Source organism: Methylobacter sp. Wu8 (genome assembly GCF_036440755.1).
In the GTDB taxonomy this organism is placed as follows: domain Bacteria; phylum Pseudomonadota; class Gammaproteobacteria; order Methylococcales; family Methylomonadaceae; genus Methylobacter_A; species Methylobacter_A tundripaludum_A.
The window spans coordinates 1-57,671 of record NZ_JAZGVT010000056.1; the positions used below are offsets into that span (position 1 = coordinate 1).

50 protein-coding genes (1 of these 50 running past the window's edge) are annotated in these 57,671 nt (G+C 52.1%); 8 read left to right on the plus strand and 42 right to left on the minus strand.

Translation table 11 applies throughout. The annotated features are described in order from the left end of the window. Positions 1 to 324: 324 nt before the first annotated feature. From V3O24_RS07705 to V3O24_RS07725, 5 genes are all read right to left on the minus strand, one after another. A complete protein-coding gene (locus V3O24_RS07705) occupies positions 325 to 975 on the minus strand; it encodes a glutathione S-transferase N-terminal domain-containing protein (protein ID WP_331306801.1) in 651 nt (216 codons plus the stop codon). Positions 976 to 1,090: 115 nt separating this feature from the next. Beyond that, positions 1,091 to 1,657, minus strand: a complete 567-nt coding sequence (locus tag V3O24_RS07710) for a TetR/AcrR family transcriptional regulator (protein ID WP_331306802.1) — start codon at positions 1,655 to 1,657, stop codon at positions 1,091 to 1,093. Positions 1,658 to 1,875: 218 nt separating this feature from the next. Then, entirely contained in the window at positions 1,876 to 2,946 is a 1,071-nt protein-coding gene (locus V3O24_RS07715; RefSeq protein ID WP_331306803.1) for an alkene reductase, read from the minus strand. A 66-nt stretch (positions 2,947 to 3,012) separates the two neighbouring features. Further along, positions 3,013 to 3,852: a pirin family protein gene (locus V3O24_RS07720; protein ID WP_331306804.1), complete on the minus strand. Its 840-nt coding sequence runs from the start codon at positions 3,850 to 3,852 to the stop codon at positions 3,013 to 3,015. A 59-nt stretch (positions 3,853 to 3,911) separates the two neighbouring features. Next, on the minus strand, positions 3,912 to 4,292 hold the full coding sequence (locus V3O24_RS07725) for a DoxX family protein (protein ID WP_331306805.1): 381 nt from the start codon (positions 4,290 to 4,292) through the stop codon (positions 3,912 to 3,914). 138 nt (positions 4,293 to 4,430) lie between these two features. Between V3O24_RS07725 and V3O24_RS07730 the strand changes: the two genes are divergently transcribed. Then, complete coding sequence (locus V3O24_RS07730; RefSeq protein ID WP_331306806.1) at positions 4,431 to 5,354, plus strand: LysR family transcriptional regulator; 924 nt, start codon at positions 4,431 to 4,433, stop codon at positions 5,352 to 5,354. Positions 5,355 to 5,436: 82 nt separating this feature from the next. Here V3O24_RS07730 and V3O24_RS07735 read toward each other — a convergent pair whose 3' ends face one another. Then, on the minus strand, positions 5,437 to 6,384 hold the full coding sequence (locus V3O24_RS07735) for a LysR substrate-binding domain-containing protein (RefSeq protein WP_331306807.1): 948 nt from the start codon (positions 6,382 to 6,384) through the stop codon (positions 5,437 to 5,439). Positions 6,385 to 6,506: 122 nt separating this feature from the next. Here V3O24_RS07735 and V3O24_RS07740 point away from each other — a divergent pair, with 122 nt between their 5' ends. Beyond that, on the plus strand, positions 6,507 to 7,151 hold the full coding sequence (locus tag V3O24_RS07740) for an NADPH-dependent F420 reductase (protein ID WP_331306808.1): 645 nt from the start codon (positions 6,507 to 6,509) through the stop codon (positions 7,149 to 7,151). Positions 7,152 to 7,410: 259 nt separating this feature from the next. On the opposite strand, the gene V3O24_RS07745 is transcribed toward V3O24_RS07740, so the two are convergent. After that, a complete protein-coding gene (locus V3O24_RS07745; RefSeq protein WP_331306809.1) occupies positions 7,411 to 7,992 on the minus strand; it encodes a recombinase family protein in 582 nt (193 codons plus the stop codon). A 249-nt stretch (positions 7,993 to 8,241) separates the two neighbouring features. Here V3O24_RS07745 and V3O24_RS07750 point away from each other — a divergent pair, with 249 nt between their 5' ends. Then, positions 8,242 to 11,304 (plus strand): Tn3 family transposase, encoded by a 3,063-nt coding sequence (locus V3O24_RS07750; protein ID WP_331306810.1) that lies wholly within the window; start codon positions 8,242 to 8,244, stop codon positions 11,302 to 11,304. A 401-nt stretch (positions 11,305 to 11,705) separates the two neighbouring features. Here the strand turns inward: V3O24_RS07750 and V3O24_RS07755 are convergent, their stop codons facing one another. The 4 genes from V3O24_RS07755 to V3O24_RS07770 all read right to left on the minus strand — a co-directional run bounded on the left by V3O24_RS07755 (position 11,706) and on the right by V3O24_RS07770 (position 18,532). Continuing rightward, positions 11,706 to 13,160: a TolC family protein gene (locus tag V3O24_RS07755; RefSeq protein WP_331306811.1), complete on the minus strand. Its 1,455-nt coding sequence runs from the start codon at positions 13,158 to 13,160 to the stop codon at positions 11,706 to 11,708. Between the two features lie 14 nt (positions 13,161 to 13,174). Continuing rightward, entirely contained in the window at positions 13,175 to 16,291 is a 3,117-nt protein-coding gene (locus tag V3O24_RS07760; RefSeq protein ID WP_331306812.1) for an efflux RND transporter permease subunit, read from the minus strand. Then, positions 16,288 to 17,475 carry an efflux RND transporter periplasmic adaptor subunit gene (locus V3O24_RS07765; RefSeq protein ID WP_331306813.1) on the minus strand — a complete coding sequence of 396 codons (1,188 nt, stop codon included), beginning with the start codon at positions 17,473 to 17,475 and terminating at the stop codon, positions 16,288 to 16,290. The genes V3O24_RS07760 and V3O24_RS07765 overlap by 4 nt, the downstream gene beginning before the upstream one ends. A 244-nt stretch (positions 17,476 to 17,719) precedes the next feature. Beyond that, positions 17,720 to 18,532 carry an oxidoreductase gene (locus V3O24_RS07770; protein ID WP_331306814.1) on the minus strand — a complete coding sequence of 271 codons (813 nt, stop codon included), beginning with the start codon at positions 18,530 to 18,532 and terminating at the stop codon, positions 17,720 to 17,722. 101 nt (positions 18,533 to 18,633) lie between these two features. Here V3O24_RS07770 and V3O24_RS07775 point away from each other — a divergent pair, with 101 nt between their 5' ends. Further along, complete coding sequence (locus V3O24_RS07775) at positions 18,634 to 19,077, plus strand: helix-turn-helix domain-containing protein (protein WP_104423303.1); 444 nt, start codon at positions 18,634 to 18,636, stop codon at positions 19,075 to 19,077. Between the two features lie 349 nt (positions 19,078 to 19,426). Here V3O24_RS07775 and V3O24_RS07780 read toward each other — a convergent pair whose 3' ends face one another. The 6 genes from V3O24_RS07780 to V3O24_RS07805 form a co-directional block, all read right to left on the minus strand. Next, positions 19,427 to 22,525 carry an efflux RND transporter permease subunit gene (locus tag V3O24_RS07780; protein ID WP_331306815.1) on the minus strand — a complete coding sequence of 1,033 codons (3,099 nt, stop codon included), beginning with the start codon at positions 22,523 to 22,525 and terminating at the stop codon, positions 19,427 to 19,429. Next, positions 22,522 to 23,634, minus strand: a complete 1,113-nt coding sequence (locus V3O24_RS07785) for an efflux RND transporter periplasmic adaptor subunit (protein ID WP_104423305.1) — start codon at positions 23,632 to 23,634, stop codon at positions 22,522 to 22,524. Before V3O24_RS07785 ends, V3O24_RS07780 begins: the two co-directional genes overlap by 4 nt. After that, positions 23,631 to 25,169: an efflux transporter outer membrane subunit gene (locus V3O24_RS07790; RefSeq protein WP_331306816.1), complete on the minus strand. Its 1,539-nt coding sequence runs from the start codon at positions 25,167 to 25,169 to the stop codon at positions 23,631 to 23,633. Before V3O24_RS07790 ends, V3O24_RS07785 begins: the two co-directional genes overlap by 4 nt. Then, positions 25,166 to 25,825 (minus strand): CerR family C-terminal domain-containing protein, encoded by a 660-nt coding sequence (locus tag V3O24_RS07795; RefSeq protein WP_331306817.1) that lies wholly within the window; start codon positions 25,823 to 25,825, stop codon positions 25,166 to 25,168. The genes V3O24_RS07790 and V3O24_RS07795 overlap by 4 nt, the downstream gene beginning before the upstream one ends. 186 nt (positions 25,826 to 26,011) lie before the next feature. Further along, positions 26,012 to 26,644 (minus strand): pyridoxamine 5'-phosphate oxidase family protein, encoded by a 633-nt coding sequence (locus tag V3O24_RS07800; RefSeq protein WP_331306818.1) that lies wholly within the window; start codon positions 26,642 to 26,644, stop codon positions 26,012 to 26,014. Further along, on the minus strand, positions 26,637 to 27,251 hold the full coding sequence (locus V3O24_RS07805) for a TetR/AcrR family transcriptional regulator (protein WP_331306819.1): 615 nt from the start codon (positions 27,249 to 27,251) through the stop codon (positions 26,637 to 26,639). Before V3O24_RS07805 ends, V3O24_RS07800 begins: the two co-directional genes overlap by 8 nt. 112 nt (positions 27,252 to 27,363) lie before the next feature. On the opposite strand from V3O24_RS07805, the gene V3O24_RS07810 reads away from it, so the two are divergent. Beyond that, positions 27,364 to 27,753, plus strand: a complete 390-nt coding sequence (locus V3O24_RS07810) for a hypothetical protein (RefSeq protein WP_331306820.1) — start codon at positions 27,364 to 27,366, stop codon at positions 27,751 to 27,753. A 48-nt stretch (positions 27,754 to 27,801) separates the two neighbouring features. On the opposite strand, the gene V3O24_RS07815 is transcribed toward V3O24_RS07810, so the two are convergent. Beyond that, a complete protein-coding gene (locus V3O24_RS07815) occupies positions 27,802 to 28,146 on the minus strand; it encodes a DMT family protein (RefSeq protein ID WP_331306821.1) in 345 nt (114 codons plus the stop codon). A 232-nt stretch (positions 28,147 to 28,378) separates the two neighbouring features. Between V3O24_RS07815 and V3O24_RS07820 the strand changes: the two genes are divergently transcribed. After that, the gene (locus tag V3O24_RS07820) at positions 28,379 to 28,960 is read left to right on the plus strand and encodes a hypothetical protein (RefSeq protein ID WP_331306822.1); all 582 of its coding nucleotides are present in this window, start codon (positions 28,379 to 28,381) and stop codon (positions 28,958 to 28,960) included. A gap of 115 nt (positions 28,961 to 29,075) precedes the next feature. On the opposite strand, the gene V3O24_RS07825 is transcribed toward V3O24_RS07820, so the two are convergent. From V3O24_RS07825 to htpX, 15 genes are all read right to left on the minus strand, one after another. Further along, positions 29,076 to 29,786 carry a DUF2490 domain-containing protein gene (locus V3O24_RS07825; protein ID WP_331306823.1) on the minus strand — a complete coding sequence of 237 codons (711 nt, stop codon included), beginning with the start codon at positions 29,784 to 29,786 and terminating at the stop codon, positions 29,076 to 29,078. A 176-nt stretch (positions 29,787 to 29,962) separates the two neighbouring features. After that, positions 29,963 to 30,496, minus strand: coding sequence for an NADH-quinone oxidoreductase subunit NuoB (gene nuoB / locus V3O24_RS07830; RefSeq protein ID WP_331306824.1), 534 nt, complete (start codon positions 30,494 to 30,496; stop codon positions 29,963 to 29,965). 9 nt (positions 30,497 to 30,505) lie between these two features. After that, on the minus strand, positions 30,506 to 32,080 hold the full coding sequence (locus tag V3O24_RS07835; RefSeq protein WP_331306825.1) for an NADH-quinone oxidoreductase subunit C: 1,575 nt from the start codon (positions 32,078 to 32,080) through the stop codon (positions 30,506 to 30,508). Further along, the gene (locus V3O24_RS07840) at positions 32,077 to 33,540 is read right to left on the minus strand and encodes a hydrogenase 4 subunit F (RefSeq protein ID WP_331306826.1); all 1,464 of its coding nucleotides are present in this window, start codon (positions 33,538 to 33,540) and stop codon (positions 32,077 to 32,079) included. Before V3O24_RS07840 ends, V3O24_RS07835 begins: the two co-directional genes overlap by 4 nt. Continuing rightward, complete coding sequence (locus V3O24_RS07845) at positions 33,537 to 34,214, minus strand: formate hydrogenlyase (protein ID WP_331306827.1); 678 nt, start codon at positions 34,212 to 34,214, stop codon at positions 33,537 to 33,539. The genes V3O24_RS07840 and V3O24_RS07845 overlap by 4 nt, the downstream gene beginning before the upstream one ends. A gap of 97 nt (positions 34,215 to 34,311) precedes the next feature. After that, positions 34,312 to 35,256, minus strand: coding sequence for an NADH-quinone oxidoreductase subunit H (locus tag V3O24_RS07850; RefSeq protein ID WP_331306828.1), 945 nt, complete (start codon positions 35,254 to 35,256; stop codon positions 34,312 to 34,314). Continuing rightward, positions 35,256 to 37,379: a hydrogenase 4 subunit B gene (gene hyfB / locus V3O24_RS07855; protein ID WP_331306829.1), complete on the minus strand. Its 2,124-nt coding sequence runs from the start codon at positions 37,377 to 37,379 to the stop codon at positions 35,256 to 35,258. Before hyfB ends, V3O24_RS07850 begins: the two co-directional genes overlap by 1 nt. Before the next feature lie 47 nt (positions 37,380 to 37,426). After that, positions 37,427 to 39,028 (minus strand): SulP family inorganic anion transporter, encoded by a 1,602-nt coding sequence (locus V3O24_RS07860; RefSeq protein WP_331306830.1) that lies wholly within the window; start codon positions 39,026 to 39,028, stop codon positions 37,427 to 37,429. A gap of 71 nt (positions 39,029 to 39,099) precedes the next feature. Next, positions 39,100 to 40,785 carry a SulP family inorganic anion transporter gene (locus V3O24_RS07865; protein WP_331306831.1) on the minus strand — a complete coding sequence of 562 codons (1,686 nt, stop codon included), beginning with the start codon at positions 40,783 to 40,785 and terminating at the stop codon, positions 39,100 to 39,102. Positions 40,786 to 41,468: 683 nt separating this feature from the next. Continuing rightward, positions 41,469 to 42,353, minus strand: a complete 885-nt coding sequence (gene galU / locus V3O24_RS07870; RefSeq protein WP_104423323.1) for a UTP--glucose-1-phosphate uridylyltransferase GalU — start codon at positions 42,351 to 42,353, stop codon at positions 41,469 to 41,471. Positions 42,354 to 42,471: 118 nt separating this feature from the next. Continuing rightward, a complete protein-coding gene (locus V3O24_RS07875; RefSeq protein ID WP_331306832.1) occupies positions 42,472 to 43,260 on the minus strand; it encodes an alpha/beta fold hydrolase in 789 nt (262 codons plus the stop codon). Then, entirely contained in the window at positions 43,260 to 43,955 is a 696-nt protein-coding gene (locus V3O24_RS07880; protein WP_331306833.1) for a DUF445 domain-containing protein, read from the minus strand. Before V3O24_RS07880 ends, V3O24_RS07875 begins: the two co-directional genes overlap by 1 nt. A gap of 26 nt (positions 43,956 to 43,981) precedes the next feature. After that, complete coding sequence (gene lpdA, locus V3O24_RS07885; protein WP_331306834.1) at positions 43,982 to 45,391, minus strand: dihydrolipoyl dehydrogenase; 1,410 nt, start codon at positions 45,389 to 45,391, stop codon at positions 43,982 to 43,984. 60 nt (positions 45,392 to 45,451) lie between these two features. Beyond that, positions 45,452 to 45,682: a DUF2835 domain-containing protein gene (locus V3O24_RS07890; RefSeq protein ID WP_331306835.1), complete on the minus strand. Its 231-nt coding sequence runs from the start codon at positions 45,680 to 45,682 to the stop codon at positions 45,452 to 45,454. A 97-nt stretch (positions 45,683 to 45,779) separates the two neighbouring features. Next, positions 45,780 to 46,655, minus strand: coding sequence for a protease HtpX (gene htpX, locus V3O24_RS07895; RefSeq protein WP_331306836.1), 876 nt, complete (start codon positions 46,653 to 46,655; stop codon positions 45,780 to 45,782). A 113-nt stretch (positions 46,656 to 46,768) separates the two neighbouring features. Between htpX and V3O24_RS07900 the strand changes: the two genes are divergently transcribed. Together V3O24_RS07900 and V3O24_RS07905 are read left to right on the plus strand one after the other, a co-directional pair. After that, a complete protein-coding gene (locus V3O24_RS07900; RefSeq protein ID WP_331306837.1) occupies positions 46,769 to 47,893 on the plus strand; it encodes a PQQ-dependent sugar dehydrogenase in 1,125 nt (374 codons plus the stop codon). Next, the gene (locus tag V3O24_RS07905) at positions 47,886 to 48,485 is read left to right on the plus strand and encodes an NUDIX domain-containing protein (protein WP_331306838.1); all 600 of its coding nucleotides are present in this window, start codon (positions 47,886 to 47,888) and stop codon (positions 48,483 to 48,485) included. Before V3O24_RS07900 ends, V3O24_RS07905 begins: the two co-directional genes overlap by 8 nt. 76 nt (positions 48,486 to 48,561) lie before the next feature. Here the strand turns inward: V3O24_RS07905 and V3O24_RS07910 are convergent, their stop codons facing one another. The 9 genes from V3O24_RS07910 to gyrA form a co-directional block, all read right to left on the minus strand. After that, positions 48,562 to 48,897 carry an integration host factor subunit beta gene (locus tag V3O24_RS07910; protein ID WP_219820805.1) on the minus strand — a complete coding sequence of 112 codons (336 nt, stop codon included), beginning with the start codon at positions 48,895 to 48,897 and terminating at the stop codon, positions 48,562 to 48,564. Positions 48,898 to 48,930: 33 nt separating this feature from the next. Continuing rightward, a complete protein-coding gene (gene rpsA, locus V3O24_RS07915) occupies positions 48,931 to 50,601 on the minus strand; it encodes a 30S ribosomal protein S1 (RefSeq protein WP_104423332.1) in 1,671 nt (556 codons plus the stop codon). Between the two features lie 100 nt (positions 50,602 to 50,701). Then, a complete protein-coding gene (cmk, locus tag V3O24_RS07920; RefSeq protein WP_331306839.1) occupies positions 50,702 to 51,358 on the minus strand; it encodes a (d)CMP kinase in 657 nt (218 codons plus the stop codon). Next, positions 51,358 to 52,677, minus strand: a complete 1,320-nt coding sequence (gene aroA / locus V3O24_RS07925; RefSeq protein ID WP_331306840.1) for a 3-phosphoshikimate 1-carboxyvinyltransferase — start codon at positions 52,675 to 52,677, stop codon at positions 51,358 to 51,360. Before aroA ends, cmk begins: the two co-directional genes overlap by 1 nt. A 1-nt stretch (position 52,678) precedes the next feature. Beyond that, positions 52,679 to 53,557 (minus strand): prephenate dehydrogenase/arogenate dehydrogenase family protein, encoded by an 879-nt coding sequence (locus tag V3O24_RS07930; RefSeq protein WP_331306841.1) that lies wholly within the window; start codon positions 53,555 to 53,557, stop codon positions 52,679 to 52,681. Beyond that, a complete protein-coding gene (hisC, locus tag V3O24_RS07935; protein ID WP_104423336.1) occupies positions 53,550 to 54,665 on the minus strand; it encodes a histidinol-phosphate transaminase in 1,116 nt (371 codons plus the stop codon). Before hisC ends, V3O24_RS07930 begins: the two co-directional genes overlap by 8 nt. Before the next feature lie 51 nt (positions 54,666 to 54,716). Beyond that, on the minus strand, positions 54,717 to 55,802 hold the full coding sequence (pheA, locus tag V3O24_RS07940; protein WP_104423337.1) for a prephenate dehydratase: 1,086 nt from the start codon (positions 55,800 to 55,802) through the stop codon (positions 54,717 to 54,719). Positions 55,803 to 55,832: 30 nt separating this feature from the next. After that, the gene (gene serC, locus V3O24_RS07945; RefSeq protein ID WP_331306842.1) at positions 55,833 to 56,912 is read right to left on the minus strand and encodes a 3-phosphoserine/phosphohydroxythreonine transaminase; all 1,080 of its coding nucleotides are present in this window, start codon (positions 56,910 to 56,912) and stop codon (positions 55,833 to 55,835) included. Further along, positions 56,912 to 57,671, minus strand: the 3' portion of a protein-coding gene (gene gyrA, locus V3O24_RS07950; RefSeq protein WP_331306843.1) for a DNA gyrase subunit A. 1,871 nt of this gene lie beyond the right edge of the window; 760 of the gene's 2,631 nt are visible here — the last part of the coding sequence; its start codon lies off the right edge, out of view; its stop codon occupies positions 56,912 to 56,914. Before gyrA ends, serC begins: the two co-directional genes overlap by 1 nt.

The following is a 57,671-nucleotide window of genomic DNA, read 5'->3' on the forward strand; positions in this document are numbered from 1 at the left end:
TAAAACGATTAAACCATCCCTGTTTCGGCTGACAGGTACCCTGGGTTCCGCTTAACAACTTGTTACCGGCTGAGATCGGAGGTAGGCATGGTTGGGGGGCTTTTTTCAGGGCTGACTAACTAAAACCGCGAAATGTAAAATTAGCGGCCATTAGCAATTTAGTTTGTTGATCGGCAAGCGTCGGCCATAAGCGGTAGTTCATGAGTGGCAAGTTTTGGGCCGTGAAACAGAAGCGCCCATCCAGCGAATTCCAGAAGATAGTTGCAATCGGATAGGTCAAAATCCCCTTCAAAGAGTTACAGGTTGAGCTCAACAATATGAGGTTTAACCAGAGTGTGGTGTAGGCTTCGGCACAGACATTCCACGTAGCACGGCGGGACGCGCGCCGACACGCTCTACCCAGTCGTTTAGTGCTGTCTTGTTTGTAAACTGTTCGCCAAGCGCGTCCTTAAAAAAGGACTTTGCGGCAAATATCCATCCATAGCACGCAATATCCGCGATTGAGTAGTTGGACCCGGTGAGAAAAGGTGTTTCACTCAATCGTTTGTCCATCACGTTGAGTAGACGCGCAGATTCCGTTGTAAAGCGCTCTATCGCCAGTGGAACTTTTTCTGGCGACCTAACGGCGAAGAATCCCAATTGTCCCAGCGTTGGACCGATACCACTGATTTGCCAGCTCAGCCATTCCAGCGCTCTATAGCGCTCTGGCCCTGACTGGGCTAGAAACTTGCCAGTCTTTTCGGCGAGGTAGATCAGGATAGCGCCTGACTCGAAAACCGAGAGTGGGCCGCCTAACGCGTCATCGTCAATGATCGCCGGGATCTTGTTGTTGGGAGCAATTCTTAGGAAGTCAGACGCGAATTGCTCGTCCTTACCGATATTGACGGGGTAGACGGTATAGGGCAATCCCATCTCCTCAAGTGCAATAGAAATTTTGTGACCATTGGGTGTCGCCCAAGTGTAGAGGTGAATCATTTGTTTGCCTTTTAGGGTTGATACCTCGCTGATAGCAACAGCACCACAATTAATGGAAAGCGTGCCAAGTTAGTGACAAAAATAATGAAAAATTCCGGCAGCGTTTATTTTTTAGTCATCCGGTCAGGCTATGTGCTATCAGTATTTCTGCTGCGGCACGGGCGCTTCGCATCGCACCGGATTGCTGCTGCATCTGCTCTTTGGCTATCGCACCGGCAATCAGCATTGCCAATTGATTGGCTAATTGTTCGGCATCATTGGCGCCGGCCTCGCGAGCCAAATCGGCCAATAATTGGACAAAGGACTCGGAAAACTCGGCAGTTGCCTGTCGAATCGGATGGGCATTTTCGGCAAATTCGGCGGAAGCGTTGATAAACGGACAGCCACGAAATTTCGGACTGGATTGCGGTTCGTCAAAAACATCGAAAATCGCCAACATTTTTTGTTTGGGACTGTCGGCGTGTGCGTAAATGCCCGCACTAATCCGTACGCCGAAGGCTTCGCGGTTTTTGTGCAAATACGCTAATACCAAATCGTGTTTTGACGGAAAGTATTTGTATAGGCTCATTTTAGTGGTGCCGGCTGCCTTGACAATCGCATCAACGCCTGTGGCTCTAATACCTTGAGAATAGAACAACCCGGAAGCAATTTGCAGAATGTGTTTTTGAAGATTGCGGGCCATAAATGAAAAAATGATCAGACGGTGAAAAATCCGGCAATTTACCCATAGTAACAATTCAGGAATGCCTTAAAAAACCAGTACTGACATTACCTTCACCTGGTTTTTCGATACATTCAGTATTGAAGAGGCTCATTCAGCCTAGCGTGTAAATGAAATCCGCCCGTAGGTATGGTGCCGACTCCTGTGGTCAGGAAACCGGCAGCCGCCCGCTTCGTGGTTTAAGCTAAAGTTGGATAATCGGTGTAGCCACGCTCATCCCCTTGATAGAACGTTGATGGGTCGGCTTCATTCAACGCGGCACCGCGTTTGAACCTCTCAACGAGATCGGGATTTGCCAAAAAATGAGTGCCGAACGATACCAGATCGGCCTTGCCAGTACTGACGGCTGCCGCAGCTCGCTCGGCGTCGTAGCCGCCGTTGGCGATGTACGTACCGCCGAACCGACTCTTCAATTCGGCAAAGTCGAATTGCCCTTCGCCTAGTTCCACGACATGCAGGTAAGCCAGTCCATACCGGCTGAGTACATCAGCCGCGTGGCCAAAAGTTGCCCGAGGGTTGCTGTCACTGATGGAGAAGATGTTGAAATTGGGCGATAGCCGGACACCAACACGGTCAGCACCGAACACCGTGATGACTGCCTCGACTATTTCCTTCATGAAACGAGCACGGTTTTCCACCGAGCCGCCATAGGCATCGGTCCGGGTATTCGTGCCATCGCGTAGAAACTGATCAATCAGATAGCCGTTGGCCCCATGAATCTCCGCACCATCAAAGCCGGCCAGTTTGGCGTTTTCGGCTGCTTGACAAAAGTCAGCGACTACACTTGGAATCTCATTGAGCTCCAGTGCCCTTGGAGTTTCATAGGATTTGAGTCCCTCGTAGGTAAAGATTTCGCCGTCGGCTTTGATAGCGGACGGAGCCACTGGCAGCGCACCATTGGGCTGCACCAACGAATGAGACAGCCGACCAACGTGCCAGAGTTGCAGGAAGATGCATCCACCCTCCGCATGAACAGCGTTGGTCACTTGTTTCCAACCGGCAATCTGAGCCTCAGTAAAAATACCGGGCGTTCCCAGGTAACCTTTCCCCTGTGCTGAAATCTGCGAGCCTTCCGAAATGATGAGGCCGGCAGTAGCGCGTTGCCGGTAGTACTCGGCAACGGTGGGGGTCGGTACGTCACCTTCGCCGGCCCGGCTACGCGTCAACGGCGCCATAACCATCCGGTTCCTCAATGGCAGTGAGCCGATTTGAATGGGGGACAGTAGGCGGTCGATATTTTTAGTGGTCATAATGTACATCTCTCAAATCAAGGATTGATGGATCGGGAATTCAGTAAAAATGTGCGTGGTGAGCCGTTACAGCCAACTCGCACCGATACGGCCTTCATGCCGCAGATGCTTGCCGATGCGCTGAATCTCGGCTTCGCCCTGTGCAAGCGCCGCTCTGCTGGTATGCACCGAGTAATGGCCCAACACCAGGTCATGCGGATGCTTTACCGCCGAACCCAGCACGAAGGTCGTGTCGCCTTGCGCCACGAAATCGATGGCCTCGCCGGACTCTTCAAACACGACAAGTTCGCCGGCACTGACAGGTTCCTCCATGTCGAGCTGCCCCGCGCTGACCGCCAGCCATGCCACGGTGTGGCCGGCAGGCGGCGTGTAACGCCAGCGCTCTCCGTCTTTCAGGCTTACAGCGAGATAGTTCATGTCCGAAGGTGCAGGAATAAGGCTCTGTGCCGATCCATAGCGCCCGAGCAGGACGCGCGCAGGACCGTCCTGGGGGACCTGAGAAGGTATCAGATAGAGGCTTTGCGCTGGCGCATTTTCTTCCGAAGCGGGCAAGGCCACCCAAAGCTGGAAGCCAAGAATGGGTGACTCGGTGGCTGGGCCGGCGGCGTGCCATACTCCATTGCCTGCATGCATCCACTCCACGCCTCCCGCTTGCAGGACGCCGGCCTTGCCGGTCGTGTCTTCATACGTCACATCGCCTTCGATCATGAAGGTCAACGTCGCGATTCCTGAATGCGGGTGCATATCGAAGCCCTTTTGACCATTCTTGGACTTGAAGCCAAAGAGGTCAAGAAACACAAAAGGTTTCAACAACTCCCCCAAATCGCCCGGACTCACGAGCCGTGTAATTGGTCCATGAGTGCTGCCGCGAGTGCGAAAGACGATGGCGCGAGCTTTAGTGGTCATTGCGGCAGTCATAAGGGGTTGATTGAGATTGCAGGGAGAACAGAGAGAAATACCATGCATCAGTGTGCCTCGCTCGATTGGGATATGGGTTTTAGCCGCCAAGCTACGAAGGCGGACAACAGGCCCAGCACCATCGCAGGTACAGGACTACCGCCGATTACAACCAGATGTGTCGCCACGCCGCCAATCATGGTCGCGCTCAGCAGCAAGCCGCCGAAGAAGCCAGCGCTAGGCGCCAACAGCAGCAGCACGCCGGCGACTTCAATCGCGCCCGTCAGGTAGCGAAGCCATTGGCCGACGCCGATGGCATCGAACACCTGGATCATCTGCGGCGCGCCGGCAAGCTTGGCACCGCCGGCCGTGCCGAAAGCTAGGGCCAAAAGTATACGAACGCCCCAAACAATCCGGCGTTGCGTGAGAGATAGTGAAGAAGTAGTCATGAAAATGTCCTTACGTTTGATTTATAGAATTGACGGGACTTGCGCCCCAGTCGTCAGTAGGATATAGCCAGCCTGATTAATTGACTAGATGGCGTAGTCTGATTAGACTCATCCATAAATGATTGTAATTATGACCCTATGCTCGATCTAAATGACATTGCCTTGTTTGTTCAAGTCGTACGCAGCGGCAGCTTTGCAGAAGCGGCGAGACGCCTGGGTATGCCTCCAAACACCGTGAGTAGGCGCGTCCAGCAACTCGAGGCGCAACTCGACACGCGGCTATTGCAACGCTCCACCCGCAAGCTCACGCTCACCAGTGCCGGCCAGGCATTCCATGAACGTTGCGCGGGTGCGATCGACGGCCTGACCGAAGCTGGACAGGAATTGCTGACGGGCAACCAGGAACCAAGCGGCTTAGTGCGCGTTGCCGCGACAGCTGATTTCTTTGATTTTTTCCCAATGGAATGGGTGGCCGATTTTCTGTCCACCCATCCACGGGTGAGGCTCGAATTTGTGCTTAGCGATACCAAGGCCGATTTGATTGCCGATCGGATCGACCTGGCGATTCGTGGCGGCCCATTGCAGGACTCGGGTTACATCGGTCGCGAAATTCTGCGTGCCGGCAGCGACGGCATGATGGCCAGCCCCAGCTACATCGCTACTCGCGGCGCACCTGGCACGCTGCAAGATTTGGTGAATCACGACTGCGTGAGCTTTAGTCATCCCAGCGGCCTCACAACGTGGCGGCTAGCGGGGCCAGATGGCGTGGAAGAAGAGGTTCAGGTTAGCAGCCGTTTTAACGGCAATACAGCCCAGGCTCTGCGCAAGGCTACGGTGGCCGGTCTCGGAATTGCATTGCTGCCATCCGCCATTACCAGACTCGACCTTCAAGCCGGCCTGCTGGTACCGGTATTACCTCAATACCAGCGCAGGGGCTACGGTCTGCATGTGCTTTATCCGAGCCGGCGTCAACTACCGTTGGCGGTGACAGCATTTATTGCATTGGTAATGGAGAAGCTGGGTAGTGCGCTGGTCGTCACTAGCAGAGGCGTTTCGGACTGAGAGGCCTGGGTAACCTTAAGGCTCTCTAAATTGCAGAGCCGGTCGAATTAGCCAATGGATGTATGGCTTAGTCTATAGTACGTCAGGCCGAGTCCCCGCGTGCTTGACTCCTGACCGATAAAACTTGAGCCAACTTCTGCGCACGGAAAGCCTCGGTGACGAAATCAACAAAAGTGCGCGTTTTAGCCGGCAGCAGTTTTTGGCTGGAGAAATACAGTGAAAGCGGCCCGATGTCGCCATGCCAGTCCGGCAGCAGTCGCTCCAGTGCGCCGCTTTCCAGATGCGGCGCGGCATGCGGAACGGCAACCAGACCGACGCCGAGGCCCAGCAGCGTCGCGCGGGAAAGCGCGTCCGGATCGTTGACCATCATCACCGGCTTTTGAATCGCTACCAACTCGGTACCGGCGCTGTTGCGCATGACCAGCGTACGCACGCGGCCATTTAGCGGTGAACGCAGCGTCACGCCGGCGAGTTCGGCAAGTCCGGTTGGATCCTGGGGACGATTTTTACCTCGCAGGAAAGCCGGCGATGCCACCGCAATCAGATGTATACGTCCCAGTTCGCGCGCCACCATGCCCGGTGGAAGATCGAAACCACCACCAATCGCCGCATCGAAACCGTCGGCAATCAAATCCACCGGTCGGTTATCGAAATACCAGTCCGGCGTCACTGCCGGATACCGCTCGAGAAAGGCCGGCATCAGCGGCAATAGATAATCCATCCCAAACCCCGGAGCCGCGCTTAGCTTGAGCACTCCGGCGGGCTGCCCGGCATTGACAGTGATGCTGGCAATCGCATCTTGGATGCTGTCGAGACCAACCCGTACCGACTGTAGGAAATGCTCGCCCGCTTCGGTCAGGGTTAGGCCGCGCGTACTGCGCTGGAACAACTTCACCCCTAGGTTGCGCTCCAACTGGGCGACGTTGCGGCTGACCGCCGCTGGCGTCAGTGCCAACCGGCGCGCCGCCGCCGAAAAGCTGCCCGTTTCGGCACTCCGGACGAAAGACTCAAGATTGGCTAGGGTTTCCATGATTCAACTTTCAACTAATAATTGAAACAGATTCTAACAGGTCACTACTACTGCTAGAAACCGGAAGCGCCTAAAATTCAAACCCGTCACACAGCTTATCCACTTCATTCACAGGAAACATCATGAAAATAGGTATTATTGGTTCTGGCGCCTTAGGCTCCAACGTTGCACGCGCACTTTCCCAAAAAGGTCTTTCAGCAACAATCGCCAACAAATCTGGGCCTGCATCGCTGGCAGCCCTGGTTGCAGAATTGGGTCCCAACATTACGGCTGGTACAGTAGAAGAAGCTGCCAGTGCGGATATCGTGCTTGTGGCCGTGCCTTGGGTCGCGCTTGAGTCATTATTGAGCGGCTTACCAGCCTGGAATAATCGTATCGTAATCGACGGCACCAATCCGGTCTTATTCCTTGATCCGAACTTGCCTGATGCGAAAGACCCAAGCAATCCACTCGCCGCTTACGGTATCAAGGCAATCGATCTGGGCAACCAGTATTCGAGCGCGGTATTCCGTGAGTTGGTGCCAGGTGCACGCGTCGTTAAGGCATTCAACCATCTGGATGCCAGAGTACTGTCGCAGCCAGAAGTTGCCGGTGGGCAACGTACTCTATTCTATTCGGGTGACGATGCTGCGGCAAAGGCCGAAGTCCGCAAACTACTTGAAACCACCGGATTTTTCCCTGTTGATCTTGGCCCCCTCGATGTTGGCGGACCGTTGATGCAACTCCCATTCGGTGCATTAGCCATGACAAACTTCATCAAGGAATAACGGTATTGAGCTCTGTCATCAGCAACGGTTATGGTGGCAGAGCAGATGCCAATTTCGATAGATGTAACTTTGTATAGTAAAGGTTTCCGACGAAGCGCTCTACAAGGCTAAGGAGCAGGGGCGCAACCGCGCGATTCTTGCATCACCATTCAGGTGTTGTCTCGGTTGCCGTCATTCATAAATGGCGGCTTTCCGGCAGCATAGTTTCAACGCTGTCTGACCGGTTAGGGTCGATTCCTGCCGAGCAATCCACGCGATATCATTCATTGCCAATGGCTGCTTTACTATAATTTTTGCTGGCCGCCAGAATTCTATAAACAGTAGCTTCTCCGATTTTCAACTCTCGGGCAATCTTGGCTTTTGCCATACCGCTTTCGGCAAGGCTTACGACTTCTTGCCTTAACTCGGTCGGCAACGGTGTTCGACCTTTATACTTACCCGCTGCTTTGGCTTTAGCGACACCTTCCCGTTGCCGTTCCAGCATCATTTCCCGCTCGAATTGTGCAACGCCGCCCAGAACGGTCAGCATCAGCTTACCGGTCGGGGTCTGCGTGTCCATGCCGAGATTCAGAATCCGTAAGCCAACCTCTTTTTGTTCCAGCGTTTTGATAATGGCCATGAGGTCGGCAACGGATCGAGCCAACCGGTCGAGTTTGGTGGCCACCAACACATCGCCTTCCCGCGCAAATTCCAAAGCGGCTTCAAGTTGTGCGCGGACGGCGACGGAAGACACTTGCTCCTGAAAGATTTTTTTGCACTGGGCGGCTTCGAGTTCCCGCAGCTGTGCTTCAAGACCGGCTATTTGATCGACGGTCGAGGTTCTGGCGTATCCGATGATCATTTTTCCCTCACAAGAGTCTCTAATGTTGTGATAGAGTGTCGATCATAAATCAAAATTGATTCTATTGATAGTCTTTTAAGGCCTTATTTAATCTATCACTAGAGCAAGGTCTATTGATAGACTAGATTTACCAAAGCTCTATTTTTCAGAGACGGGTATTACCAAAGGGGCTATTAAGAGGAACAGCGACAAAATGGCCGCCCGGAATATTTCGTGCCATAACAACCATCAGCAACGATACAAAACAGCATGGCACGACTGAACATATTAACCCAGGACGAAATCAACTCGCTTTATGCGATACCCTCGCTGGATGATGAAGAACGGTCATTTCTGTTCTCCCTCGATGCCGATGACATAGCCATACTCGATAGCCTTGAAAACAACATCGCCCGTAAAGTTGACTATATCTTGCAGCTTGGTTATTACCGGGCCGTCAATTATTTCTTCTTGTTCAGCTTCCAAAGGGTGAAGGCGGATACGGCGTTTATTATGCAACTGTATTTTCCGGAAGAACCCTTTCCTAAAAAACAGGTATCGAAAAATCATCACTACCGGAACCGCTGTGAAGTGATGCGTAAATTCGGTTTGAAAGAGGCCGATACCGGTCTTCAGACCCAATTACTCAAAGAAGCCAAGGTACTGGTCAAACGTCACTCGCTGGCTAAATTCGTGTTGGAAGGCTTGCTGATCTACTGCCAACAACAAAATGTGATCAGACCGGCGTATTCAACCTTCCAGGATATTATTTCGACCGCGCTTCAGGAAGAACGCAACCGGTTGGTCAATAAGCTGTACACCGATGCCGATAAAGCACTCCGTGCGCAATTGGATAAGTTGTTACAAAACGACGAGCTGTTTTATAACCTCACGTTACTCAAAAAAGATCAGAAAAATTTCAGCACCACGGAAATCAAAAATAGCGTGGCCAAACAACAACTGATCCTCGGCATTTACCAGCAGTCCCGGCTGCTGATGCCAAAACTGGGGCTATCAGAGCAGAATATTATCTACTATGCGAATCTGGCGGAATTTTACACCATCCAGAAACTCAGGCGCTTTACCGATAAAAACCTGACCCGGTTGTATTTGCTTTGCTACGTTCATCGCCGGTTTCTTAAAATCAATGATTCTCTGGTGACCAGCTTAATCCAGAAAATGAACAAATATGCCGATGACGCCGAAGATTATCAACGCTCAAAAATTGAGTTGCTGACAAACGTCGATACAAAACTGCGAAATCAGGCCTGCCAGGTGTTAGCCATCAATATTGATAACCGTATTCCTGATGAACAAGTGAGAGCCAAAGCCTTTGAGGTGGTTCCCATGGCCGATTACAAACAATTCCTGGATGATTTTAAAAAGCCTAATCTGGATCGAGACTTTTACCGCTGGCAATACTATACGCAACAGGCATTGACCATTAAAAAGAATATTCGCCCCTTATTCAAGGTGTTGGACTTTTCTTGCACGCATGAGGGGTTGACGCAGGCGATTGAGTTTTTAAGAAAACACCTGAGCGGCGGCCAATCATTTCGGGACTATCCGTATCAAGATGTACCCTTGAACTTTTTTCCCCAATCGCTAAAAAAGCTTCTCACTCTCAAAGTAAAAGTTGACGGTCAAAAAGTAGTCAAACTGGTGGATGGCGACCGCTACGAATGCATGGTTTATCACCAGATCAAACAAGGTATTGCCAACAACACGGTCTTTATCAAAGACAGCATCAGCTATCGTACCCTGGACGATGAATTGATTGATGCTGAATACTGGGCCGAGCACAAAGATGAGATTCTTAAGCAACTCAATATGCCGTTGTTGTCGATGGACATTGCCACCTTGCTGGCCGAGCTCGAAAAAAACCTGAAAACCAAATACGACCTGGCGAATGAACACATTCAATCCGGCGAAAACTCCAGTCTTAAACTTCAACACAATAAGCAAGGCGACATCGTCAAATGGACGCTGCCCTATACCCGGCTGGATGACGACATTAACAATCCTTTTTATGAAAAGCTGCACGTTTCAAGTATTGCCGATATTCTCCGATTTTCGGCAGAAGCCACCGGCTTTCTAAAATCATTTTCGCATCTCCAACCCAAATATTCGAAATCAACCGCCGATCCTGAAGTCATTCATGCCTGCATTATCGCCAATGCGACCGGTACAGAAACCAAAAAAATGAAAGCGATCAGCGACGTGAAAGAGCAAGACCTGGACCGGGTGAATAAAAACTATATCCGCTATCAAACCCTCGCTACAGCCAATGATGCCATCATGAATCATACGGCCAAGTTACCCATTTTTTCGGAGTACAACTTGTCTGATTATGGCGTCCACGCCAGTGTTGACGGTCAAAAATTCGCAACGAAATACCATACGATCAAATCACGGTATTCGAAGAAATATTTCGGCATGTTGCAAGGCGTTGTCTTATTCTCGCTAAATGCCAATCATCTGCCGCTTTGCCTTAAGGTCATCGGCGCCAATCAGCATGAAAGCCACTTCTTGTTGGATATTGTCGAAAGCAATACCTCGGATGTTGAAATTACGGCTGTTTCCGGCGATATGCACAGCATCAATCGCGTCAACTTCGCACTGATGTATATGTTCGGTTACCGGTTTATGCCGCGCTTTACTCAGTTGCGTGACAAATCCGAACATGACCTGGTGAGCTTCGATGAGATCGAGCACTATGCCAAACAAATTATCAAACCCAGCAAAAAGGTCAATAAAGCACTGATTATCAAGGAATGGGATAAAGTCTTGAGAATACTGGCTTCATTGGCCACTAAAAAAACGACACAAAGCCAGATTGTCAGTAAATTATCCGCTTACAAAAAGCTCAATCCGACCTTGAAAGCGCTGATCGCCTTCGATGAAATTATCAAGACCAACTATTTGCTGGATTATATCGACAACAAGGAAGTACGCGAAGTGGTGCAAGGTTCATTGAATCGAGGCGAATCCTATCACCAATTAAGCGCTACCATTGCCAAAGTCAGCGGCGGCAGGATGCTGAATGGAAAGACTGAAATTGAACTCGACATCAATGCCGAATCCATTCGGCTTATTGCCAATGCGGTGATTTTCTATAATGCGACCATTTTGTCGGCACTTCATCAGCATTATCGATCCGTACACCCAGACAAGGCCAAAGAAATACTGCGTTTTTCGCCCGTTGCCTGGCAGCATATTAACTTCATTGGCAAGTATGAATTTTACAACCGGGGAAGTCTTCTTAGTATTCAAGAAGTTATCAAAAAACTGATTGGCGATTTTGAAATCGATTTTTCGGCTGCAAGACAGTGATACCAAGGGCTCCAGATGGATGCCGGGACAAACCGTTCTTTTGGTTAATTAACCCCTAGAAGAAGTGAATGTAGAAGAATTAAAAACACTAGCTAAAGAAACAAGATAATTGTTTCTTTTAAGAGAACAATAAAGCAGAAAATCCAGGATATTTTTTCGACAGGCCGATCAGGTCGGGACTGGCCAGGACAGAATCAGATCGCTTTTCGGGATTGATTAGTTAGACATCGGGAAACAATCGCCCAAGACCTCGCATAATGCGCCCTATGCAAAAAAGCCCCGGTGATCTAACGATCTTACACCGGGGCTTTTCTACATAAGCCTGCATGTATTATGCGAAGTCTAATGATGGCGTTCATCGCTTTTCCAAGTGCTTGCCGTGCGATCTTATCCACCGTTGATTACCGTATCGAGGCTTTATCGATACCACTATGAATTGTCCAACCGCCACCGAAAGCCCGGTAAAGCGACACCATCGCCACGCTGACTGCGGTTTCGGCTTTTGCACGTTCGTCGCTGACGGCCAGTTTGCTGCGCTGCGCATCCAGAACGACCAAATAATCGCCTGCACCACATTGATACATCGCGTCGACCAGCCGGTAAGCTTTTTCCGCCGACCCTTCCGCTTCAGTCAATTGGCTGAATCGATCCCTGGCGGAACGATGCGCGACGAAGGCGTTTTCCACGTCCTCCAGGGCTAGCAAAAAGGTAAGCTCGTAATTGGCAGCGACCTGATCCAGCCGCGCATCGGCTGCGGCAATATGGGCGCGGATGCGTCCGGCGTTGAATATCGGCGCCGAAAGCCCTGAGCCTAGCGCGTAAACGCTCTCAGCTAGACTCGGAAAACCGCCGACCGCCAGCGCGCCGACACCACCACTGGCCGACACTACCAGCTTTGGATATAGATCGGCCCGCGCAGAACCCAGGCTGGCCGCCGCCGCACTGACTTCGGATTGCGCCAGACGCAAATCGGGACGTTGCACCAGTAAATCGGACGGCAACAGGTTTGGCATAGTAGGCGTTGCCTTCGGCAACGGGCCGACGCCAGCCAGTCGGTTTTCTAGGTTTTCCGGCGGCTCTCCCAGCAACACGCCCAAACGATGGATCAGATTTTGCTCGGCGTTGGTCAGTACCGGTAGTGTCGCTTCCGTGCTCTGCAACAGCGTTTGCTGACGGGCCATATCCGCCTCGTTAGCCAGTCCGGCTTTAAGAAATACCTGCAAAGTCCTCAATCGTTCGCGTTGCAACTCGATATTTCTTTGCAAAATGCCGGTACGTTGCTGCACGCCGCGCAGCTCCAGATAGTTTGTCGCCACCTGAGCTAGCAGGCCGACTTGCGCCGCATGCAAGCCTTCTTGACTGCCTTCGGCTTGCGCGGCGGCGGCTTCCGCTTCCAAATGCCGGCCTCCGAACAAGTCGATTTCCCAGCGTGCCGCCAATCCGCCGCTAACGGCATCGGCAGTGGGCGTAATCAATTTGATGCCTTGCCCGCTCGGTACGCCGACTATACGGTCTATGCGTTTTTCCCGGCCGCCGGAGAGTGAGAAATCGAGGCTGGGATACAACGCCGCTTCGGCGCCGGTCACCATCGCGTTGGCTTCGCGGACGCGAGCAGTGGCGATCTTGAGGTCGTGGTTGGCGGCCAAGGCTTTGTCTATCAACTCGTTCAGCAAGGGATCGTTGAATCCTTGCCACCAAGTCTTCAGGTCCGCCGTTTCAGCGATTTGGATGTTAGACGAGTGTTGCCATTTTGCGGGGCTATTGAGAGTTACTTGGTCGCCGACACGGGTCGGCGTACAGGCGCTTAGCCAAGCCAAGGACATAATAGTTAGTGGTGTTAAATATCGGCTATTCATTATTAGACTCCAAATTAGACTCTAGGGTCAGTGAGTGCGGCATCATCCAGCGGCAATTCGTCTGGGGCCGATTCGGCATCCGGCTGCGCACGTTCTACCCTGAACCACGCCGCATACAGCGCCGGCAGGAAGAACACCGTCAACGCGGTCGCCAGCGTCAGCCCGCCCATGATCGCGATGGCCTGCGGACCGAAGAAGTCGTTGTGCGACAACGGGATCATTGCCAGGATCGCTGCCGCCGCAGTCAACATGATCGGCCGGAAACGCCGCACCGTCGATTCGACGATGGCCGACCAGACATCCAGCCCGGCGTTTTGGTCCTGCTCGATCTGATCCACCAATATCACCGAGTTGCGCATGATCATGCCGGCCAGCGCCAGGATGCCGAGCAAGGCCACGAAACCGAACGGCGCCCGGAACAACAGCAAGGCGAAGGCAGCGCCGATCACGCCCAGCGGCGCGGTGCTGAACACCATGAAAGTCCTGGACAGATTCTGCAACTGAATCATCAACAAGATCAGCGTGACGATCAGCACCAGCGGAATCCAGATCAGGATAGATTTTTGCGCGGTCACCGCGTCTTCCTTGGAGCCGCCGGTTTCGATGAAATAGCCGGCCGGCAGGCTATCCTGAATCGGTTTAAGTTTAGGGATGATTTCCGCCGCCACGTCCGGGGCCATCTTGCCGTCGGCCACGTCGGCACGTACCGAGATGGCCGGGAAGCGGTTGCGCCGCCAACGCACGCCGTCCTCGAACACGGTTTCGAACTTGACGAACTGCGATAGCGATACCGACTTGCCATTAGCCGTGCGAACCGCGACGTCCGGCAGTTCGTCGGCGGCGGTGCGCAATTCGGGACTGGCCCGCCAAACGATGTCGATCAATTTATCCTGCTCGCGCAATTGCCCGACCGGGATGCCGGTGTAATGCGCCTGCAAGGCTTGCGACAAGCTGGCCGTCGAAACGCCGAGGGCGCGTGCCTTGTCCTGATCCAAGACTAAGCGGAACGAAGGCATACGGTCATGCCAGTCGTCGTTGACATCCACGGTGCCGGGATGGTTACGCACGACTTCGGCCACCCGGTCGGCAATGCCGCGCACGACGTTGGGGTTTTCACCGAGCACTCTGAATGTCAACGGATAATCCATCGGCGGCCCGACATTGAGGCGCTTCACCCGGCCGCGGACATTCGGGAAATCCGTCGCAAGAATCTGCCGGACGTGCTGCATCACCCGTTCGCGCTCCCTATTATCCTTGGTCATCACCACCAATTCGGCCAGATTGGTATTCGCCAGTTGCTGCACGATCAACATGAAAAACCTCGGCGTGCCGTTGCCGATATAGCTGGCAACATGTTCCACGTCCTCGTCCTTAGCCAGTAAAGCCTCCATGCGGCTGGCGGCGGCTTCGGTTTGTTCGAAGGAACTTCCCTCCGGTAGCCACAGGTCGACGATGACTTCCGGCCGGTTGGATAGTGGGAAGAACTGTTCGGGGACATGGGCTAAAGCCAACACACCGAGACCGAACAACGCCAGCGTGGCGATAATGACTTTCTTGCGGTGCGCCACGCAGGCATCCACCCAACGGCGCAAGCGGGTGTAGAACGGCGTGTCGAACAGGTCGTGGACCGGGCCATCGGCATTGGTATGCACCTTGAGTATCAAAAATCCTAAATACGGGGTGAACACCACAGCGCCTATCCACGACAGTATCAGCGAAATGCCCACCACCTGAAAAATCGCCACGGTATATTCACCGGCCGAGGATTGGGCCAAACCCACCGGCAAGAAACCGGCGATGGTGATTAAAGTGCCGGTCAGCATCGGAAAGGCCGTGGCACGATAGGCATACGTCGCGGCGCGCATTCGGTCCCAGCCTTCTTCCAGCTTGCGGGCCATCATCTCGACGGCAATCATCGCATCGTCCACCAGCAGGCCCAGCGCCAGAATCAAAGCGCCCAATGAAATCCGTTGCAGATCAATGCCGCACAGCAGCATGACCAACAAGGTGGCGGCCAGCACCAGCGGCACGGTCAGCGCCACCACGGACCCGGTGCGCCAGCCCAGACTCAAAAAGCTCACCACCAACACGGTGGCCAGGGCTTCGAAGAAGGTACGGCCGAATTCCGCCATCTGATTTTTAACCACCTGCCCTTGATTGGCGACCGGCTCCACGTCCACGCCTAACGGCAACTCGGTTTCGATGCGGGCCAACGCGTCTTCCACCGCTTTTTCCAGGTCGATAACATTGCCTTTGGTGTTCATCGTTACGCCGAGGCCAAGAGCCTGCTTGCCGTTGAAACGCATCTTAAATTCCGCAGGATCGACATAGCCGCGAGTCACCTTGGCAAAATCGCCGACCTTGAAGGTTCGATTTTCGATGCGTACCGCCAGATTGGCAACACTATCCACCGAGTCGAAAGAGCCGGTCAGGCGTATCGGTAGATTGCGCTGCGCGGAAAATACCGTGCCGGCCGGCGCCATGCCGTTCTGCGCCTGCAAGGCTTGAGCAACCGCCGCCGCATCCAGACCCAATTCGGCCAGCTTCTTGTCGGAAAATTCGACGAAAAGCTTTTCGTCCTGCACGCCGATCAGATCGACCTTCTCGACATCCTTGACCCGCAAAAGCTGTTGGCGGACCGAATCGGCCGCCTGTTTCAGGTCGGCATAACTAAAGCCCTCACCGGAAAAGGCGTAGATCAGGCTATAGGTATCGCCGAATTCGTCGTTGAAAAACGGGCCGATGCTGCCGGGCGGCAGCGTCATGCGGATATCGTCAACCTTCTTGCGCACTTGATACCAAAGCTCGGGAATCGCCTTGGGTGGCGTATCCTCGCGGGGCGTGACGAAAATCACCGATTCGCCGGGTTTCGAATAGCTGCGCAGATAATCCAGGTTAGGCAACTCCTGGATTTTCTTTTCCAGCCTATCGGTCAACTGCCGTTCCACTTCCAGCGCGGTGGCACCGGGATAGAGGGTTTTGACGACCATGATTCGGAACGTGAACGGCGGATCTTCCTGCCGGCCCAGCCGGTAATAAGCGAATAGGCCGCCAAGCACTACCAGTGCGATCATAAAACCGGTAAAGGAGCGATGTTTAAGGACCCATTCGCTGAGATTAAATGCTTTCATGGCTGCCCCTCGCCGCCGCGATTCTTAGGTAATCCCGGTTCTTCCGGCAAGCGGACAGCCTGCCCCTCGGCGAGGCGCTGAACGCCGGCGCTGACCAGTAATTGGCCGGCGGCAAGTCCCTCAACGGCAATGCGTTCGCCATCCAGCGTTTCGCCCAACCGAACCGGCATGGATTTGACCGTGGCAGCCTGCTCGTCAACCAGCCAGACCGAGGGATGATCGGGCTGGTTTTGCAGGGTATAGACGGCGGAAAGCGGGATGGCGATGCGGGAAGCGGTGTTCGCTGCTATATGAACGGTCGCCGTCATGCCTAATTGCGCGGCGTCCATGCCTTCGAGCAAGGTCGCCTTGACACGATAGGTGCGGCTGGCCGGATCGGCTGCCGAGGCGATCTCGCGAATTTTTGCCTTGAGTAGCCGTTCGTCGTCGGACCATAAAGACACGCTAACGGCTTGTTGGCGCTGGATTTCTGGAAGACGATGCTCGGGTACGTCGAAGTGAATTTCCTTTTCGTCGAGCTGGGCCAGAGTAACCACAGTCTGGCCGGCAGCCAGCACCTGCCCTGCCTCGACTTCCAACGCCGTAACGACGCCGTCGCGGTCGGCATGCAGCTCGGTGTAAGTCAGTTGGTTAAGCGCCTGAGCCAATTGCGCTTCCAGTGCCGCCGTCCGCTCCCGCGCTGTGGTATAAGCGGTTTCGTGCCGCTCGAACTCCGGCGGGCTGATGACTTGCTGGGTCAGCAGTTCGCGGTATCTCGCCAGATCGTCCCGCAAGAAAGTGCTGTCGGCCTGCGCGGAAGCCAGCTGAGCCTTAAGGCCCTGCACGGCGAGACGGTAATCGTTGCTGTCCAGCATTGCCAGCGGCTGACCTTTGCGTACACGATCACCAACGTCAACTTTCCGCTCCAGCAGTTTACCGGCCACCCGGAAGGATAAAGGCGTCTCGACTCTTGCCCTGACTTCCCCGGCAAAATCCCTAACACTATTAATGGTTGGCTCCCCGATTCGAAACACTTTCACCGGACGGAAAACGGTTTGCGTTTGTCCATGCTGATCGCTGCATCCTACACTTATCGTTAATGGTAGCAGCAACCAAGCCAAGGGCCAGGATTTAGTCTTAATGATGAATGCGGATTCTAGTCGGTTATAGGCAGCCGACATTAACGGAATTTTGGGTTTCGGCATTTTGCTTCTTCCTTCGGTAGTTGGTTATGATATGTTCGAATCAGTCATTCGACACTGCTTTCAATCTGGAACATGGCGGCTAACTTGGCATCATCGGCCGCGCCGGAATTACGCTGCAATTGTTCGGATCGGCAAACGCCGCTCGCCTACCCAAGGACTGGATGTTATCCTCCGCCCGCAATAGCCCTGTGTTCTAGGTAATTGCCTTGTGAATGGATCACGTCGTTCTCTTTTGTTTAGCCACTCATACCGGCAAATTGTTGAACTTGCGCAGGTTCTTATCAACCATGCGTTCGGGAAGAAATCGACGCATGAAGCTGACCTGATGCGCTAATTTTCCAGCGGTATAACGCCTTCCGGGGGCTGAGGCAGTCGCAGCTTTCAATACCGTACTTGCCACCACTTCCGGGGCATCGCCTGTATTTATCCCTTCCCGCATTAGCGCTGCCATGTCGGCACGCACCGAATCATAGACGGCAAGCGGCTGATCAGGCCTTGTTATGCTTTCTTCGAACGAGGTCCGGGTAAGTCCAGGCTCAACCAGCACAACCCGGATTCCGAAGGTGCGCAGTTCGTGGTCGAGCGATTCGGAATAACCTTCGACAGCATGCTTCGTCGCCGCATACAGCGCATTGTAGGGAGACGGTATCAAACCCAATACCGAGCTCATATTGACGATTCTGCCTTTCCCTTGACTACGCATGGTCGGCAACACGGCGTTAGTTACGCGGGTGATACCGAAGACGTTCACGTCAAACAAGGCCTGGGCCTGCGCGGCGGATGACTCTTCCGCCCCGCCGAGAAGGCCGATACCGGCATTGTTGACCAGCAGGTCGATACGCCCTGTCTGTTTCAAGACTTCGGCTACCGCGCTCTTTACCGACACTTCGTCGGTTACGTCGCAGCTCAGCATCGTGATGCCGTCGGCACTTGCTACCGCCCTGCGACTGGTTCCGAATACGCGGTAACCCGCTTGCTGAAGTGCCTTGGCCGTTGCCAGTCCAATGCCTGAAGAGGCGCCTGTAATCAGGGCTACACCAATTTCTTTATTGCTCATGTCAAATCTCCTTGGGGGTGGATAGTCTGTCGACTAAGTGTTACTATCATTTCGAAACCAATGTTACTATCAATTTGACACTAAGTCACTACTAAAAGAGTATGAACGATAAAAATATTTGCGATGACCCTTGCCCAATCGCGCGCAGCCTGGCTTTCCTGGGCGATGCGTGGAGCTTATTGATTCTGCGGGACGCACATTTGGGCCTCACTCGCTTCGACCAGTTTCGGAAAAGTCTCGGCATCGCGCCGACGATCCTGACCCGGCGGCTGGCTATGTTGACGGAGGAAGGAATGCTGGAAAAACGGCTCTACTCGGAGCGCCCTCCGCGAGAGGAGTATGTGTTGACTGCCGCCGGCCGCGACTTTCTGCCGGTGCTCGTCATGATTGGCGCCTGGGGGCACCAGTATCGCGGCGGTGGCCGGTTGGTGCGTATCCAGGATGCTGAAACGGGAGAGGAAATTAAACCGGTGGCCATCGACGAGGTCACAGGGGCAAAGATCGGGACTCGCCCGCTACGCTTTGTCCTGCCGGATGGCGGCTGATGGCATGACTGCTTGCTCTACCCTTATTAATGAAGAACTAAGCATGAGTTTTGCAACCGAGATAATCTACTTTTTATTCAATGTGTTATTGAATATATTGTTGATGAATTTAAAATAGATATTTCGACTGCAAACCAGTGATACCCAGAGTAACAGAGGGATAGCGGGACAACCGGGGAGTCGCTATTTTTGCGAAAGCTTTTATGGGCATCCCTGCACAACAAGCGGCAAAAACTACGCGACCGCTCATGCCTGCGGCGGCCCCAGCCGTCCTGCTTCATTCGTTGGATACCCCTTGTTACATGACTGAACATTATATCAATGCGCTCTAAATCAGTAGCTCAAAACCTCAAAATCCTGCATCGGATGGCTTGGCGCCGACATAGCGCCGCCAAAACATCTTGATCCAAGTATTGAAATCATCCAAATAGGTATAAGCCACCGGGATCACCAACAAGCTCAGAAAAGTTGAGGTCACCAGGCCGCCGATTACGGCGACCGCCATAGGGCTGCGGAAAGATGTATCCGCATTTCCCGCGCCGATCGCAATCGGCAACATGCCGGCTCCCATCGCAATGGTGGTCATCACGATAGGACGGGCGCGTTTCCGGCAGGAGTCCAGCAGCGCGTCCATTCGCGACATGCCATGATCCCGCCGTGCAACAATGGCATACTCGACCAGCAATATGGAGTTTTTGGTGGCAATGCCCATCAGCATAATCAGGCCTATCAGGGATGGCATGGAAAATGCTTTTCCGGTCAATAGCAGCGCGACAAAACCGCCGCCGAAAGAAAGCGGCAACGCCGCCAAGATGGTGATCGGCTGCAAAAACTCTTTGAACAGCAGTACCAGTACGATGAATATGCACAACACGCCGGTGAGCATGGCAAGGCCGAAACTGGCGAAAAGCTCAGACATCATTTCGGCGTCACCGATATTGATCCGCTTTACTCCGGCCGGCAGATTGCGGATGCTCGGCAAGTTTTGTACTGCTGAAGTCACATCCCCTAACGGCAAACCGGATAGCTCAACTTCAAAATTAATATTACGCGAGCGATCATAACGATCGATGACTGCGGGCCCGCTGGAAAGCTCCAGATTGGCCACCTGGCTTACCATCACTGCCCCGGAGCCGGCTTTGCCGGATGGAACTGCAAGCCGTTCCAACACCGACAGATCGGTTCGCCCATCCGCGGACAGTTTCACTACCACCGGCACCTGACGTTGGGCGAGATTAAGCTTGGGCAAAGACCAGTCGTAATCCCCTAACGTGGCGATACGCAGGGTTTCTGCGATAGCCGCGGTGGTGACGCCCAGATCGGCTGCACGGGCAAAATCGGTTCGTACCGCAATTTCCGGCCTTACCAGCGACGCACTGGATGCGATGCTGCCGAGGCCCGGGATGGTCCGAAGATCACGCTCCACGTTACGGGCGGCGGCGCTTAACGCCTGCGGATCGTCGCCGCTGAGCACCAGGACGTATTTCTCGCCCGAGCTGCCCAGCCCCACTTTGGTGCGCACACCGGGCAGGTTTTGCAGCGCCTGCCGGATGTTTTGCTCGATGACTTGCTTAAGCACGGGCCGATCTTGCCGGTTAGCCAGCGTAATTGTCAACGTGGCTTTACGCACTTCACCGCTTTGAGAGCCTGCAAAAGGGTCGCCGCCGGCTGAACCGCTGCCGATGGTGGTGTAAACCGAGTTCACATAAGGTACGTTTGCCACCAGTTGGCGGGCGGCTTCCGCCGAAGCCTGGGTTTGGGCAAGACTGGCGCCGGGAGATAATTCGACGAAAACCTGGGTCTGCGGATTGTCATCCGGCGGTATGAATCCCGTGGGCAGCAATGGAATCAGAAACAATGAGCCGATAAAAAATATCGCAGCCGCCGCTATCGTGGTCAGGCGATGGGTCAAACACCAGGCCGCCAGTTTCATATAGTTTTGCATGATCCGCCCTTCGGCTGGCTCGGAGTGGCCGCTGTCTTTCAACATATAAGCGGCCATCATCGGCGTCAACATCCGCGCCACCACCAGCGAAGCCAAAACGGCCAGCGCCGCCGTCCAGCCGAATTGCTTGAAGAAGCGCCCGGCAATCCCGCTCATGAAAGCCGTGGGTAGGAATACTGCAACCAGGGCGAACGTGGTAGCGACCACCGCCAGACCGATTTCGTCCGCGGCCTCCATCGCGGCCTGATAAGGTGTTTTGCCCATGTGCAAATGGCGCACGATGTTTTCCACTTCGACGATCGCATCATCGACCAGAATGCCGACCACCAACGATAACGCCAACAAGGTGACCCCGTTCAGGGAAAAGCCCAAATAGTCCATGCCTAAAAAGGCCGGGATTATTGATAGCGGCAGGGCGACAGCGGAGATGAAGGTCGCCCGCCAATCCTTTAAAAACAGCCATACGACCAACACGGCGAGCAAGGCGCCTTCGTAAAGCATGGTCATGGAATTCTGGAATTCTTCCTGCACCGGGGTGACAAAATTGAACGCTTCGGTAAATTCTATATCCGGGTTGGACATGCGCAATTCCGCTAACGCTTTTTGCACGCCGGCGCCAACCTCCACGTCGCTGGCGCCGCGGCTGCGAGTGACTTCAAATCCCACCACCGGCTTGCCGTTGAGCAAAGCCAGAGCGCGAGGTTCAGCTACGGTATCGTCAATCGTAGCGACCTGGTCGAGCCGAATGTGGCGGCCGTCCGCTAAAGAAAGTTGCAGCGGACGGAGTTCTTCTACTGAAGCAACGTTGGCCAAGGCACGCACCGGCTGCTCGCCGCTGCCCAGATTGGTGCGTCCGCCGGCGCTTTCTCTTTGTATCGCGCGCAACTGCCGGGAAATATCGGCAGCCGTCGCACCCAGCGATTGCAGCTTGACCGGGTCCAGAGCAATGGTCACTTCCCTGCTGACGCCGCCAACCCGGCTAACCTGGCCCACGCCACGCACACTGAGCAGTTTTTTGGCGACGGTATCCTCGACAAACCAGGACAGCGCTTCATCATCGCGCTGCGTGGAAGCGACCGTAATGGCCAAGATCGGCGAGCTCGCCAGATCCAGTTTGTTGACGACAGGATCGCGAAGATCGCCCGGCAAGTCGGTGCGTACTTTGGTAACGGCGGAGCGTACATCGTCTACCGCTTCCTGTACCGGCTTTTCCAGTCGAAACTCGACAGTAATGGTGACGCTGCCGTCCTGTATTTTGGTCGTGATGTGCTTTAGGCCTTGCAAGGTAGCGATAGCGTTTTCGATTTTACGCGCCACCTCGGTTTCCAGTTGAGCGGGCGAGGCGCCGGGTAATGATGCTGAGACCGTTACCGTGGGCAGATCCAGATCCGGCATGTTCTGAACCTTCATCGCCCGAAAACTTAATAATCCGCCGAAACTCAGCATCACAAACAGCATCATCGCCGGAATGGGGTTACGGATACACCAGGCGGAGACGTTCATGGCTGCACCACTTGCACATTATCGCCATCGGCAAGGAAAGAAGAACCGCCGGCTACCAGACGATCCTCGGGATTGAGTCCCGAAAGTATTTCCAAACTGTCATCGGTTCTTCGGCCCAATTGAACTTTGACCTGGGAGACCTTGACCAGTTCGCCGTTCTGCTCACCCAGTTTGAAGACATAGCTGAAACCTTCCCGCAGGGAAAGTGCAGTCTGAGGCACGGTGAGACCGGCCTTGACGCCTATATCGAATTCACCCCTGGCGAACATTCCCGCGCGCAAGCCGTGCCGGGCGGCGTCGGGCAGATCAACGTAAGCCAGACCGTTGCGGCTCTGGACATCCAGGGTCGGCGCCAGTGAGCGGATCTTGCCATTGATATTACCAACGTTGGGTACCTCGACGCTGACCGTCATGCCCGGTTTGAGCTGCGCCATTTCAGCGGCAGTGACTTCGCCACGCCATTCCAACCGGTTTTGCCGGATCATCCGAAACAATTCCTGCCCCTTTGCAGCGATCGCCCCCAAGGTGGCGCTGCGGGAAGAAATAACGCCGTCGTCGCTGGCTAAAACTTTGGTGTATTTCAGCCGCAACAATTGCGAATCCAGCTGCGCCTTGGCCGACTGCACCTTGGCGTTAGCCGTTTTTTCGCCGGTCAGATATTGGTTCACCTGCTGGCTGCTGAGCGCCCCGGAAGCCGAGATTTGTTGAGCCCGTTCGGCGTTAACGCGGGCATCGGCCAGATTCGCCTCGGCTTCGGCCAGCGCGGCCCGGCTTTGAGCGACATCGGCTAGAACGGTTTCGTCAGAAAAAACCGCCAGTACCTGCCCTTTCTTTACGGCGTCGCCCACCTGCACATTCACTTCAGTCAAGTGCAAGTCGCTTACTTCAGCGCCAATAATGGCCTCCTGCCATGCCGCTATCGAACCGTTGGCGGTCAACGTCATCGGAATATCGCGGATGGACGGCTGAATTACTGTAACGCTAAGTGCGGGCTTGGGCGCGGAAGCTGTATCGTCGGCCGCAGACTGGTTACTGCACCCGGCGATGAAGCCAACGCCGGTCAGTACGCTTAAGACTGCCAGCACAGCGTTTATTTTTCCTTTTATCATGATTTTCCTCCGGTGAAATCGGCTTGATGATTTACGTGATCTGTTTTTTCGGGGTCGCCGCTGTTCGGAGCAGCGGGGCTTGGGCCAACTTTCCGGGCATCCTCATGCTGTTCCCAGCTGCCGCCGGCTGCGCGGTAGAGCGCGATCCAGGCGCTGACCCGCTCCTGCTCTATCTCTTTAAGCGCCATTTCGGCGGACAGCACGTTACGCCTTGATGTTTCGACATCAATCAAATTACCTAAGCCGACTTGGTACAGCTCACGGACAGCCAAAAAATTTGCCCGGTAACCGGTGACGGCGTTGCGGCCTTGGGGTAAGCGTTGGCTGGCGCTATCTAATCGCACCAAGGCTTCTTCCACTTCTTTGACCGCCGTGCGCACCTTGCTGCGAAAGTTGCTTGCGGCAGCCTGGTATTGGGCTCGCGCCGCTTCCACATCGGCAGCCCGCTTGCCGGCATCGAACAGCGGCAAGCTGAGCGTCGGGCCGATCGCCCAGGTTTCCGCGAGCAAAAGCGCCGAGCCGTTAATGCTTTGCAAGGTCGGCGTGATGTTTCCCGACAGGCTCAACTTAGGAAACCGCTTGGCCAGCTCGACGCCGATATTGGCGCTGGCCTCCGCGACATTGCGCTCGGCGGCGGCGATGTCGGGCCGTTGCAGCAGCACTTGGGCAGGCAGGGAATCAATTCTGAACGCCGGCGGACTGGGCAGTTTTGCGACCCGGTCCGGTGCTCCGGTTAATAACTTACGAACCTCTGTTTCTTGTAAGCCGGTCATTGCGACAATACCTTTGATCGAGCGTTCGCATTGCGCTTGTTGTTGCAGCAGCGTTCTATTGCCTTCGGCGGCGCTGGCATTGGCGAGTGCGATGTCGCCCGGCGCACGGAATCCGGCTTTACCTGCGATTTCCGAGAGCCTGGCCGATTCCCGGCGCGACTCGGTGTCGGCCTGCACTATTTGCACTTGGCCTTCGCAATAACGATAAGCCAGATAAGCATTGGCGACTTCTGCCGCTACCGACACGCGGGCGTCGTGCCAAGCTGCATTCTTCGATTCCAGCTGGCTGAGGGCCGCCTGCTCCTGACGCGCCAAGCCGCCGAACAAGTCGATTTCCCAGCTGGATTGCAGTCCGGCCGGGAATTGGTTCCATACGAACGGATCGCTCCCAAAGGACGAAGAGGAACGCTTGGCGCTTATGCTGGAATCTATATTAGGCAATAAGGCGGCATCGGCGCCGACGAGGTTTGCCCTGGCTTTTTCAATGCGTGCGGCGGCATCGGCTACGGAGGCGCTTTCTTGTTCGGCGGCTGCTAAAAAGCGGTTCAGAACCGGATCGTTAAAGCGTTCCCACCACCGGTTAAGATCGGCCGGATCGCCCTGGTGTGCAACGGGCTGGGGAGCTTGCCAGTTGGCCGCCGCTTTCAACGGTTCGGTTTGGTAATCGGGGCCGACCGTGGTCAGCAAACCGCTGGAGCCGCATGCCGGAAGTAGCAACGGCAGCAGGCTCAGGCTGAGTGATTGCAGGTTTTTATGTCTCATATAGCACCCTGTGCGCGACGCCGGGCCTCCCCTTCGATCATCGAAACGGCGTAACCGGCCAGACGTTCGGCCAGGACATCAATTGCGTTGGCGGTGGTCAACAGCTGCGGCGCAATAGCCGAAACAACATCTTGCCCAACATAAAAATGCACGGCCATACCGACGATGGCGAAAGCCAACCGCTGAACATCGGTATCAATCCGCTGCAATCCTAAATGCTTTTTGAGCAGCGAAACCAACACTTCATGTTGCGGTTTAATCTCTGTATCGATTACCTGCTGCCAGGCTCCGGTCGGCTCGATCATTTCCCGGAAGTGCAACTTCATGACCAGCCAAATCTCCTCGCCTTTTTTCAGAGGCTCAAGAAATTCGGTGAAAAATTTGCCTAGCGCTTCGTCCAGCGACAAGCCGACATAAGCCTGGAGCTCAGAATGGCAGGGCGTTTCTCCCATCGGTTCGGTAAATGCCGCTCGATAAAGGCCCGCCTTATCGCCGAAGTAGTAGCGGATGGATGAAATATTGATTTCCGCCGCCTCACAGATTTCCCGTGTGGAGGCGGCCTTATAGCCTTTTTCGGCAAACAGCCGTAGCGCCGACATTACAAGTCTGCTGCGTGCGTCGTGAGTTTCTGTGTCGGGATTTTCGTTAGTGCCCATGCTGCCTCGGGAGTTGCTTGCAAAAAATAAATCAAACGATTGATTGTTACAATATCAATCAATCGTTTGATTGTCAACTCTGCGCAGCATGCGAAGCGCGTATTGGAATAAATTTAGCGGGTCAAAAAAAACGTGCAGGTCATTGGACACGCCTCTCACCCGGTCAATCCATAAACCGTGACCGTTTTAGTTTCGGTTTAACGCGGCGGCGGCATCCTGATCGTTACCGGCCAGATGCGCATCCCGGGGCGGCAATACATCCGCTACAGCTTCCAGGCGCTTCCAGGCCGGTGCGGGTGTTTCGCAATGTTCTTTGGGCACGAATGCCGACTCTTCGACCAGGGCCATTTTGTGGATATAGCGCGGACAGTTTGGGAACATTTCCCGCACCGTTACCCGCAACACCATTTGCGCTTCGGGCCAGTGGTTCATTAAAGGATCGTCCTCCAGTATGAAAACGCTGCCGTTCAATCGAAGCCGGGCTTGCCGCTGAAAGTCGACGAATAACAGGCCGACATGCGGGTTAACTAATACATTACCGGCCGACAGGTACATGCCGCTGCCGTCGTAAAGCGGAAAAGCCAGGGTCTGTTCGTCGATAACCTTGACCAAGCCGACGCTGCCGCCTTTGTAGGAACAATTGGGCCGCCCTTCCCCGTCAACGGTGGCCAAGAAAAACATGTTCTGTTCTTCGATAAACGCCTTGTCTTCCGGGCTGATCTTGTCGCTGACAATCGCCTCGACCAGACGGTCGGCCATAGGCCGGGTTTCAAAACGGTCTTGCAGTTGTCGGCTGCCTTCATGGAAAAATTCACTCATCGCTCCTCCTGGAGTCATTGGTTGGCAAAGATATATCGGGAATGTGGCTTGAACTTCCTTCAATAAGAATAATGGCGGCTTGCTTGGCTTGTCCGGCGGCGCCCGAATGGCGCTTCATCTGCTCCGAGACGATGGCGCCTTCTATCAGCAGGCTTAATTGCAGCGCCAGTGTTTCCGGGGATTTGGAACCGTACTGCCCGGCCAGATCGGCAATATAGCTTCGGAAATGTTCGTAAAACTCGGCGGACACCTGATGCACGGGGTTGCCCTCCAGCGGAAATTCAGCCGCGGCATTGATAAAGGCGCAACCGCGAAATTCGGGAATCGCCATCCATTCGCCGATGACGTCAAAAATCGCCAGTAACTTAGTCTTGGGCGTATCCGCCTTAGCGTCAACCTGGTCGGCAAACCAGACTCGAAAGTCCTCATCCCGCTTGCGCAGAAAGGCAAGCACCAAATCGTCCTTGGACGGGAAATATTTATAGAGACTCATCTTGGTCGTGTTTGCCGCTTTGACAATCGCATCGACGCCGGTCGCACGAATGCCCTGGCTATAAAACAGCTCCGATGCAGCTTGCAGGATTTTTTCCGGCAGAGTTAAGGACATAATGAGAACAGCAGAAAACAGGTTGATTGAGACTATACCGGTCGGTATACTGTCATGTCAATATACTGACCGGTCTATATATTTTTATAACTACAATAAATGAGACAACACGATGGAAATATTATTAATTGGCGCCGTACTGATGATTTTTGCCGTTTTGGCTTCGGCTTGGCTGATGACGTTTGCAAGATGGTTTCCCGTTAAAGGCATTGATGGCGAATTCCTTACGGACTATAAAACCCTGATCAGGGCGCATATCGATTTTGCCTTAATGGCGTTGTTCTGCCTGGGGTTTTACGCGGTCAAGGTGCCGTTATCCGTTACCGCCTGTTGGCTGGTGGTGATCGGCGGCATAAGCAATCCCTGTGTCTTTGTTGTTGCTGCATTTGATCCGAGCTTTTGGGAGAAAACGGCCTGGAGGGTTTACTCGGCTGTCAGCTTTATCGTCACTACGATAGGCTTTGGCTGGATTGGCGTCAGCTTGCTGGATTACGCTTTATAACAGTGTCGGCAGGGAGCACGGGATCGGAATTCCGGCGCTCCCGCAGTATTATTTTGTCCTGAAAATGAAATAGGCCGCACCGATCAGGCAAAAGCCCGCCCACAAATAATCGAGCTTTAACGGTTCTTTCAGATACAAAACCGAGAACGGAACAAATACCGACAAAGCGATCATTTCCTGGAGCACTTTAAGCTGCCCGACATTCATGACCGAATAACCGATTCGGTTGGCGGGTACCTGCAAGGCATATTCAAAAAATGCGATCCCCCAGCTCAGCAGCGCGGCAATAAACCACGGCTTGTTGTTCAGATCTTTCAAATGGGCGTACCATGCAAACGTCATGAAGACATTGCTGCCGCACAGCAGCAGTATGGTTGACAGCGTTACGTTCAAAATTCATGTTCCTGTTCAGATTAATGTGATGATGATTTCGCGTAATAGTTTACCGTTCTTGACGGGGTTGAATCACCTGTTTTTATCCGCGGCGGATTGGTTTCACCCCTTGCATGATATGTTAGTAGACGCCCTGTCGCCGCCAATTCGTGATAGTTTTTTGCTTGGAAATAATGTTAAATAACAGGATGCTTTAAGCATCCAATTACTTATTAAAAACGGGAGAGCAGCTATGAACACAGTTGAAATTGCAGTCGTTATTGTTTTATTGATAGCCGTACTGATTTTCTTAAAAAAACGAAAAAAATGCTCAGCCTGTTCATCAAAAGAAACGCTCGCCGACAAACCTAAAGCTCCAAAGCAGGAAAATCAACACCCGGAAGTTAAATTGGAAAGCAACCCCTTAGTGAGCGCTATACCTACAGCTGTCAATGGGCAAATAACCGATGCGGTGACGGAGCAACAACCCGCAAGTGATGTTGAAGCGAATGCTTTCCCTACCGCTATAAATGATCAAATCACCGATACAGCGCTTGCTTCTGCTTCCCTCGAACCACAACCCGCCAATAAGCCCACTGGCATTAGTGAGCTGCCTGCAAAGCCTGAAGCCGTTAGCCTTCCTGAAGATTCAATACTGAAACGGCATTATATGACCCATTTATGCACGATGATCGAATCGATTGTTCCCCCTCGGCCTACGGAATCCGTCTTGTGCCGTCATTATGATGCGATGGTGGTTACCAGAATAGGACGGTGCTTAAACGATAAAAAAGCCATGGAACAACTGATCCATGATTATGAAAATAAAAAATAACGACTGACAAATTATCTGGGCAAATTTACAAAGCCGGCTTTGCACTCCAGCTTGTTTTTTGGGAGTTGCAAAGCCGGCTTTGCCGCTTAAAAAAACATGATTTGTAGCGTCGCTATTAAAAGTTGATAAACAACGATCCCATAATCAAGTGATGCATGGTGTTATTGGTGTGTGTCGCATCATCCAGATACTGGTTCAGATAACCGGCTTCAGCCCGGAAACTTTCATTAAAGGTCCAACCCAGTCCTGCAAACGCGCGGTTCTGATCGAAACCGGACTGGCCGCCGAATTGGGTTGAATTGACCCTGATGAAAAACTCGTCCCAGGTAATCAGGCTCAAACGCGGCTCGAACGCTAAAGGATGCATGAATCGCAGCATCTGGCGTGGGCGGAAACGAACGTCATTGCCATTTAGGTAGTTGCTTTCGAATAGAGTCCTAAAAGTAAAAGTTCCGACACTGGTGGGCAGGACATAGCGAAACGCCGGCCAGACATCTTGTTGGGAAACATAACTCTTCCCGCTATTTTGTGTAGGCAGCCATGTGTAGCCGGCCCAGACAGTCGCCCGATCACTGAGCGAATAACCCACCGCGGCGCGAACCATACCTTGATTCCAATGATTCCAGTTGTCGTCGAATCGGGATTGGCCTTCCAGCCAGAGTCGCCCTTTTTCCAGTTTGGGATCCACAACTTTCAGGCTGCCCTCGCCCACGATTTGCATCCAGCTGCCGGCATCCTCAAGCAAGTCACCGGCCATAGCGGGCATGCTGACAGAACCCACCATCACGGCGGCGATTCCCCCTAGCTGCATTTTTTTCTTGATCATATCGCTTTCCTACTATGGTTTTGATGGGAGCCTAAAGTCCCAATACTGTCGCCTTGGAATCTCGCCAAAAACAACGTCCGCTCATGTTTCCCACGCGGTGCGCTCATCGCGAAGCTGGAGCTTCGCTAACTGGGTTACCAAGCCAGAGCTTGGGAACCAGCGCAATGCGTTTTTTTTCATTTTTCAACGGTCATCAATCCCAGCAATCCCTTCATCAACGCCACTGGCGTAGGCGGGCAGCCGGGAATCACCGCATCGACCGGAATGACATGGGATACCGCGCCGCAACTGGCGTAAGACACGCCGAATTCGCCGCCGCAGGCCGCGCAATCACCGGCAGCAACCACCCATTTCGGGTTGGGCGTCGCTTCATAAGTGCGCAGCAGGGCGGTTTGCATGTGTCTTGATACCGGCCCGGTGACCAACAGCACGTCGGCGTGTCTTGGCGAGGCGACAAAATGAACGCCGAAACGCTCAATATCGTAAAAGGGATTATTCAGCGCGTGAATCTCCAGTTCGCAGCCGTTACAGGAGCCCGCATCGACCTGCCTTATCGCAATGCTGCCGGAAAACCGCTTGTCTATGTGTCGTTTGATCTGAATGCCCAAAGCCTCCAGCTCGTCCTCGTTCCCATGCTCTGCATGGGAACGCATGCAAATCCGTTCGGTGACAATACCCGTGGTCAGGATTTTTTTAAAAAGTCTCAGCATTTTCCGTTCCTATAGATCATTGCCTGAATAAGAGCCGTTCAGGGATTTGTTGCACACGGGAAAATCCGGCACGATATTATTCAATACCAGCTTTTCCAACGCGGGCCAGTTCAATTGGCTGGGATCGCGCGGATAAAAACGGGCGATTTTATTGTCGGCGTCAAAACGAATGTGGCTGATAATCTCGCCTCGCCAACCCTCGACAATGCCAAGGCCTTCACTGCCCGCCTCAGGCGTTCGCCATTCGCTGCGTAGTTCACCGGTTGCCAGCTTGTCGATAAAGTTTTCTATCAGCCGCAAAGCCGTCCTGATTTCCTTGTACCTAATCCATACTCTGGAGGCAATATCGCCCTGATTTTCCAGTGCGACTTTAACCGTTACCCGATCATAAGGCGCATAAGGCGCATCGCGGCGCACATCCCTATCCTGGCCGCTGGCCCGTCCGACGTAACCCACGGCGCCAAAAGCCGCGGCAATTGCTTCGGACAAAAAACCGGCCGTGTACAGCCGGTCTTCCAGCGATGAATTAAGATCCATAGCCAGTATGACTTCCGTCAGTTCGGTTCTTAGTTCGGCTATTTCCTTCTTGATCAAGCGACAGGATGCATCCGGCAAGTCGCAGTCAACGCCGCCGGGAACGATTCTATCCATCAACAGCCGATGGCCGAACACCGTCGCATTGGTGCGCAGCCAGAGTTCACGCAGACGGGTGAACTGCATTTGCGCGAATACAAAAGCGACATCATTACAGATTGCGCCGATATCGCCCATGTGGTTGGCGACGCGTTCCCGTTCGGCCAGAATGCCGCGTATCAAAGCCGCGCGGGGCGGTATTTCAACGCCCGCCGCCTGTTCCATAGCCATGCAGGCGGCCCAGCAATGTCCGACCGTGGTATCGCCGGAGACGCGTCCGGCGAGCTTGGCTAAAGACTCGGGCGTTCTGCCTTCGGCGATTTTCTCTATGCCTTTATGCACATAACCCAAACGTTCTTCCAAATTCAGGATAAGTTCTCCGACGGCCTGAAACCTGAAATGTCCGGGCTCGATGATGCCTGCATGCACAGGACCTACCGGAATTTCATAAACGCCCGCGCCGTGGGATTTGATGAACGGATAATGCATATCGGGCGGCGTGACGCCTACCGGCGCACCCTGAACAGGAAAGTCTTTCCGTAACGGGTAGTTGTTTTCGATCCAGGCTTGATGCCGCGTCCAACGCCGGTTATCGGGATGTCCGACAAATTTAATCCCGAATAGGTCTTGCGTATGCCGCTCGCTGCGGTTGGCGGCAGGATAGACCGTGGCTTGGCTCGGCAGCTCCGGGTTGGTCTCGTCAATGATCGTGCGCAGCAGCACATACTCGCCTTGTTTTTCAAAACAGCTATTGACGAAGAATTGCTTATCAAGCTGTTCCGCCCATCCGGCGGCCCAACGCAGGTTTTGCTGCTGGGCCAATTCTGCGAATCGCCGCCATGCGCGGCTTTCGATTTGCCACAGCGTAATTGAAGGTACGTCGATACGGTCAACCCTTATGTCGGCACTTAAGCGGCTTAAAAAATCCGCAGTCCAGTTTGAAGAACTCATAACGGCGTGCTCCCGGAGATTAACAGTGTCGCTTGTGAAAACCAGTGCGCCAAGAAGCCGGGGATGGCCAGCCCCAGCCATAGCACCAAGGCCAGATGTATCGTGACCGGCCATAAGTTGGCTGTAATCGGTTTTTGACCTTCGGGGCTGTCGCCGTAAACCATCGGCTGTATATGCCTGAACAGTCCGGCAAAGGCGATGCCGATACCCAGCAACAGCAACGGCGCCAACCAGGGATAACTGTGCATGGTCGCCAGCAGCACCAGAAACTCGCTGGTAAACACGCCGAACGGCGGAAATCCGGCAATCGAAATAGTGCCTATCAACAGCCCCCAACCGATCTTGGGCTGGGTTTTAATCAAGCCGCGGATCTGTTCTATACGCTGGGTTCCGGCAAGCTGCGCCGCATGGCCTACCGTCACAAAGATGGCCGACTTGGTCAGCGAATGCACGGTCATGTGCAGCAACGCGGCAAACGTGGCCAAGGGGCCGCCGATGCCGAACGCAAACGTCATCAGCCCCATGTGCTCGATGGACGAGTAACTGAACAATCGTTTAATATCTTTCTGCCGGTGCAGCAGTATCGCGGCCACCAGAAACGACAGCATGCCGAAGCCCATCATCAGATAACCCGCCATACTGGAATGCGCCGCACCATCCACCAGCATTTTATTGCGCACCACGGCGTACAGGGCGTCGTTTAACAGTAATCCCGATAACACAGCAGACATCGGCGTCGGGCCTTCGGAATGGGCATCGGGCAACCAGTTATGCAAAGGTACCAAACCGATTTTTGTACCGTAACCGATCAGCAAGAAAACGAAGGCGATTTCAAGAATTTCCGGGTTTAATTTATCGGCGTTTTCGTAAAGCACCGACCACAGCAAGGCGTTTTCCCCGTCGCCGATCTGCACCGCCGCGTAATACAGCAAGATGGTGCCGAACAGGGCTTGGGCAATGCCCACGCCGCAGAGAATAAAGTACTTCCACGCCGCCTCGATAGACTCCGGCGTGCGGTACAAACTGACCAGCAACACGGTTGCCAGCGTTGCGCCTTCCATCGCCACCCACATGATGCCCATGTTATTGGTCGTCAACACCAGATACATGGCCAGCATAAAACCCTGGAACATCGAGTGGTACAGTTTCAAGCGGTTGTCGGTGAGCTTGCCGATTTCCTTTTCATGCGCCATATAGGGCGAGGAAAATATCGACGTGGTGAAGCCGACAAAAGCCGTCAGCACAATCAGATACACATTAAACGGATCGATTAAAAAAGCCTTGCCGGATGAAACAATCGTGCCTTGATTGAGCACGTTGATTGCCAACCAGACAGTCGCCAGTAAACAGACGCCGTTGAACCGGACATTGAGCTTGCCGCTGTCCGCCCTGTGTCCTGCCAGCGCGAAATAGAATATGCCGACCAAGGGTATCAGTAAGACCAAATAAGCGGCGATCATTTATCCACCTCGTTTAACTTGTTTAACAGATCGACATCCAGCGAGTCGATACTGGTGCGTATATGCAGGAAAAAAATACCGAACAGCACCGCAGCAACCAATACGTCGAATGCAACGCCCAGCTCAACGACCATCGGCATGCCGTTGGTGGCGACGATGGCCGCGAAAAACAAACCGTTTTCTATCGACATAAAGCCGACCACATGAGCGATAGCCTGCCGGTGTGAAATCATCAGCAACATGCCCAGCAGCATGACCGAAAGACTGACCGCCAACGCATTCAGCATGACGACCGATGAGGATTGCACAACAGGATGCAGCACGTAATAACTGAACACCATCAAACTGGCTCCGCCCATCATCACGGCGGTGTTGTTTTTTAAGGCTTCAATATCGCGATGCATATTCATTTGCAAAACCTGCCGTCTTAACATCCACGGGATAAAAATCACTTTCAGCACCAGAGTCAGCACTGCGGAAATATACAGATGATGGTTATTCAGGCTGTATGCCGCCACCGCCGTGGTCAGGGTTAATAAAAAGCCCTGCAACGCAAACACAAAGATCAGCCGCAGTAACCTTCCCTGCCCTAGCATAAGGAATGATGTCAGCCCGACCAATGCGGCCATGGATAGAATGGCCTGGGTATAAAAATCCAATTGTTCGATATTCATGAGTAAGATTCCAAAAAGGCGAAGGGCAAAGGACGAAAGGCTAAAGGCCGGATTTGATGCTCGGTTTTCGCCTTTCGTCCTTTGCCTTTTGCCTTCTTCATCGCGCCGCCTCCAAAATGATGTGGCTCAACATCCCCAATAACCCCAACAAATAAGCGAAACTCAAATATTCCTGCACCCGGAACAAACGCATTTTTGCAAACAGCGTCTCCGCTATCGCCAGGAATATCGACAACACCGCAAGCTTAGCGATGATAGCCAGCAGGCCGTAGCCTAAGGCTTGAGCGCCCAGGGTATCGGCGATGCCCCAGGGGAGAAAGATATTGGCGATCAGTACGCCGTACAGCATCAGCTTCAACTGACTCGCCCACTCGATCAGCGCCAGATGACGGCCGCTGTATTCGAGAATCATCGCTTCATGAATCATGGTCAGCTCCAGATGCGTCGCCGGATTATCCACCGGAATGCGCCCGGTTTCAGCGACGGCGACCAGTGTCAGGGCCGCTAACGCGAATACAAACGAAGGCCGCAAAACCAAGCCTTCATTGAGTACATGGCTGATAGCGAACGATAAATTGGTCGTTGAGGCGGTCATGGTCAGTGTAAAAACAGCCATCAACATCGCAGGTTCCGCCAGCGATGAGATGGTCATTTCCCGCGAAGAACCCATACCGCCGAATGCGGTGCCGACGTCGAGGCCCGCCAGCGCCAGGAAAAACCGGGCGAACGCGAAAAAACCCACCATCACAATCACATCGGCGCTGGCCGAAGTCGGCAAATCGACCGCAATCAGCGGCACAACCGTAGCCGCCAGCACGGTTGCCGAAAAGATAATGTACGGCGCTTTGATAAACAGCCATGAGGCCTGTTCCGAGACTACCGGCTGTTTATTGGTTAATTTAATTAAGTCCCGGTAAGGCTGGAATAAAGACGGCGCTTTACGGTTTTGCAACCGGCATTTGCAGCACTTGACCCACCCCGCCAATAACGGTGCCAGCGCGACAAACAGCGTGGTTTGTAAAATAGCGATTAACCAGTTCATCAGCTGATCACCCATAACATAATAATTAAGGTCACAAACGAATAACCCAGATAAACCCGGATATTTCCGGTTTGAATGCGCCCGACCAGTTTGGCTAAACGGTTTACCGCGTGTTCAATCGGTTCATACAAACGCGGCCAACTATGATCCTGAACCTCCAAGTGATAATGAACCGCCGCCACATCCTGGTTCATCGCGCCTTGCATGTCTTTTTCTATCCGTTCGTCAATAATCCAGACGCTGCGGAAAATACGCCGGAACGGCATCGTAAAAGCGCTGCTGGTGTATTGCATTTTCGATGTCAAACCGCCAAAACCGCAATCCCAGGTTTCGGCGGTACGCAACGCCGTTGCGGGATTGCGCCGCAAGTACCAAAAACTGATGCAGCCGGCAATCAGCGCACCGATCAAAACCAAAGGCGGGGCGTAAGACGCTTGCTGACTGGAAACCGGCGCCAGCCACAACCAGCTTAAAGCCGCATCATTCGGCAGGGTTTCGCCTAACAATTGCCCGGCGACATTATTGCTCAGGCCGATAATCAAGCCGGGGAAAATGCCGAACAAAAAACACAAACCGGCCAGCAGAGAAGGCCCGGCCAGCATGCCTTTATCCTGAATCTCGTGCGCTTTCTCACAATGCTGCGAACGGGGCAGTCCCAAGAAGATCAAGCCAAATACCTTGACAAAACAGGCGGCCGCCAATGCCGCGGTCAGCGCTAATGCCGCGGCGGCGACCGGTATCAAGCTGCGCAACACGCCGTTGTCGAGCACATCGACCTGCAATGCGGTCTGAAAAGCCAGCCATTCCGAAACAAAACCGTTGAACAAAGGTAATGACGAAATACTCATACAGCCGATCAAAAACAGCATGCTGGTTTTCGGCATCTTGTTAATCAGCCCGCCCATCATGTCGATGTTTAGCTGATGGGTTTGATGGTGAATAATGCCCGCGCCCAGAAACAGCAGATTCTTGAACAGCGCATGATTGAAGGCATGAAGCAACGCCGCCAAAAAACCCAGAGCCGCCAGTTGCGGATGGCCGTTGGCCATGAAGATCATCGACAGTCCCAGCACCATAAAAATAATGCCGATGTTTTCGACCGAACTGTAGGCCAAAAGCCGTTTTAAATTGGGTTGCATCATCGCGTACAAGATGCCGCCCAGCGCCGATACGGCGCCCAATACCAACAACACCACGCCCCATTGCCAATGCACCTCGCCGAGTAAATCGAAGCAAAAACGGATCAGCCCGTAGACTGCGACTTTAAGCATCACTCCGCTCATCAACGCGGAAATATGAGAAGGCGCAACCGGATGCGCTTCCGGCAACCAGACATGCACCGGGACAATCCCGGCTTTCATGCCGAATCCCAGCAGCGCCAGCATAAAGGCGATGCCGGCCCAGGTTGTCGACAGCTTCGCCTCGCGCAAAGCGTCGAAGGTAAAGCCGTCGGAAAAAGCGGCCAGTACGCCAAAGCCCAGAATAATGGCCAGGGCGCCGACTTCCGCCATCAATAAATAGATAAAAGCGGCGCGGCGATTGGCCGGATTTTCATGTTGGAACGCGACCAGGAAATAACTGGCGACCGACATCAACTCCCAGGCGATCATGAAAAAGAACGCATCATCGGCCAGCAGCACCAGCAACATCCCGGCAACAAACAGTCCGGTAAATAAGCCCAGAACCGCAAAAGGATGTCGGTTTTCGTCGTAACTGTTCGCGTAGCCGGGCCCGTAAAGGCTGACTGCGCTCACAGCGATACCGATAATTAGAAAGAAGAAGCCGGACAAACTGTCAAAACGCACATGCCAGGGCAGCCAGGGCAACCCCAAACTGATCCGGTCGGTAATAACCGTTTTGCCGATCAGTACACCCAACCCGGCCAATACCGCGAACACACCGGACAAACCCAGTAAAACAAACACCGAGAGTCTTAGAAAAGGCGGAAAACGCTGTTCTTCAAGATTTTTACCAAGCCAATCCGGGCCATGCCCGGCTTTAAAGAATGTCTTAACAGCGTACCGGTTTACGGCTAACAGCATGTCCCGCCGATTCATCAGCAACGCCAGCAAGCCGGACGCAAAGCTTAACAGTACCGCACAATAAGCGGATATAAGGATCATAAAATTCTCACTCTCCAAAGGCCGGGTTACGACAACCCAACCGAAATCTACAATTGTTTTCTATCATCAGGAGTCATCAGTCTCGCTGCGAGCGCATGGTCTGAAAACGTTTCCAAGGCTTTGCCGACTTTCCTGCATTGGCCGCCCTGAGCCTCATAGTTCCGCTTGAAGTCATGGATAAACTCCATAACGGTATGATCGATCATGTAGCCGTCTGTAAAATCGAAAATAATCGTTTTGCCTTTTTCCAACTGGTTCAGCGCTTTTTTCAGCGGCAGGAAATTCGAAAACAGCGCCGAACCCAATAGCTTGATAACCAGCGTATCGTTATCTTGTCGCTGGACAGTAAAGTGAATCTTGAACAAGTTGTTGGGCCAAACGCCCCTGACCAGATTAATCGCAAGTTTTACAACAATTCCCAAAGCGACGCCGACCAGCAAGTCTGTCGCCAATACGCCGATAATCGTGACCACAAATATAAACAATTGTTCCTTGCCGACCTCTTTTACCCGGTAAAAGGTTTCAGGCGAAGCCAAACGATAGCCGGTGTAAACCAGCAATGCGGCCAAAGAGGCTAACGGAATGCTGTTGATAAGGCCTGGAAACAGAACCACAAACACCAACAAGAACAAGCCGTGAAAGAAATTGGACCACGTTGTTTTGGCGCCGTTATTGACATTCTCCGAACTGCGCACAATTTCGGCGATCATCGGCAAGCCGCCAATGAAACCGGCAACGATATTACCCAGCCCGACTGCCGTTAAATCGCGGTCAAGATCGGAAGAGCGCTTGCAAGGATCGAGCTTGTCTATCGCCGTCGTGCTCAGCAAGCTTTCAAGACTGCCGACTAGGCTGATGCTGAACACGGCTTCCCAAAAAGCTAGGCTGAACAGCTTGGAAAAATCGGGAAAATAAAAGTCGGCCGAAAAGTCTTCGGAAATAGACACCAGGAATTTCGATTCGCCGGCAGCCGCATCCTGAGCCAGGTTAAAATGCCAGGCAAATACGACCCCCACCAGCACGACAATGATCGGAGCGGGAATCTTGCTGCCGATGAACGGCCAAATAACGAGTACGAGTAAACCCAAGAAGCTGATCAGGCCGATTTCCGCATTCATGCCAAGCAGACTGTGCGGAATCTGCGCGATAACCGAAAACAGGTTGCCGGACTCCGGCGTTACGCCGAGCATGACGTGGGTTTGCGTGGCGATGATAATAATGCCGATCGCCGCCAACATGCCATGCACCACCGAGGTGGGGAAAAATGAGCTGAGTTGTCCCAATTTAAACACCCCCATCAGAACCTGTAAAACGCTGGCCACCACAATCGCCGCCAGGGTGTAACGGTAACCGGCCATCGCATCGCCTTCGCCCAGCGCCTGCACCGCCGCCAACACCACCACGATCAAGCCGGCTGCCGGGCCGTTGATGGTCAGGTAGGAGCCGCTGATACGCGATACCAAGACCCCGCCGATAATCGCCGTGATAATGCCGGCCGACGGCGGAAAACCGGAAGCTACGGATATGCCCAGGCACAGCGGCAAGGCGATCAGAAAGACCAGGAATCCTGATTGTAAATCGCCAAGCCAGTTTTCTTTTAAGCCCGCCAAGCCGGTTTTAGGTGCAGCCGGTAGGGATGATTCATTCATAAAAAACCCTCATTAATTGTGAAAATAGTATGTCTATAAATAATCACTATATCACGTAGCATTGGCAGGTTTTATACGCCATGATGATCACTCTTGCGGCGGCTCATATTATTCCGCTTCATTCTGCGTGCGGACAAAGGATGTTCTGAAAAAGTATCATGATATTCCATGCCAAAAAACCTGCATTGTCCTCCCTGCCTTTCGTAGTTATGCTGAAAATCATGAATAAATTCCATTACGGTATGATCGATCAGGTAGGCGTTATTCAATTGGAATATCACCGTTTTGCCGCTTTCCAGATTGGCCAGCGCGTCTTTTAAGGACATGAAGTTGGAGAAAATCGCCGCGCCGACTATCGAGACGACAACAGAATCGGCGTCTTTCGGTTCAACAACAAAGTGAATCTTGAACAGGTTATTCGGCCTGACGCCGCGCAGCATGTGGATAGCGAACTTGGTTAAAATGCCGATGCCGACACCGACTAATAAATCGGTCTGCAAGACGCCGATAATCGTCACCACGAACATAAACAACTGTTCCTTGCCGACGCCCATGACCTTGGCGAATTCTTTAGGCGAAGCCAGACGAAAGCCGGTAAATACCAGCAATGCAGCCAACGCAGCCAACGGAATACTGTGAATCAAGCGCGGAAACAACACCACAAACAGCAACAAAAATGCGCCGTGAAAAAAGTTGGCCCAGCCGGTCTTCGCGCCATTATTTATATTGGCCGAACTACGCACGATCTCCGCTATCATCGGCAAGCCGCCGATCAAACCGGCCAGCAAATTGCCTGCGCCCACCGCCGTTAAATCGCGGTCGAAATTCGAATGGCGTTTATAAGGATCAAGTTTGTCTACCGCCATCGCGCTGAGTAAACTTTCAAGACTGCCGACCAAACAAATGCTGACCACGGCTTCCCAAAATTCAAGAGTCGCCCCTTTAGAAAAGTCGGGAAAGTAAAAACCGGACATGAAATTATCGGAAATCGCGACCAGGAATTTCGGCCCGACGGTTTCCTCGTGATGCGGCAGAAAATGGGCGTCCGGCAGGAACAGATACATGTGCTCATGCTCCAGGTCGAAATACCGGGCCAACCCCATGCCGACCAATACCACGATAAGAGGGGCCGGAATCATCTTTAAGGTTGGATTTTTTATCATCGTCCAGGCCGTCAGTATCACCAATCCCGAACCGCCGATAATGGCGATTTCAGGATTGAGATTGGCAATGCTGTGCGGAATTTGCGCGATAGTCGAAAACAGGCTGCTGCCTTTCTCCGGCGTAGTGCCCAGCACCACGTTGATTTGCTTGGCCATGATAATAATGCCGATAGCCGCCAACATGCCATGCACCACCGATGCTGGGAAAAAGGAACTGAGCCTGCCCGCTTTAAAGACGCCCATCAAAACCTGAAGCGCACTGGCGACGACGATAGCCGCCAATGCATAGCGGTAACCGGCCATCGCATCGCCTCCGCCCAGTTCCTGAACCGCCCCCAAAACCACCACGATCAATCCGGCAGCCGGGCCGTTAATAGTTACAAATGAGCCGTTGATGCGCGAAACCAGCATCCCGCCGATAATAGCCGTGATCAGCCCCGCCGACGGCGGAAAACCGGAAGCCATTGAAATACCCAGGCACAACGGCAGAGCAATAAGAAAAACCAGAAAACCGGACAGTAAATCGCTACGCCAGTTTTCTTTTAAACCGGCTAAACCGGGTTTTGGTGTCCCTGACAGTGATGGCTCACTCATACAAATCCTCGTAATTATAAAAAGGTTCTGACGGGGTTGTAAGCGATTACCGTGCCAAGCTGATTTATTTTTATAATGGTATGATTTTAATGGGAGTTTTTATTGTCGGGATAAAAGCCAGGAACTGCGGTGGTGTAAAACAACCTTTCGGTTGTTGTTTTGCACCGGTGCCGGATACTGTTGAGGGTGTTTGTTGCGCTAAGGATGTGGTTAAAAATAACTTCCCGAAATCACCATTTTCGCTCGTCAAGCCGTTCGTGCTGAGCCCTTCGGCTACTCTCAGGAGAGCCTTGTCGAAGCATGATCGGCTTGACGCGGCGGGACGAAATTTTTCCGCCCACCCTTCGACAAGCTCAGGGCGAACGGAAAAATTTCATCCGTTCAATATCGGGAAGTTATTACTGTCCATATCCTAAAGTAAATCTGGCGATATTGCGCCTTACGGAAGTTTTATACCGGCCAAAGGCTACGGGCAGCACATGCAAAAATAGGCGGGGGATTAGGTGGAGAAAATGCGGATGCGGGCGGATCAATAAATCCGTCTTAACAATCTTGCTTAAATCGATGGAGCCACGAAAAACACGAAAACATTCAACAGGTAACCCGTGTCAGCCGAAGTGAATGGCTACTCAGCATATGGAGCTTCGTGATTTTCGTGTCTTTCGCGGAAATCGTTCTTAAAGTTAATCGAGAGCCAGGTTCTTTAAATATTCCCGGAAATCGCTCTTTAACTCGTCATGCTTCAAACCGTATTCAACGGTTGCCTGCAAATAACCGAGTTTTGCGCCGCAATCATAACGCTTGCCTTCAAACTCGTAGGCTAACACCTGCTCGTCGCTCATCAATGAGGCGATCGCATCGGTCAGCTGAATTTCACCGCCGGCGCCGCGCTCCGTGGTTTCAATCTTTTCAAAAATTGCGGGCGTCAGAATATAACGTCCGACTACCCCGAGATTTGACGGAGCGCGCTCTGGAGCGGGCTTTTCAACAATCAGCTCAACCTGGCCTACCGATGGCGACACCTCCTTGGTTTTGACGATGCCGTATTTATCGGTTTCCTGTGGATTAACCCGCTCTACGCCCAAGATGCTGCACTGATTTTTGTCGTATTGCTCGACCATTTGCGCCATGCAGCCCTCACCGGCGTCGCTGTTCGCGATCAAGTCATCGGCCAGGATAACGGCAAACGGCTCATCGCCGACCGCAGATTTGGCGCAAAGCACGGCATGGCCCAGTCCCAACGCCTCAGGCTGACGAATAAAAACGAAAGAGACATTCGGCGGCATCATCTCCCGCACCATTTTCAATATTCCTGTCTTGCCGCGGATGGTCAGCTCATTTTCCAACTCATAAGCCTTGTCAAAGTGATCCATGATGACGTTTTTGGTGCGGCCCGTTACAAATATCATCGTATCAATACCGGCAGCTACAGCCTCTTCAACGCAATATTGAATCAAGGGCTTATCCACAATCGGCAACATTTCCTTGGGGCTGGCTTTAGTAGCGGGTAAAAAGCGGGTTCCGAGACCCGCAACCGGAAAAACTGCTTTTCTTATTTTTTGATTCATCTGTGGCATTCTCGACTATACAGATCATTAAAAAATCAGATGCTGGGGCAGCATTTGATCATCCCTGCTCTTCAACAAGAGCGATTCATTTTAAGCTTTTTCCCGGTTTCGGCTCTATTTATCTTTGCGTCCAACCTGGAGCTAAAAAATCTTCAACCAGCGCGGCAAAAGCATCCGCTTGTTGTACGTGCAGCCAATGTCCGGCATTGGCTATCGTGCTAAAAGCCGCTTTGGGAAATAATGAGTTTATATCTCCCGGCTGAACGAAGTCTGAATCGCCTCCTGCAATAAATAACGCATTACCGGTAAAAGGCGCTAAATGATCGGCGTCGGGAAAAGCTGCAATATTGGGCGCCGCCCGCTGAAAAATATCCAGATCAAGCCGCCAGCAATATTTGCCGTCTTTTAGCACCAGATTCTGCAACAGAAATTGGCGGTAACTCAACTCGGCTATACGCGGAGCCAGCAGTGTTTCGGCCTGTTTGCGGTTGCTGAGTTCGTCCAGCGGCAGCTCTTTTAAGGCCAGCACGGTGTTGTCAAAGCTGTGTTTGTAGCTGACCGGCGCAATATCGGCCACAATCAGTTTGTTGACCCTAGCAGGCAATCCAAGCGCAAACCACATCGCCACCTTGCCGCCCATGCTGTGTCCCAGAAGATTAGCTGTCTCCAACCCGCGATCATCGATAAAGCGCAACAAATCAGCGGCCATGACCGGGTAGTCCATAACCGGATGATTCGGCGATGCGCCGTGATTGCGCATATCCGGCGCATAAACATGAAACCGGTCGGATAGACGCTGCGCTATTTGCCGCCAGTTACGCGAGGAGGCAAAAAAGCCATGCAAAATAATCAGCGCGCTGTCATCCGGGTCGCCGAATTGCTCAAAAGCGAGTTCCACCGTTTCCATCAGGCGAAATCGAACAATGCGCCCATCAAACCGCCGAAAATGCCACCCCAAACCACCAGCCAGCCCAGATGCTGACGGATGATAGCCTGGACCATTTCCTTAACCAGTTGCGGGGTGAGTTCGCTCAGGCGTTTGTCGATTACCGATTCGATTTTGCCGACAATGTCGCCGCCGATTTTGTGCGCATCCAAGCCCTGCTTTAAGGCGGCTTTAAAGCGGTCGGACTCGACCATTTCGGTCAGGGTGACTTTCATTTTTTCGGTAAACGGGTCTTTTAGCGGTATCAACGCTTCTTCGCCGCCCATCATCATCAACATACCGCCAAAAGACGATCCCATAATCGATGACACCAAGCCTTCGTAAACCTTGTCGTAATCGACCGCATTCAGTAAAGGCTCCAGGTTCAGCAGGTCTTTACCTTGCTGTTCCTCGTTTTCAATAAACTGTTCGATGTTGTTTGCGGTAAAAAATTGCACCATCATCAGCTGCTTGATCGACAGTTTGAATGCTTCAAACCGGGCCGGTATAACGCCTGAACCGTAAAGATAAGGCACTTTCTCGAACAGCATGTAAATTGCGAGCCAATTGGTAATGGCACCGGAAAGGGCAAAAAAACCGATGGATTTGATTAACTCCGGTTGTATCGGGCTGGCATAACCGATTGCAATGATCACAACCGATAGAAAATTGGTCATGAAGCTTTTGTTTAAAAATTTTTCTTTCATCGTTTCTTAATCAATAAATCAGTAATAGTGCCTTCAATCATTTCAGCCGAAAAACCCAGGGTTTCGGCTAAAGTCGGATGCGCATGTACCGTTAATGCCAAATCTTCAACATCGGCGCCCATTTCCAAAGCCAAGACGGCTTCTGCAATCAGTTCCCCTGCATTAGTGCCGACGATGCCCGCGCCGAGAATACGGCCGGTTTGTTTGTCGGACAGCAATTTGGTTACGCCTTCCTTACGCCCGATACTTAATGACCGCCCGCTTGCCGCCCACGGGAAAGCGGCTTTCTCATAAGCGATGCCTTGCGCTTTAGCTGCATTTTCAGTCAAGCCCATCCAGGCTATTTCAGGATCGGTATACGCTACGGAAGGAATGGTCAACGCCTGCCACTCGGTCGTCATTCCGGCAATCGCCTCGGCCGCTATTTTACCTTCGTGCGTTGCCTTATGCGCCAGCATCGGGTTGCCCACCACATCGCCGATCGCAAAAATATGTTTCACGTTGCTGCGCTGTTGTTTATCGACGCCGATAAAACCGCGTTCATCGACATTAACCCCGGCTTTGTCGGCATCGATTAAATGGCCGTTGGGACGTCTGCCTACGGCAACCAACACTTTGTCGAACACGTCGGATTCGGGGGCGTCTTTGCCGCTGAGTCTGACTTTCAAGCCTTCCGGCAATGCTTCAATATTTGTTACCTGGGTTTCAAGAAAGATATTGTCGTATTGCTTTTTGATCCGTTGCATTAACGGCCTGACCAGATCCTTGTCGCAACCGGGGATAATCTGATCCTGCATTTCCACCACGGTGATCTTGCTACCCAACGCGTTATAGACCGTCGCCATTTCCAGGCCGATGATGCCGCCGCCGATAATCAGCAGTTTTTTCGGGATGCTTTCAAGATTCAGCGCATCGGTGGAATCCATCAGCCGGGGATCGTCATTCGGGAATAACGGTATTTTTACCGGCTGGGAGCCGACGGCGATAATGGCCTGTTTAAACTCGATGGTCTCGGTGTTGTCGCCGTCTTCAACCAGCACTTGCGTGTCGGAAACAAATCGCCCGATACCTTTAACAACCGTTACATTGCGCTGCTTGGCCAGTGCCGCCAAGCCTGCGGTTAGCTGAGAACTGATGTTGTTTTTCCAATTGCGCAGCTTTTCCAGATCGATGCCGGGTTCGGTAAAACTGATCCCGGCAGGATTGATTTCTTTGGCTTCATTCAGTACCGCAGCCACATGCAACAAGGTTTTTGAAGGAATGCAGCCGACATTTAAACAAACCCCGCCCAACACCGGATAACGCTCAACCAATGTGACTTGTTTGCCTAAATCGGCCGCACGAAACGCCGCCGTGTAACCTCCAGGGCCACCGCCCAGCACCAGGACTTCTGTTTTCAATTGCACACCTTCAATTTAGAGTGATGGAAATTTATCGGTATCTGAAAAGCCGATGAACGTAAGGCTTTATTTTAGTTTTTTGATACTGACGAATTTGTTTTCGGGGGTTAATTCCATTTCAAAATAACCGTTGATGCCCTGCTTGGTCAAAAAGGACTGAATTCTGCCTGCTGGAAAAGCGATTCTCCTGCCGTCATCGGCGACCACGGTAACATTTTTGGCAATGCCTTGATAGACCTTGAGGTATTGGTCATAAGACAGTTTTAGCGCAAAGCGGATGTGTTGATGTTGGGTCATGATATAGGCAGTAAATTAACCACGAAGGACACGAAGTTTTTACCTTGAATTTTCTTCGTGTCCTTCGTGTTCTTCGTGGTTTTATGCTTTTAGTTAATTAACGGCTGTTTTGCAGCGCGGCAATGCGCTCTTCCAATGGCGGATGGCTCATAAACAACTTGCTTACGCCACCGCCGTTGATGCCGAAAGCCGCCAATTGTCCCGGCAGGTCTTCCGCTTCGTGTCCGCGCTGTAAGGCACGCAGGGCGCCGATCATTTTTTCCCGTCCGGCCAGGTTTGCGCCACCGGCATCGGCCTTAAATTCGCGGTAACGGGAGAACCACATGACCAGCATAGAGGCCAAAATCCCCAGAACAATTTGCGCCACCATCTGGGTAATGTAATAAGCCGGGCCGTAACCGCGTTCTGTTTTAAACACAACCCGATCGACAACATGACCAATAATGGTCGCAAAAAAGTAAACAAAGGTGTTGACCACGCCCTGCATTAAAGCCATTGTTACCATATCGCCGTTGGCGACGTGACTGATTTCATGACCGACAACCGCTTCCACTTCATCGGCATCCATGTTTTGCAACAAACCGGTGCTAACCGCTACCAACGCACTGTTCCTGCTCATGCCTGTAGCAAAGGCATTGGACTCAGGCGTCTGGAATATCCCGACTTCCGGCATGCCGATCCCGGCCTGCTTGGCTTGCTTGGCTACGATGTTCAGCAGCCATTGCTCAGTTTGATTTTGCGGGCGTTCAATCACATGTACGCCCATCGCATTTTTTGCCGACCATTTGGACATCGCCAAAGAAATAACGGAACCGGTCATGCCGATGATGGCCGACATGACTAAAAGCGCATTCAGGTTAAGGTCTACGCCTTGAGCATCCAAAGTGCCGCTTAAGCCTAAAACATTAAAAATAATACTGACCACAACCAATATAGCCGCATTGGTTGCAAGAAAAAGAAAAATACGCATCATGGTTGAGCCTTTTGACTAAGTTAAGGTTTAATCGATATGGGGATCGAATAAATAAATTCAATCCGTTTTCAGGGTGCTAATATAGCTTAAGTTTATTGAGGGAGGGTATTTTCATGCCTATTAAAATAATACTGTCTGTTTTGTTTTTAATTCATCCTTGCACAGCCTTTGCGCTACAAAACACTCATCAGGACATTATAAAGCAGCTGCATGCACCCGCAGGTTTCACCCTGTCTATTTTTGCCGACAATCTGCCCAATGCCCGCAGTTTGGCTTTGGGCGATAACGGCGTGGTATTTGTAGGCACCGGATCGGAAGGTACGGTTTACGCCGTACAAGACAGCAATAACGATGGCGTGGCGGATAAACGTTATGTGATCGCAAGCCATTTATATATGCCCAACGGCGTTGCTTACAAGGACGGTTCGCTCTATGTAGCGGAAATTAACCGCATTATTCGTTTCGACCATATCACGCAGCAGTTAACCAACCCGCCCAAACCCACTGTGGTTTACGATCAATTTCCGTCAGAGCGGCATCACGGTTGGAAATATCTGCGCTTTGGCCCTGACCATAAGCTGTACACCTCAGTCGGAGCGCCGTGCAACATTTGCGAGCCTGAAAAAGCGATCTTTAGCTCGCTGGTCAGATTAAATGCCGATGGCAGTGGTTTTGAGATTCTTGCCAAAGGTATCAGAAGTTCGGTCGGTTTTGACTGGCAACCGGAAACTGACGCCTTATTTTTTACCGATAATGGCCGCGATTATTTGGGCGACGATTTGCCGCCCGATGAACTTAATCAATGGACTGCTAGCGGAGAACATTTCGGTTTTCCTTATTGCCACGGCGGTTACATTCCCGACCCCGAGCTTGACGCAGATAAAAAATGCCGACAATTTACCGCACCTGCGTGGAAATTTAAGGCGCATATAGCACCGTTGGGACTGCGTTTTTATCGGGGCGAGCAATTTCCGTCCGAATTCAAACATCAGTTATTTGTCGCAGAACATGGTTCATGGAACCGGTCTGAACCGCAAGGCTACCGCGTTGCCTCGATAAAATTCAAACAAGGCAAACCCGTTTCGGAACAGGTTTTTATCGACGGCTGGTTAACCAAAGACGGCAATGTATTGGGACGTCCCGTTGATATTCTGGAAATTCAGGACGGCAGCCTGTTGATTAGCGATGATGCTCTTGGCGTTATTTATAAAATTGACTACAAAGGCAATCATGGATAAGCAGGTTGAAATTCTAAGCAAAGAGATCGTTTATCAGGGCTTTTTCCGCATGGAAAAATACCGTCTTAGACACACTTTGTTTGGCGGTGGATGGAGCGCTGAAATAACTCGCGAATTATTCATGCGCGGCAGCTGCGTTGCGGTTCTATTATATGATCCCTATGCCGATAAGGTGGTATTGATCGAACAGTTCAGGACAGGCGCGATTTTAAATCCTGATAGGGCTTGGTTAGTGGAAATTGTTGCGGGAGCCATTGAGGACGGCGAATCGGCCGAAGAAGTCGCTTACCGGGAATCCCTGGAAGAAGCGGGCTGTGAAATTCAACAATTAATGGTTATCAATGAATTCTATACCACGCCGGGCGCTTTCTCAGAGTGGATCACGCTTTATTGCGGCAAAGTGGATAGCACACATGTGGGCGGTATTCACGGTTTGGATCATGAGGGCGAGGATATATTGGTACGCGCTGTTGATTTTGATGAGACGTATCGTATGCTGGAAAATGGCGAGATAGAGTCGGCAATATCCATTATTGCAATTCAATGGCTGGCATTGAACAGACAAAAACTTAAACGGCAGTGGGGAGGCTAAAAAAGGAGGGGTTATATTGAAAAACTGCAACATCAAAGCTCTGCATAAGTTTTACAGAGCTTCAACGCAATAACGATTAATCGACTATCTTACATTTCTCCCGTGAAGCATCCACACGATCACGAAGTTCCTTGCCAGGCTTAAAATGCGGCACATATTTTTTGGATAATGCTACAGATTCACCTGTTTTAGGATTACGTCCCATGCGAGGAGGACGCAAATGCAGCGAAAAACTACCAAAACCTCTAATCTCGATTCTTTCGCCGGAAGATAACGCCTGATTCATTTGTTCAATGATACATTTTACCGCTATCTCTACATCTTTCTGCGCCAGATGCGGTTGATGTTTGGCAAGTGCCTCAATTAATTCTGATTTTGTCACATTCTGTCCTGCGAAAACAAATAAACACAAGGGGTATGTACGGATACATACCCCCTCATGGCTTTATTTTTCCATTTGCTTAAAGATGTCAGCAAAAGTAGGTGTAGATACGCCCGCTGATGATTGCTGAGAATGATCTTTAATAGAATGAGACTCTTCGTCGCTATCTTTTGCTTTAATAGACAAAGAAATTGATTTGCTTTTCTTGTCTACGCCGATGAACTTGGCTTCAAGTTCGTCGCCTTCTTTTAACAAGGTTCTGGCGTCTTCAACGCGGTCACGTTGAATTTCGGAAGCGCGTAGATAGCCTTCAACATGATCGGCTAAAGTGACAACAGCGCCTTTAGCATCAACTTCTTTAACAGTTCCTTTTACCAAGCTGCCTTTTTCGTGAGTAGCCAGGAAGTTTTGGAATGGATCCTGTTCAAGTTGTTTGATACCTAAAGAGATACGCTCACGCTCGGAGTCAACTGCAAGAATAACGGTTTCCAGCTCATCGCCTTTCTTGAAATCGCGAACTGAGGCTTCGCCCTCTTCTGCCCAGGAAATATCGGACATGTGGACCAGGCCGTCGATGCCGCCATCCAAGCCGATGAAAATGCCAAAATCAGTAATCGATTTGATTTTTCCTGAGATTTTATCGCCTTTGTTATGTGTTGCTGCAAATTCATCCCAAGGATTGGTTTTGCACTGTTTCATGCCTAAAGAAATACGACGACGTTCTTCATCGATTTCCAGAACCATGACTTCGACTTCATCGCCCAGCTGAACAAGTTTAGAAGGGTTAACGTTTTTGTTAGTCCAGTCCATTTCAGAAACGTGAACCAAGCCTTCTACGCCTTCTTCAATTTCAACAAAGCAACCGTAATCGGTCAGATTGTTGACTTTACCGAATACGCGTGTACCGGCTGGGTAACGACGGGCTATGTTTTGCCATGGATCTTCACCCATTTGCTTCATGCCCAATGAAACGCGGTTTTTATCTTTGTCGTATTTCAGGACTTTAACTTTAATTTCCTGGCCGATTTCTACACACTCGGACGGATGACGCACGCGCCTCCATGCCATATCGGTGATGTGTAACAGACCGTCAATGCCGCCAAGATCGATAAACGCGCCGTAATCGGTCAGGTTTTTAACCACGCCGGTAACCACTGCGCCTTCTTCCAGCGTTTTCAGTAATTCTTCTCTTTCTGCGCTGTATTCTTTTTCTACAACAGCACGGCGAGACAGAACAACGTTGTTGCGTTTTTGATCGATTTTTATAACTTTGAATTCCAGGTCGCGATTTTCCAGGAAAGTCGTGTCTCTGATTGGGCGAACGTCAACCAATGAGCCAGGCAAGAAAGCACGTAATGCGCCAACAGCGACGGTGAAACCACCGCGAACTTTACCGGTAATACGACCGATAATGGTTGCTTCTTTTTCGAACGCATGTTCAAGTTCGGACCAAGCTTTATTTTTCTTCGCTTTATCACGAGAAAGAAGTGTAGCACCCAAGCCGTCTTCAAATAAATCAAGGGCAACCTCGACTTCGTCGCCAATGGCAACTTCTAATTCGCCATCGTTATTTAGAAACTGCCATTTTGGAATGACACCTTCTGATTTAGAATGGGTGCTGACGATGATCATATCGTTTTCTATATCAACAACCGTACCCATTAACATGGCACCAGGACGCATTTCCGTCTTGATTAGACTTTCTTCAAATAATTCAGCAAAGCTTTCGCTCATTTTCTATTCCCAAGCCTGTCGAAACAACAACAAGCCTTTTCTTTATCAAAGTTAAAAAAAAGATCACACAAACAATTTAATGTGATCACGTAAAAAATCCTTAACGGATTAAATTCAGCACTTCTTCTATGACGGAATCCAATGTCATATCCGAAGAATCGATATAAAGCGCGTCACTGGCCATCGCTAACGGAGCGGCCTTACGCTCCATATCCCGACGATCACGTTCTTCTATCTCATTGGTAATCTGCGCTAGATTAGCATCATTCCCTTTTTCTATCAACTGTTTATATCGCCTCTTAGCCCTTTCGGCTGCGCTGGCCGTTAAAAACACTTTATATTCAGCCTCAGGAAAAACGACCGTTCCCATGTCCCGTCCGTCTGCAACCAGTCCAGGTAACCGTTTGAAATCTTTTTGTTTTTGTAATAAAACACGCCTGACTTCAGGCAGCGCCGCAACGATAGAGGCTACATTGCCGGTGCTTTCAAGGCCTAATTGGGCGGTTATGTCTTCACTATCCAACCTGACGACCAATTCATCATTGCAATCAAACTCCAGCGTCATCGTCTGGGCCACATTAACAACGGCTGTTTCATCTTCCAGATCAACAGCCTGTTTTAACACCGCAATTGCCAACGAGCGATAGATAGAACCGCTATCCAGATAGTTCCAGCCCAGTTTTTTCGCTACCGCCCGACTAACCGTGCCTTTTCCGGCACCGCTAGGGCCATCAATAGTCAATACCGGAATACTCACTATGCTTCCTTGCAAACCAGATCAAGACCCAAACGCTTTGCCAAGTCTCTAAATTCCGGGAACGAGGTATTAACGTTTTCACAGTCATGGATGGTAATCGGCGCATTAGCGCGCAAACCGGCAATTGAAAACGACATCGCAATTCGGTGGTCGCCATGCGATATAACTTCGCCGCCGCCAATTGTTCCGCCTTGAATGATCATGCCATCCTCGGTCGACTGGGCATCCACGCCCAAGATTTGCAAGCCGTCCGCCATCACCTGAATGCGATCCGATTCTTTTACTCTGAGTTCTTCCGCCCCGGTTAACCGGGTTTGACCTTCCGCACAGGCTGCGGCGACAAACAACACAGGGAACTCGTCAATAGCCAGCGGCACCAGATGCTCGGGAATATCTATGCCTTTAAGAGGGCTGTAAACAACGTGCAGGTCGGCAACCGGTTCGCCGCCGACCGTGCGCTCGTTAAGGACTTCAATGTTCGCGCCCATTAATCTCAGGATGTCGATGACGCCGATACGCGTAGGGTTAACACCGACATGCTTCAACAACAGGTCGGAACCCGGCGCAATGGATGCCCCGACCAAGAAAAATGCCGCCGATGAAATATCGCTGGGTACATCAATATCGGTCGCTGTCAAGCTACCTTCGGCAGTAATGCTGACATTGTTACCTTCCTGTTTTACCGGATAATTAAAGCCGGTCAGCATGCGTTCGGTATGGTCACGGGTAGGCGCGGGCTCGGTAACGGTAGTTACGCCTTGTGCGTACATGCCCGCCAGCAACAAACAGGATTTGACTTGGGCGCTGGCGATCGGCATCGCATAATCAATGCCGGTCAACTGCCCCGCTCTGCCGGTAATGTGCAGGGGAGCGGTGCCTTTTTCAGTGGTTTTGATGTCGGCACCCATCGCCGCCAACGGCTCGGTGACGCGTTTCATCGGCCTGCCGGACAATGATTTGTCGCCGGTTAATACCGAGTTGAATGCCTGACCGGCCAATAAACCGCTCAGCAATCGCATCGATGTACCCGAGTTACCCAGATACAAATCATTTTTAGGCGCTTTCAAGCCGTGCTTGCCGACGCCGTGTATCGTCAATTCACCATTGACCGGACCTTCGATTTCAACCCCCATATCACGAAAAGCCTGCAAGGTTGCCAGCGCATCTTCCGCTTCGAGAAAGCCTTTGACATGAGTCACGCCTTCGGCCAGCGAGCCCAGCATGATTGATCGGTGCGACATGGATTTATCGCCAGGCACGCGGGCCTCGCCTTGTAATTTACCGCCGGGTTGAACGTAAAATGTGATTGATTTTGACATATTAATTATTATCGAACTGGTCAAGAAAGCGTTGCCGTGCGTTTTTGGCATACGTAAAGGTTTCAAAAAGCTGCTGGCTATCATTCGTTTCCAGCAAACGTTGTATTTTATCCAATTCTCCCTTCAACTGCTCGATTAAAGGGATGATTTCGTCTTTATTGGCGGCGCAAATGTCCTTCCACATCGTCGGGTCGCTGGACGCAATCCGGGTAAAATCCTTGAATCCGCCGGCCGCATATTGAAAAATCTCGCTCTGCTCGTCTTTATGACCGAGCATGTCGACCAACGCAAAGGCCAGAATATGCGGCAAATGGCTGGTTGCGGCCAACACGCTGTCATGATGCTGCACATCCATCACTGACACCAGCGAGCCCAGCCGTTCCCAGAAGACTTGAATTTTTTGCACCGCTTCGGGGCTGGCATTGTCGGCTGGTGTGATGATCAGGCGCTTGTTCAGAAATAAATCATCGACCGACGCGGTCACGCCACTGTTCTCGGCTCCGGCAATCGGATGAGCCGGAACCAGGTTATCCGGCACGACACCGAAAACCTTCTGTGCTGCGGCGATTACACTGCCCTTGGTGCTGCCGACATCGGTATAAATCGCATCATCCGACCACAACGGCTTAAGCTGGGCAAAAATGCTTTCGATGCTTGCAACCGGCGTCGCAATCACCACGCAATCGGCGCCTTGAACGGCCTGCGCCAGCTCCAGCGTATAGTCGTCAATGACGCCCAGGCTTTTTGCCGTTTTCAGGTTTTGCTCATCGAGCTTTCTTCCATACCCGACTATGTTGTTGCATAAACCCTGCTGCCTTGCCGCGCGGGCTATAGACCCGCCAATCAGGCCGACGCCGATAATGCAAAGCCGGTTAAACATTGCCCGATAGAACTTCGGTTAATGCCTGTAAAAACAGCTGATTTTCCGCCTGTGTGCCTATAGTAATGCGCAGATGATTGGGTAATTCATAGACCCCAACCGGCCTGACGATAACCCCTTTGCGCAACAAAGCCTCATAAATCGGCATTGCCGGCTGTTTCAAGTCAACCAGCACAAAATTACCTGCCGATGGAATCCATTCCAGACCCAATTTTTTAAAGCCTTCGGTGATAAACTGCATGCCTTGTGCATTAACCGCAATGGTATTTTGCAAGTGCTCGGTATCCGTCAACGCCGCTTCGGCGGCGGCCAAGGCCAGCATGTTATTATTGAAAGGCTGGCGCACCCGGTTCAGGATGTCGGCCAATTGCGGACTGGATAAGCCATAGCCGACGCGCAATCCGGCCAGGCCGTAGGCCTTGGAAAAGGTGCGGGTAATTAATAGATTCGGATATTTTTTCAGCCAGGCGATTGAATTGTCCGCACTACCGTCACCGACAAATTCGCAATAGGCCTCATCGAGCACGCACACGCAAGTGTCCGGCAGCGCTCCAATAAATGCTTCCAAGTAGGCGTGATTCAGCAATGTGCCGGTTGGATTATTGGGATTCGCTATAAATACCAGCCGTGTTTTGTCGGTCACTCTTTGCAGCATCGCGCCAAGATCGTGACCGTAATCCAATGCAGGAGCTACAACCGCCGTAGCACCGACCGCTTGAGTTACGATTGGGTACACGGCAAAAGCATGCTGCGAAAAAACCACCTCAAGCTCCGGCGTTAAAAACGCCCTGGCCACCAGCTCCAGAATCTCATTGGAGCCGTTGCCCAATGTAATCTGGCTCATGTCGACTGCATACTTGTCGGCTAATGCGCGCTTTAAATTAAAGCCGTTGCCGTCCGGGTACAAGGCCAAGTCCTTTAAAGTCGCTTGTATCGCAGCCAAGGCTTTTTTTCCAGGCCCTAAAGGATTTTCATTAGACGCAAGCTTTATGATGTTGGAAAGCCCCAACTCGCGCTCAAGTTCTTCGATCGGCTTGCCGGGCGTATAAGGAATCAGCTTTTGTACGCCGGACACGGCAAGGTTATAGATTTTATCAGCGTTGTTCATGGTATTTGTTTGAGAGCTTGTAATACTCACTCGAAGAATGAGAAAGAAATTTTAGAGTACGGCTTTAGGATAAGAACCCAAAAGCTTCAGCATGTTAACGTTGTCGTTCAATATTGCCAAAGCCTTAGCGACATCGTCATCTTCACTGTGGCCTTCAATGTCGATAAAAAACACATAGTCCCATAATCCCTGGCGTGACGGCCTGGACTCGATATGCACCATGCCGATATTAAATCTCGCAAAAGGCTCCAATATCCGGTACAGCGCGCCGGGCTGGTTGCCCGTGGAAACGACCAACGAGGTTTTGTCGTTGCCGGTGGAAGCGGATATTTGCTGCCCGATAATGATAAAACGGGTGGTATTATTGGATTCGTCTTCGATATTTTTTTCGATGACATTCAATTGATAAATTTCAGCGGCAACGATGCCCGCTATTGCAACGGCCCTTTTATTGGTTGACGCTAATCTTGCGGCCTCGGTGTTGCTGTTGACCGCAGTCCGCTTGGCGTTCGGCAAATGGTTATCCAGCCATTGCCGACACTGCGCCAGGGATTGCTGGTGGGAAAACACCTCGGTCACTTGATCCAGGCTGTCAACCAGCCCTAACAGGTTTTGATGCACCCTGATTTCGACTTCGCCGCAAATTTTCAGCGGCGAATTCAAAAAACGGTCCAGCGTATGGCTGATAACGCCTTCGGTGGAATTTTCGACCGGCACGACGCCGAACTGGCAGTTGCCGTTCTCCACCGCATTAAAAATATCGTTAATGGTTGCCGCCGGCACGGTTTTCACCGCGGAGCCGAAATGCTTGATCGCGGCTTGCTGGGTAAATGTACCCTCAGGGCCTAAATACGCCACATCCAGCGGTTTTTCCAGCGCCAAACATGCCGACATCAATTCCCTGAAAAAATGAGCCGCCGTATCGTCCGATAAAGGCCCCTGATTCAAGTCCTTGATGCGCCGCAACACCAATGACTCGCGGTCCGGGCGGTAAAACGACCCTTGCTCACCCTGCGCAATCTTGGTTTTGGCAACTTCCATTGCGTAAGACGCGCGTTGATTGATCAATTGCAGAATCTGCTTATCGATTGCATCAATTTTGTCTCTTAATTCTGAAAGTGGGGTGACGGATGGCATAGCGGCCTGATTCAATTGTTAGGTTTTCGATTAATGAGTACGTTCAAACTCTGCCATGAAATCAATCAAGGCCTGCACACCGGCCTCCGGCATCGCATTGTAAATACTTGCCCGCATACCGCCCACTGAACGATGCCCCTTCAACTCGAACAAGCCATTAGCTTCCGCAGCAGCCAAAAACGGCTTATCCAGACTTTCATCGGCCAGAATAAACGGCACATTCATCCGCGAACGCGACGCTGTTTCTACCGGATTGGAATACAAAGCCGACTGGTCGATGGCCTGATAGAGTTTCGCCGCTTTAGCGATATTGCGTTGCTCGATACCGTCAACACCGCCCTGCTCTTTTAACCATTTCAGCACCAATCCGCACAGATACCAACTATAAGTTGCCGGCGTATTCAGCATCGATTGGTTTTTAGCCTGCTCCGCATAGTTGAAAACCGGAGGCACGGTTTTAGGCGCATGGCCGACCAGATCATCCCGGACGATTACCACGGTGACGCCGGCAGGCCCCATGTTTTTCTGGGTTCCGGCATAAATCAAGCCGTACTGACTGACATCGATCTTCCGCGATAAGATGTTCGACGACATGTCCGACACCAGCGGCAGACCAAAGCTGTCGGGGCAAGTCTGGAACTCCACGCCATGAATAGTTTCATTCGAGGTATAGTGCAGATAAGCCGCCTGACTGTCGATGGCCCAGCTTGCAGCATCGGGAATCGAAGTGAATTTTGTATCTTCCGAACTGGCGCTGACCGCCGCATCGCAATAAGCCCCTGCGTCCTTGATGGCCTTTTCCGACCATGCGCCGGTTTTCAGGTAACAGGCCTTGCTTTTGCCGTTCAGGATATTTTGCGGTATCAGCGAAAACTGCGCCGATGCGCCGCCTTGCAGGAACAGGACCTTATAGTTATCAGGAACAGCCAGCAGCGCTCTTAAATCGCTTTCCAGCTCTTCGGCAATAATTGAGAAATGCTTGCCGCGATGGCTCATTTCCATAACCGACATGCCGCTATCCCGCCATTCCAGCATTTCCTGCTGTGCTTGCTTTAATACCGACTCAGGGAATGCAGACGGGCCTGCGCTAAAATTATAAACTCTGGACATTACGATTCCTCACCTGATTCACTATCGTCATTTGTTGTTTCATCCGATACATCTAATTCCGACTCGGCATCGTCTGAAAGCTCATCGTCGGCGTCATCGACCCCGGCCAAGCCTTCGATACGGTCAACGCCGATTACTTTTTCATTCTTGTCCGGCTTGATAATCGTCACGCCCTGGGTGTTTCGGCCAACCACCGAAATGCCGTCAACCCGGGTGCGCACCAAGGTGCCGCCGTCGGTAATCAGCATGATTTCGTCATGGTCGTTGACCAGTACCGCACCAACCACGGCGCCGTTGCGCGCTGACGTTTGTATCGCAATCAGCCCCTGGCCGCCGCGCTTATGGCAGGTAAATTCTTCCAGCTTGGTCCGCTTGCCGAAACCGTTCTCGGTGATATTCAGCACCGTGCCTTCGGTCGCGATAATCAGCGAAATGACTTTTTGCCCTTCCTGCAAGCGAATTCCTCGCACCCCGGACGCCGTTCTACCCATCGAACGTACATCTTCTTCATTAAAGCAGACTGCCTTGCCGGTACTGCTGAATAACAGCACGTTTTGATGACCGTCGGTCACCGCAACGCCGACCAGCGTATCGCCTTCCCTTAAATCGATCGCGATTTTACCGTTAGCGCGTTGGTTCTCGAATTCTTTTAGTGGGGTCTTTTTAACGGTGCCCGCCGTTGTCGCCATAAAGATGAACTTACTGTCGGTAAATTCGCGGATCGGCAACATCGCATTGATTTTTTCGCCTTCTTCCAGC

Bases quoted from the DNA above. Each gene is read 5' to 3' on its own strand.
- V3O24_RS07705 (WP_331306801.1), bottom strand. From the start codon at position 975: ATGATTCACCTCTACACTTGGGCGACACCCAATGGTCACAAAATTTCT.
- V3O24_RS07710 (WP_331306802.1), bottom strand. From the start codon at position 1,657: ATGGCCCGCAATCTTCAAAAACACATTCTGCAAATTGCTTCCGGGTTG.
- V3O24_RS07715 (WP_331306803.1), bottom strand. From the start codon at position 2,946: ATGACCACTAAAAATATCGACCGCCTACTGTCCCCCATTCAAATCGGC.
- V3O24_RS07720 (WP_331306804.1), bottom strand. From the start codon at position 3,852: ATGACCACTAAAGCTCGCGCCATCGTCTTTCGCACTCGCGGCAGCACT.
- V3O24_RS07725 (WP_331306805.1), bottom strand. From the start codon at position 4,292: ATGACTACTTCTTCACTATCTCTCACGCAACGCCGGATTGTTTGGGGC.
- V3O24_RS07730 (WP_331306806.1), top strand. From the start codon at position 4,431: ATGCTCGATCTAAATGACATTGCCTTGTTTGTTCAAGTCGTACGCAGC.
- V3O24_RS07735 (WP_331306807.1), bottom strand. From the start codon at position 6,384: ATGGAAACCCTAGCCAATCTTGAGTCTTTCGTCCGGAGTGCCGAAACG.
- V3O24_RS07740 (WP_331306808.1), top strand. From the start codon at position 6,507: ATGAAAATAGGTATTATTGGTTCTGGCGCCTTAGGCTCCAACGTTGCA.
- V3O24_RS07745 (WP_331306809.1), bottom strand. From the start codon at position 7,992: ATGATCATCGGATACGCCAGAACCTCGACCGTCGATCAAATAGCCGGT.
- V3O24_RS07750 (WP_331306810.1), top strand. From the start codon at position 8,242: ATGGCACGACTGAACATATTAACCCAGGACGAAATCAACTCGCTTTAT.
- V3O24_RS07755 (WP_331306811.1), bottom strand. From the start codon at position 13,160: ATGAATAGCCGATATTTAACACCACTAACTATTATGTCCTTGGCTTGG.
- V3O24_RS07760 (WP_331306812.1), bottom strand. From the start codon at position 16,291: ATGAAAGCATTTAATCTCAGCGAATGGGTCCTTAAACATCGCTCCTTT.
- V3O24_RS07765 (WP_331306813.1), bottom strand. From the start codon at position 17,475: ATGCCGAAACCCAAAATTCCGTTAATGTCGGCTGCCTATAACCGACTA.
- V3O24_RS07770 (WP_331306814.1), bottom strand. From the start codon at position 18,532: ATGAGCAATAAAGAAATTGGTGTAGCCCTGATTACAGGCGCCTCTTCA.
- V3O24_RS07775 (WP_104423303.1), top strand. From the start codon at position 18,634: ATGAACGATAAAAATATTTGCGATGACCCTTGCCCAATCGCGCGCAGC.
- V3O24_RS07780 (WP_331306815.1), bottom strand. From the start codon at position 22,525: ATGAACGTCTCCGCCTGGTGTATCCGTAACCCCATTCCGGCGATGATG.
- V3O24_RS07785 (WP_104423305.1), bottom strand. From the start codon at position 23,634: ATGATAAAAGGAAAAATAAACGCTGTGCTGGCAGTCTTAAGCGTACTG.
- V3O24_RS07790 (WP_331306816.1), bottom strand. From the start codon at position 25,169: ATGAGACATAAAAACCTGCAATCACTCAGCCTGAGCCTGCTGCCGTTG.
- V3O24_RS07795 (WP_331306817.1), bottom strand. From the start codon at position 25,825: ATGGGCACTAACGAAAATCCCGACACAGAAACTCACGACGCACGCAGC.
- V3O24_RS07800 (WP_331306818.1), bottom strand. From the start codon at position 26,644: ATGAGTGAATTTTTCCATGAAGGCAGCCGACAACTGCAAGACCGTTTT.
- V3O24_RS07805 (WP_331306819.1), bottom strand. From the start codon at position 27,251: ATGTCCTTAACTCTGCCGGAAAAAATCCTGCAAGCTGCATCGGAGCTG.
- V3O24_RS07810 (WP_331306820.1), top strand. From the start codon at position 27,364: ATGGAAATATTATTAATTGGCGCCGTACTGATGATTTTTGCCGTTTTG.
- V3O24_RS07820 (WP_331306822.1), top strand. From the start codon at position 28,379: ATGAACACAGTTGAAATTGCAGTCGTTATTGTTTTATTGATAGCCGTA.
- V3O24_RS07825 (WP_331306823.1), bottom strand. From the start codon at position 29,786: ATGATCAAGAAAAAAATGCAGCTAGGGGGAATCGCCGCCGTGATGGTG.
- nuoB (WP_331306824.1), bottom strand. From the start codon at position 30,496: ATGCTGAGACTTTTTAAAAAAATCCTGACCACGGGTATTGTCACCGAA.
- V3O24_RS07835 (WP_331306825.1), bottom strand. From the start codon at position 32,080: ATGAGTTCTTCAAACTGGACTGCGGATTTTTTAAGCCGCTTAAGTGCC.
- V3O24_RS07840 (WP_331306826.1), bottom strand. From the start codon at position 33,540: ATGATCGCCGCTTATTTGGTCTTACTGATACCCTTGGTCGGCATATTC.
- V3O24_RS07845 (WP_331306827.1), bottom strand. From the start codon at position 34,214: ATGAATATCGAACAATTGGATTTTTATACCCAGGCCATTCTATCCATG.
- V3O24_RS07850 (WP_331306828.1), bottom strand. From the start codon at position 35,256: ATGAACTGGTTAATCGCTATTTTACAAACCACGCTGTTTGTCGCGCTG.
- hyfB (WP_331306829.1), bottom strand. From the start codon at position 37,379: ATGATCCTTATATCCGCTTATTGTGCGGTACTGTTAAGCTTTGCGTCC.
- V3O24_RS07860 (WP_331306830.1), bottom strand. From the start codon at position 39,028: ATGAATGAATCATCCCTACCGGCTGCACCTAAAACCGGCTTGGCGGGC.
- V3O24_RS07865 (WP_331306831.1), bottom strand. From the start codon at position 40,785: ATGAGTGAGCCATCACTGTCAGGGACACCAAAACCCGGTTTAGCCGGT.
- galU (WP_104423323.1), bottom strand. From the start codon at position 42,353: ATGAATCAAAAAATAAGAAAAGCAGTTTTTCCGGTTGCGGGTCTCGGA.
- V3O24_RS07875 (WP_331306832.1), bottom strand. From the start codon at position 43,260: ATGGAAACGGTGGAACTCGCTTTTGAGCAATTCGGCGACCCGGATGAC.
- V3O24_RS07880 (WP_331306833.1), bottom strand. From the start codon at position 43,955: ATGACCAATTTTCTATCGGTTGTGATCATTGCAATCGGTTATGCCAGC.
- V3O24_RS07890 (WP_331306835.1), bottom strand. From the start codon at position 45,682: ATGACCCAACATCAACACATCCGCTTTGCGCTAAAACTGTCTTATGAC.
- htpX (WP_331306836.1), bottom strand. From the start codon at position 46,655: ATGATGCGTATTTTTCTTTTTCTTGCAACCAATGCGGCTATATTGGTT.
- V3O24_RS07900 (WP_331306837.1), top strand. From the start codon at position 46,769: ATGCCTATTAAAATAATACTGTCTGTTTTGTTTTTAATTCATCCTTGC.
- V3O24_RS07905 (WP_331306838.1), top strand. From the start codon at position 47,886: ATGGATAAGCAGGTTGAAATTCTAAGCAAAGAGATCGTTTATCAGGGC.
- rpsA (WP_104423332.1), bottom strand. From the start codon at position 50,601: ATGAGCGAAAGCTTTGCTGAATTATTTGAAGAAAGTCTAATCAAGACG.
- aroA (WP_331306840.1), bottom strand. From the start codon at position 52,677: ATGTCAAAATCAATCACATTTTACGTTCAACCCGGCGGTAAATTACAA.
- V3O24_RS07930 (WP_331306841.1), bottom strand. From the start codon at position 53,557: ATGTTTAACCGGCTTTGCATTATCGGCGTCGGCCTGATTGGCGGGTCT.
- hisC (WP_104423336.1), bottom strand. From the start codon at position 54,665: ATGAACAACGCTGATAAAATCTATAACCTTGCCGTGTCCGGCGTACAA.
- pheA (WP_104423337.1), bottom strand. From the start codon at position 55,802: ATGCCATCCGTCACCCCACTTTCAGAATTAAGAGACAAAATTGATGCA.
- serC (WP_331306842.1), bottom strand. From the start codon at position 56,912: ATGTCCAGAGTTTATAATTTTAGCGCAGGCCCGTCTGCATTCCCTGAG.